Annotated in this window: 52 protein-coding genes and 1 pseudogene (2 of these 53 cut by a window edge); 36 read left to right on the forward strand and 17 right to left on the reverse strand. The window is 69.0% G+C overall.

Annotated features, from left to right (window positions below; all coding sequences use genetic code 11):
* Nucleotides 1-249: the 3' end of a winged helix-turn-helix transcriptional regulator gene (locus tag U742_RS0113385; RefSeq protein ID WP_029353821.1), read on the forward strand. 453 nt of this gene lie to the left of the window's left edge; only the last 249 of its 702 coding nucleotides appear in the window; the start codon falls outside the window, past its left edge; its stop codon occupies nt 247-249.
* A gap of 8 nt (nt 250-257) precedes the next feature.
* Here U742_RS0113385 and U742_RS0113390 read toward each other — a convergent pair whose 3' ends face one another.
* Nucleotides 258-1,169 (reverse strand): LysR family transcriptional regulator, encoded by a 912-nt coding sequence (locus U742_RS0113390; RefSeq protein WP_029353822.1) that lies wholly within the window; start codon nt 1,167-1,169, stop codon nt 258-260.
* 265 nt (nt 1,170-1,434) lie between these two features.
* Here U742_RS0113390 and U742_RS0113395 point away from each other — a divergent pair, with 265 nt between their 5' ends.
* The 9 genes from U742_RS0113395 to U742_RS0113435 all read left to right on the forward strand — a co-directional run bounded on the left by U742_RS0113395 (nt 1,435) and on the right by U742_RS0113435 (nt 11,047).
* A complete protein-coding gene (locus U742_RS0113395; protein WP_029353824.1) occupies nt 1,435-2,619 on the forward strand; it encodes an MFS transporter in 1,185 nt (394 codons plus the stop codon).
* Nucleotides 2,620-2,762: 143 nt separating this feature from the next.
* Entirely contained in the window at nt 2,763-3,602 is an 840-nt protein-coding gene (locus tag U742_RS0113400; RefSeq protein WP_029353826.1) for an aldo/keto reductase, read from the forward strand.
* Nucleotides 3,603-3,830: 228 nt separating this feature from the next.
* Nucleotides 3,831-4,754, forward strand: a complete 924-nt coding sequence (locus tag U742_RS0113405; RefSeq protein ID WP_081852993.1) for a LysR family transcriptional regulator — start codon at nt 3,831-3,833, stop codon at nt 4,752-4,754.
* A gap of 253 nt (nt 4,755-5,007) precedes the next feature.
* The gene (locus U742_RS0113410) at nt 5,008-5,958 is read left to right on the forward strand and encodes a TRAP transporter substrate-binding protein (RefSeq protein ID WP_197028254.1); all 951 of its coding nucleotides are present in this window, start codon (nt 5,008-5,010) and stop codon (nt 5,956-5,958) included.
* Nucleotides 5,955-6,431, forward strand: coding sequence for a TRAP transporter small permease (locus U742_RS0113415; RefSeq protein ID WP_081852994.1), 477 nt, complete (start codon nt 5,955-5,957; stop codon nt 6,429-6,431). The genes U742_RS0113410 and U742_RS0113415 overlap by 4 nt, the downstream gene beginning before the upstream one ends.
* Nucleotides 6,432-6,436: 5 nt before the next feature.
* A complete protein-coding gene (locus tag U742_RS0113420; protein WP_029353835.1) occupies nt 6,437-7,723 on the forward strand; it encodes a TRAP transporter large permease in 1,287 nt (428 codons plus the stop codon).
* A 34-nt stretch (nt 7,724-7,757) separates the two neighbouring features.
* Nucleotides 7,758-9,017 carry an aminotransferase class III-fold pyridoxal phosphate-dependent enzyme gene (locus tag U742_RS0113425; RefSeq protein ID WP_029353837.1) on the forward strand — a complete coding sequence of 420 codons (1,260 nt, stop codon included), beginning with the start codon at nt 7,758-7,760 and terminating at the stop codon, nt 9,015-9,017.
* Nucleotides 9,014-9,829: an SDR family NAD(P)-dependent oxidoreductase gene (locus tag U742_RS0113430; RefSeq protein WP_051661160.1), complete on the forward strand. Its 816-nt coding sequence runs from the start codon at nt 9,014-9,016 to the stop codon at nt 9,827-9,829. The genes U742_RS0113425 and U742_RS0113430 overlap by 4 nt, the downstream gene beginning before the upstream one ends.
* Nucleotides 9,830-9,856: 27 nt before the next feature.
* Complete coding sequence (locus U742_RS0113435; protein ID WP_038361540.1) at nt 9,857-11,047, forward strand: MFS transporter; 1,191 nt, start codon at nt 9,857-9,859, stop codon at nt 11,045-11,047.
* A gap of 20 nt (nt 11,048-11,067) precedes the next feature.
* Here U742_RS0113435 and U742_RS0113440 read toward each other — a convergent pair whose 3' ends face one another.
* The gene (locus U742_RS0113440; RefSeq protein ID WP_029353843.1) at nt 11,068-11,904 is read right to left on the reverse strand and encodes an alpha/beta fold hydrolase; all 837 of its coding nucleotides are present in this window, start codon (nt 11,902-11,904) and stop codon (nt 11,068-11,070) included.
* 89 nt (nt 11,905-11,993) lie between these two features.
* On the reverse strand, nt 11,994-12,176 hold the full coding sequence (locus U742_RS0113445) for a hypothetical protein (RefSeq protein WP_156034223.1): 183 nt from the start codon (nt 12,174-12,176) through the stop codon (nt 11,994-11,996).
* Between the two features lie 342 nt (nt 12,177-12,518).
* On the opposite strand from U742_RS0113445, the gene U742_RS0113450 reads away from it, so the two are divergent.
* Nucleotides 12,519-12,962: a cupin domain-containing protein gene (locus U742_RS0113450; protein ID WP_029353847.1), complete on the forward strand. Its 444-nt coding sequence runs from the start codon at nt 12,519-12,521 to the stop codon at nt 12,960-12,962.
* A 5-nt stretch (nt 12,963-12,967) separates the two neighbouring features.
* Here U742_RS0113450 and U742_RS0113455 read toward each other — a convergent pair whose 3' ends face one another.
* From U742_RS0113455 to U742_RS23385, 3 genes are all read right to left on the reverse strand, one after another.
* Nucleotides 12,968-13,159, reverse strand: coding sequence for a hypothetical protein (locus tag U742_RS0113455; RefSeq protein ID WP_029353849.1), 192 nt, complete (start codon nt 13,157-13,159; stop codon nt 12,968-12,970).
* Between the two features lie 61 nt (nt 13,160-13,220).
* Entirely contained in the window at nt 13,221-14,369 is a 1,149-nt protein-coding gene (locus U742_RS23380) for a patatin-like phospholipase family protein (RefSeq protein ID WP_029353852.1), read from the reverse strand.
* A 14-nt stretch (nt 14,370-14,383) separates the two neighbouring features.
* Nucleotides 14,384-15,961, reverse strand: coding sequence for a hypothetical protein (locus U742_RS23385; protein ID WP_029353854.1), 1,578 nt, complete (start codon nt 15,959-15,961; stop codon nt 14,384-14,386).
* A 264-nt stretch (nt 15,962-16,225) separates the two neighbouring features.
* On the opposite strand from U742_RS23385, the gene U742_RS22545 reads away from it, so the two are divergent.
* The 6 genes from U742_RS22545 (at nt 16,226) to U742_RS0113500 (ending at nt 26,613) form a co-directional block, all read left to right on the forward strand.
* Nucleotides 16,226-17,998 (forward strand): SUMF1/EgtB/PvdO family nonheme iron enzyme, encoded by a 1,773-nt coding sequence (locus U742_RS22545; RefSeq protein WP_282568325.1) that lies wholly within the window; start codon nt 16,226-16,228, stop codon nt 17,996-17,998.
* Between the two features lie 21 nt (nt 17,999-18,019).
* Nucleotides 18,020-20,719, forward strand: a complete 2,700-nt coding sequence (locus tag U742_RS0113480; RefSeq protein ID WP_029353856.1) for a DUF2610 domain-containing protein — start codon at nt 18,020-18,022, stop codon at nt 20,717-20,719.
* A gap of 116 nt (nt 20,720-20,835) precedes the next feature.
* Nucleotides 20,836-22,014: a hypothetical protein gene (locus U742_RS0113485; RefSeq protein WP_029353858.1), complete on the forward strand. Its 1,179-nt coding sequence runs from the start codon at nt 20,836-20,838 to the stop codon at nt 22,012-22,014.
* A 108-nt stretch (nt 22,015-22,122) separates the two neighbouring features.
* A complete protein-coding gene (locus U742_RS22550; protein ID WP_051661163.1) occupies nt 22,123-24,039 on the forward strand; it encodes a DUF4231 domain-containing protein in 1,917 nt (638 codons plus the stop codon).
* An 81-nt stretch (nt 24,040-24,120) separates the two neighbouring features.
* Nucleotides 24,121-25,143: an AI-2E family transporter gene (locus tag U742_RS0113495; protein WP_029353862.1), complete on the forward strand. Its 1,023-nt coding sequence runs from the start codon at nt 24,121-24,123 to the stop codon at nt 25,141-25,143.
* Between the two features lie 3 nt (nt 25,144-25,146).
* A complete protein-coding gene (locus U742_RS0113500) occupies nt 25,147-26,613 on the forward strand; it encodes an alpha/beta hydrolase (protein WP_038361544.1) in 1,467 nt (488 codons plus the stop codon).
* Nucleotides 26,614-26,767: 154 nt separating this feature from the next.
* Here U742_RS0113500 and U742_RS0113505 read toward each other — a convergent pair whose 3' ends face one another.
* From U742_RS0113505 to U742_RS0113515, 3 genes are all read right to left on the reverse strand, one after another.
* On the reverse strand, nt 26,768-27,025 hold the full coding sequence (locus U742_RS0113505) for a YMGG-like glycine zipper-containing protein (RefSeq protein ID WP_029353865.1): 258 nt from the start codon (nt 27,023-27,025) through the stop codon (nt 26,768-26,770).
* A gap of 295 nt (nt 27,026-27,320) precedes the next feature.
* On the reverse strand, nt 27,321-30,383 hold the full coding sequence (locus tag U742_RS0113510; RefSeq protein ID WP_029353867.1) for an efflux RND transporter permease subunit: 3,063 nt from the start codon (nt 30,381-30,383) through the stop codon (nt 27,321-27,323).
* Entirely contained in the window at nt 30,383-31,468 is a 1,086-nt protein-coding gene (locus U742_RS0113515) for an efflux RND transporter periplasmic adaptor subunit (protein ID WP_029353868.1), read from the reverse strand. Before U742_RS0113515 ends, U742_RS0113510 begins: the two co-directional genes overlap by 1 nt.
* Nucleotides 31,469-31,758: 290 nt before the next feature.
* On the opposite strand from U742_RS0113515, the gene U742_RS23390 reads away from it, so the two are divergent.
* From U742_RS23390 to U742_RS0113555, 9 genes are all read left to right on the forward strand, one after another.
* Nucleotides 31,759-31,938: a hypothetical protein gene (locus tag U742_RS23390; protein WP_038361547.1), complete on the forward strand. Its 180-nt coding sequence runs from the start codon at nt 31,759-31,761 to the stop codon at nt 31,936-31,938.
* Nucleotides 31,939-32,098: 160 nt separating this feature from the next.
* On the forward strand, nt 32,099-32,560 hold the full coding sequence (locus U742_RS0113520) for a Na+/H+ antiporter subunit E (RefSeq protein ID WP_051661164.1): 462 nt from the start codon (nt 32,099-32,101) through the stop codon (nt 32,558-32,560).
* Entirely contained in the window at nt 32,553-32,840 is a 288-nt protein-coding gene (locus tag U742_RS0113525; RefSeq protein WP_038361549.1) for a hypothetical protein, read from the forward strand. Before U742_RS0113520 ends, U742_RS0113525 begins: the two co-directional genes overlap by 8 nt.
* On the forward strand, nt 32,837-33,148 hold the full coding sequence (locus tag U742_RS0113530) for a monovalent cation/H(+) antiporter subunit G (protein WP_029353874.1): 312 nt from the start codon (nt 32,837-32,839) through the stop codon (nt 33,146-33,148). Before U742_RS0113525 ends, U742_RS0113530 begins: the two co-directional genes overlap by 4 nt.
* The gene (locus U742_RS0113535; RefSeq protein WP_029353876.1) at nt 33,148-34,074 is read left to right on the forward strand and encodes a hydrogenase subunit MbhD domain-containing protein; all 927 of its coding nucleotides are present in this window, start codon (nt 33,148-33,150) and stop codon (nt 34,072-34,074) included. Before U742_RS0113530 ends, U742_RS0113535 begins: the two co-directional genes overlap by 1 nt.
* Nucleotides 34,071-34,406: an NADH-quinone oxidoreductase subunit K gene (locus U742_RS0113540; RefSeq protein WP_029353878.1), complete on the forward strand. Its 336-nt coding sequence runs from the start codon at nt 34,071-34,073 to the stop codon at nt 34,404-34,406. Before U742_RS0113535 ends, U742_RS0113540 begins: the two co-directional genes overlap by 4 nt.
* A complete protein-coding gene (locus U742_RS0113545; RefSeq protein WP_029353880.1) occupies nt 34,406-35,917 on the forward strand; it encodes a complex I subunit 5 family protein in 1,512 nt (503 codons plus the stop codon). The genes U742_RS0113540 and U742_RS0113545 overlap by 1 nt, the downstream gene beginning before the upstream one ends.
* Nucleotides 35,918-35,927: 10 nt before the next feature.
* Nucleotides 35,928-37,559 (forward strand): complex I subunit 5 family protein, encoded by a 1,632-nt coding sequence (locus U742_RS0113550; RefSeq protein WP_038361552.1) that lies wholly within the window; start codon nt 35,928-35,930, stop codon nt 37,557-37,559.
* 113 nt (nt 37,560-37,672) lie between these two features.
* On the forward strand, nt 37,673-38,896 hold the full coding sequence (locus U742_RS0113555) for an alpha/beta hydrolase (RefSeq protein WP_029353884.1): 1,224 nt from the start codon (nt 37,673-37,675) through the stop codon (nt 38,894-38,896).
* A 30-nt stretch (nt 38,897-38,926) separates the two neighbouring features.
* Here U742_RS0113555 and U742_RS0113560 read toward each other — a convergent pair whose 3' ends face one another.
* The 4 genes from U742_RS0113560 to U742_RS0113575 all read right to left on the reverse strand — a co-directional run bounded on the left by U742_RS0113560 (nt 38,927) and on the right by U742_RS0113575 (nt 42,719).
* Nucleotides 38,927-39,250 (reverse strand): YXWGXW repeat-containing protein, encoded by a 324-nt coding sequence (locus tag U742_RS0113560; protein WP_029353887.1) that lies wholly within the window; start codon nt 39,248-39,250, stop codon nt 38,927-38,929.
* 70 nt (nt 39,251-39,320) lie between these two features.
* Entirely contained in the window at nt 39,321-40,766 is a 1,446-nt protein-coding gene (locus U742_RS0113565; RefSeq protein WP_029353888.1) for a GntP family permease, read from the reverse strand.
* A gap of 3 nt (nt 40,767-40,769) precedes the next feature.
* Entirely contained in the window at nt 40,770-41,888 is a 1,119-nt protein-coding gene (locus U742_RS0113570) for a patatin-like phospholipase family protein (protein ID WP_029353890.1), read from the reverse strand.
* Between the two features lie 219 nt (nt 41,889-42,107).
* Nucleotides 42,108-42,719: a nitroreductase family protein gene (locus U742_RS0113575; RefSeq protein ID WP_029353892.1), complete on the reverse strand. Its 612-nt coding sequence runs from the start codon at nt 42,717-42,719 to the stop codon at nt 42,108-42,110.
* 190 nt (nt 42,720-42,909) lie between these two features.
* On the opposite strand from U742_RS0113575, the gene U742_RS0113580 reads away from it, so the two are divergent.
* Together U742_RS0113580 and U742_RS0113585 are read left to right on the forward strand one after the other, a co-directional pair.
* Nucleotides 42,910-43,230, forward strand: coding sequence for a GNAT family N-acetyltransferase (locus U742_RS0113580; RefSeq protein WP_029353894.1), 321 nt, complete (start codon nt 42,910-42,912; stop codon nt 43,228-43,230).
* 237 nt (nt 43,231-43,467) lie between these two features.
* Complete coding sequence (locus tag U742_RS0113585) at nt 43,468-45,744, forward strand: DNA translocase FtsK (RefSeq protein ID WP_051661165.1); 2,277 nt, start codon at nt 43,468-43,470, stop codon at nt 45,742-45,744.
* A gap of 35 nt (nt 45,745-45,779) precedes the next feature.
* Here U742_RS0113585 and U742_RS22085 read toward each other — a convergent pair whose 3' ends face one another.
* The 3 genes and pseudogenes from U742_RS22085 to U742_RS23765 form a co-directional block, all read right to left on the reverse strand.
* Nucleotides 45,780-46,127 (reverse strand): hypothetical protein, encoded by a 348-nt coding sequence (locus U742_RS22085; RefSeq protein WP_038361555.1) that lies wholly within the window; start codon nt 46,125-46,127, stop codon nt 45,780-45,782.
* Entirely contained in the window at nt 46,114-46,332 is a 219-nt protein-coding gene (locus U742_RS23725) for an MgtC/SapB family protein (protein ID WP_051661166.1), read from the reverse strand. The genes U742_RS22085 and U742_RS23725 overlap by 14 nt, the downstream gene beginning before the upstream one ends.
* A gap of 79 nt (nt 46,333-46,411) precedes the next feature.
* Nucleotides 46,412-46,630, reverse strand: a pseudogene (locus U742_RS23765) (hypothetical protein); the annotation flags it as partial.
* Nucleotides 46,631-46,751: 121 nt separating this feature from the next.
* Here U742_RS23765 and U742_RS0113600 point away from each other — a divergent pair.
* From U742_RS0113600 to U742_RS0113630, 7 genes are all read left to right on the forward strand, one after another.
* Entirely contained in the window at nt 46,752-48,191 is a 1,440-nt protein-coding gene (locus U742_RS0113600) for an NAD-dependent succinate-semialdehyde dehydrogenase (protein ID WP_029353899.1), read from the forward strand.
* A 9-nt stretch (nt 48,192-48,200) separates the two neighbouring features.
* Nucleotides 48,201-49,454, forward strand: coding sequence for a winged helix-turn-helix domain-containing protein (locus U742_RS0113605; protein WP_029353901.1), 1,254 nt, complete (start codon nt 48,201-48,203; stop codon nt 49,452-49,454).
* Nucleotides 49,455-49,537: 83 nt separating this feature from the next.
* Nucleotides 49,538-50,377 (forward strand): EamA family transporter, encoded by an 840-nt coding sequence (locus U742_RS0113610; protein ID WP_029353903.1) that lies wholly within the window; start codon nt 49,538-49,540, stop codon nt 50,375-50,377.
* Between the two features lie 45 nt (nt 50,378-50,422).
* On the forward strand, nt 50,423-51,754 hold the full coding sequence (locus U742_RS0113615; protein ID WP_051661167.1) for an ATP-dependent DNA helicase: 1,332 nt from the start codon (nt 50,423-50,425) through the stop codon (nt 51,752-51,754).
* Between the two features lie 92 nt (nt 51,755-51,846).
* On the forward strand, nt 51,847-51,993 hold the full coding sequence (locus U742_RS23395; RefSeq protein ID WP_197028255.1) for a hypothetical protein: 147 nt from the start codon (nt 51,847-51,849) through the stop codon (nt 51,991-51,993).
* 102 nt (nt 51,994-52,095) lie between these two features.
* Nucleotides 52,096-52,545: an RrF2 family transcriptional regulator gene (locus U742_RS0113625; protein ID WP_029353906.1), complete on the forward strand. Its 450-nt coding sequence runs from the start codon at nt 52,096-52,098 to the stop codon at nt 52,543-52,545.
* Nucleotides 52,542-52,931: a methylglyoxal synthase gene (locus tag U742_RS0113630; protein ID WP_029353908.1), complete on the forward strand. Its 390-nt coding sequence runs from the start codon at nt 52,542-52,544 to the stop codon at nt 52,929-52,931. The genes U742_RS0113625 and U742_RS0113630 overlap by 4 nt, the downstream gene beginning before the upstream one ends.
* Before the next feature lie 18 nt (nt 52,932-52,949).
* Here U742_RS0113630 and U742_RS0113635 read toward each other — a convergent pair whose 3' ends face one another.
* The gene (locus tag U742_RS0113635) at nt 52,950-54,170 is read right to left on the reverse strand and encodes an acyl-CoA dehydrogenase (RefSeq protein ID WP_029353910.1); all 1,221 of its coding nucleotides are present in this window, start codon (nt 54,168-54,170) and stop codon (nt 52,950-52,952) included.
* A gap of 253 nt (nt 54,171-54,423) precedes the next feature.
* Between U742_RS0113635 and U742_RS0113640 the strand changes: the two genes are divergently transcribed.
* Nucleotides 54,424-55,968 carry the 5' portion of an ABC transporter substrate-binding protein gene (locus tag U742_RS0113640; protein WP_156034225.1) on the forward strand. Its footprint extends 51 nt past the window's final position, so only the first 1,545 of its 1,596 coding nucleotides appear in the window; its start codon is at nt 54,424-54,426; the stop codon falls past the right edge of the window.

The raw sequence follows: 55,968 nt of genomic DNA on the forward strand, positions 1-55,968 counted from the left end.
CTGGTGGTGGAAGGCGGCGGCGTCGACCTGTGCTGGGCCGATCCCGGCTTCGATATCGACCTCTATGTGCGCTGCTCGCTGCGCAGCATGACGGCGATCTGGATGGGCGCCACCACCGTGCGCCGCGAGATGGAGGAGAACCGGCTCCAGCTCGACGGCGACGAGACGATCGCCGGCTCCATGCAGCAATGGCTGGGCCTCAGCCCCTTCGCGCGGCCGAGAAGCGGCGCGATCGAACGCGCGGCCTGACAGCCTTGCTATGAGCGGCCGCCCCTCGGGATCGCAGCCGCCAGGAAATCGATGAAGGCGCGGATGCGCACGGCGAGATGCTCGTGTCCGACATAGACCGCGTGGACCATCTCGATATCGCCGGCATTGAAGCCCTCCAGCACCGGCACCAGCCGTCCGGCGGCGATATCGGCCGCCACGTGGAATGAGCCGAGCCGGGCGAGGCCGAGACCGTCGAGGGCGAACTGGCGCAGGATCACCCCGTTATTGCCATAGGCATTGCCGGTCACCGACACCCCATAGGGCTCCCCGCTCGCCGGATCGCGGAAGGGCCATTCGTCGAGGCTGCGGCGGAAGTTGAAGCGCAGGCAGTTGTGGTCGGCGAGATCGCGCGGCGTCGCCGGCGCGCCGTGGCGCCTGAGGTAGTCCGGCGAGGCGACGATGACGCGGCGGACCTCCAGCAGCTTGCGCGCCTTCAGCGCCGAGTCGCGCAACGGCCCGGTACGCAGGGCGATGTCGGTGCGGTCGTCCACCAGATCGATCACCGCATCGGTCAGCGAGATATCGAGCTCCACCTGCGGATGGAGCGCCAGGAACTTCGGAACCAGCGGCAGCAGGCAGCATTCGCCGAAGGCGACCGAGGCGCTGATCCTCAGGCGCCCGCGCGGCACGGCGCCGGCACCCGTGGCGATCAGCCGTTCCGCCTCGTCGATGTCGGCAAGAATGCGCCGCGCCCGCTCCAGATAGAGCGTCCCCTCCGCCGTGAGCTGCAGATTGCGCGTGGAACGCACGAAGAGCGGAGTGCCCAGCCTGTCCTCGATGCGGCCGACGAGCTTGCTGACGGCGGACGGCGTCAGCCCGACCTTGCGGCCGGCGGAGGAGAAGCTGCCGGCCTCCGCGACGGCGATGAACACGCCCATCTCGCCACTTCGGTAGTCCATCGAGGTATCCACGAACCAAAATCACATATCGGCGATGCTATCTGTCTTCCGGTTCGGCGGCTATTGCCGACGCAATCGAAAACTTGGGCGAGAGACGGGCCGAATGATTTTTTCTTCGCCCGCCATTTGAGAACTTCGTTCACAGATCGTTTGAATGACAGCGATCTTCTGCCGCGCGGGCGAGCACGGCATGTTGGGCGGGAGTGAACCCTGACTTCACAGCTTTTCCGATCCGGCCGGCTTCCGGCCGGAGAAAGGACGATTCATGCCCGTCGCTCTCTATGCGCTCACGATCGCCGCCTATGCGATCGGCACCACGGAGTTCGTCATCGTCGGCCTGTTGCCGACGGTTGCGACCGATCTCGGCATCACCCTGCCGCTCGCCGGCCTCATCGTCAGCGTCTATGCACTCGGCGTCACCTTCGGCGCGCCGATCCTGACGGCGCTCACCGGCCGCATCGAACGCAAGCCGCTGCTTCTCGGCCTGATGCTCCTCTTCGTCGCCGGCAACACGCTGGCGGCGCTGAGCCCGAACTACGAGACGCTGCTCGTCGCCCGCGTGCTGTCGGCCTTCGCCCATGGCGTCTTCTTCTCGGTCGGCTCGACCATCGCGGCCGATCTCGTGCCGAAGGACCGCCGCGCCTCGGCCATCGCGCTGATGTTCATGGGGTTGACGGTCGCCATCGTCACCGGCGTGCCGCTCGGCACCTTCATCGGCCAGACCTTCGGCTGGCGCGCCACCTTCTGGGCGGTGGCCGTGCTCGGCGCCGTCGCCTTCGTCGGCATCGCCGCGCTGCTGCCGGGCCGGATCGCCAAGGCGCCGCCGGCGTCGCTGATCGAGCAGATCCGCGTGCTCGCCTCCGGCCGGCTGCTGCTGGTCTTCGCGATGACCGCGCTCGGCTATGGCGGCACCTTCGTCGCCTTCACCTATCTCGCGACGATCCTCGAGGAAATCACCGGCTTTGCCGCCTCCCATGTCAGCCTGATCCTGATCCTCTACGGTGCCGCGATCGCGCTCGGCAACCTGTCGGGCGGGCGCATCGCCAACCGAGACCCAGTGAAGGCGCTGACCTGGCTGTTCCTCGCCCAGGCGGCGGTGCTTGTCCTCTTCGCCTTCACCGCCATATCCGCGATCCCGGCACTTGTGACGCTGGCGGCGCTCGGCTTCCTGTCCTTCGCCAACGTTCCGGGGCTGCAGCTTTACGTGGTCCAGCTCGCGCAGCGCTTCCGGCCCGGCGCGGTGGACACGGCCTCGGCGCTCAACATCGCGGCCTTCAATCTCGGCATCGCGCTCGGCGCCTGGATCGGCGGCCTCGTCGTCGCCTCGCCCCTCGGCCTTGGCGCCACGCCGTGGGTCGGTGGCATCATGGTCGCCGGCGCGCTGGCGCTGACGCTGTGGAGCGGCGCGCTCGACCGGAGCGAGCGGGCGGCTGCGCTGCAGACCGCCTGATCATTGGACGCTCCCGCCGAGCCCCCGTCACGCGCTCGATGACGTGATCGGGAAGCCGGCCGGCGAGGTGCTACCTCATCTGCCTGGCTGGCGGCCGGATCACCGATCCGGCCGCCAGACCTTGCGAAAGAAAGGAACGCGACATGCAAACCGGCGCCACGCACACCGTCACCGCCAACGGCGCGAAGATCCCCGCCCTCGGCTTCGGAACCTTCCGCATGCCGGGCCCGGATACGCTGCGCATGGTGCCGCATGTCCTGAAGCTCGGCTTCCGGCACATCGACACCGCGCAGATCTACGGCAACGAGGCGGAGGTGGGCGAAGGCATCGCCGCGTCCGGCGTCGCGCGCGGCGACATCTTCCTGACCACCAAGGTCTGGGTCGACAATTATCCGCACGACGCCTTCCTCGCCTCGGTCGACGAGAGCCTCAGGAAGCTGAAGACCGACTATGTCGACCTCCTGCTGCTGCACTGGCCGAACGAGGCCGTGCCGCTCGCCGCGCAGATCGGGGCGCTGAACGAGGTGCGCAACGCCGGCAAGGTGCGCCACATCGGCGTGTCGAACTTCAACACCGCGCTCATGGCCGAGGCGATCCGCCTGTCCGAGGCACCCCTCGTCACCAACCAGATCGAGGTCCATCCCTATCTCGACCAGAGCAAGGTGATCGGCGCGGCGCGCGCGGCCGGGCTCGCCGTCACCGCCTATTACGCCATGGCCGACGGCAAGGTCTTCGCCGACCCGGTGCTGAAGGACATCGCCGGACGGCATGGCCGGTCGGTGGCGCAGGTGGTGCTGCGCTGGCTCGTGCAGCAGGATGGCATGGTGGTGCTCTCAAAGACGGTGAGCGAGGCCCGCGCCGGCGAGAACCTCGCCATATTCGACTTCGAGCTCGCGCCGGACGATATGGCCGCGATCCAAACCCTGGCCGAGCCGGACGGGCGCCTCGTCAGTCCCAAGGGACTGGCGCCGCATTGGGACTGACCGTCTCCGGCCGCTCCCTCGGGCAATCCCGGGCATGTACGCGCGAGGCCCGCGGCCGATCGCAGGCCGTGGACTCGCGCGGCGGAATGAAGATGGTACCGCTTCGCTCGAGGCATTGCCCAAGAAGCAGTCAATTGCGCCGCGCGAGTGCAGCATATTCGTTCTTAAGCCGCTGTTCCGCATGGGGTATTCTCACCACCATGGAGACATCTGGGCGAGAGAGCGACGGTGCGCCATCTCGATAGCGACGCGCTGGCGGCGCTTGTCGCCGTGGCCGATTTCGGCAGCTTCACCGCCGCCGCCGAGCATCTCGGCAAGACGCAGGCTGCGGTCAGCATGTCGGTGGCCCGGCTTGAGGAGCGGCTGGGCAAGCGGCTGTTCGAACGCGGCCACCGGAAGGTCACCGCGACCATCACCGGCGAATGCCTCGTCAGCTATGCCCGCCGGATCCAGTCGATCGAGGCCGAGGCGCTGGCGGCCGTCGCCGACCGGGTGACGGACAGCCGCGTGCGGCTCGGCATGCCTGATGATTTCGTGTGCTCCTTCGGCGAGGCCCTGCTGCATCGCTTCAGCCCGCAGAACCGCGCGCTCTATATCGATCTCGCCTGCGATTTCTCGCGCAAGCTGCGCATGATGATGGACAGCGGCGAGCTCGACGTCGCCATCGTCACCCAGAACGCCGACGATCCGCCGGACGCGGTGTTCCGCTACGAACGGCAGGTCTGGTGCACGGGTCCCAACGGATATCCCGAGCGCGAGGACGTGCTGCGCCTCGCCATGTTCTCCGACGACTGCTCGGCGCGCCCGCGCGTGCTGGCGACGCTCGATCGCGCCAACCGGCCCTGGCGCCTCGCCCATACCTCCTCGCATGTGAGCGGTATCCAGCTCGCGGTCGCGTCCGGCAACATGCTGACCGTGCTGCCGGAATCGGCGGTGCCCGCCGGCTGGCGCTGGCTCGGCGAGGCGGACGGGCTGCCTCCCCTGCCGGCGCTGCCGCTGGTGCTGCTGGTCAGCCGCAGCGAGCGCCTCGCCGCACGGCGCGTCGCCGCCTTCCTCAGGCGCGAATTCGCCCGCCCCTATGAGCCGGCCTCGGGCGAGGAGAACTGGATTCCCCCCGCCGGCCCTCGCGCGACCGTGGCGGCCGAGGGATAAAACAGGCTTATGAACGCATAAGAACTTGTTGAACCGGAACGCGCCGCCGGCGATTGACGCCCGCGCCGCCTCGCGACCACAGTGTCATCAATTCGTCGCCGAGACATGTCCGCCGGCCGTTACAGGCCGCGATGGAGTATGTTCATCGTCCAGAACGATATCCGGGCAGGAACTCCAAGGATTCATCTCGTCGGAACGGGTGAGCTATCTGGAGATCACTATGCGCCTTGACCGCAGGACTTTCATCGCAGGCGTGGCCGCGGCTTCGACCTTCGCCATCTCCGGCCGCGCTTCGGCCGCCACCACGCTGAAGGTCGCGCATTCCTCGCCCGAGGACAGCCTGATCCAGAAGGCGATGCTCATGTTCAAGGCCGACGTCGAGAAGGCGACCGGCGGCAGCGTGAAGGTATCGGTCTTCGCCAACGGCCTGCTCGGCGACGAGGGTCCTGTGGCGGAAGCGGTCGGCGACGGCTCCATCGACATGGGCCTCGGCGGCGTGGTCGATTCCATCGATCCGCGCATGAGCGTCATCTCGCTGCCGTTCCTGTTCAGCGGCTTCTCGAAGGTCCACGCCGTGCTCGACGGGCCGGTCGGCGCCCAGCTCAAGGCGATGGGCCCGGCCAAGGGCTACGAGATCATCGGCGTGCTCGATTCCGGCTTCCGCAGCTTCACCAACTCGAAGAAACCGATCGTGAAGCCGGAGGACATGGCGGGCCTCAAGATGCGCACCCCGCCGATCCCGGTCGCCATCGAGACCATCAAGACGCTCGGCGCCCTGCCGCAGGCTATCCCCTATGGCGAAGTGTACACCTCGCTGCAGAGCGGCGTCGTCGACGGCGCCGAGCCGGAGCTGCGCGACTTCTTTGACGCCAAATGGTACGAGGCGCAGAAGTACCTCTCGCTGTCCAACTACATGTGGATGGCGAACTGGTGGTACGCCAACAAGGCCAAGCTCGACAGCCTGACCCCGGCCGAGCGCCAGGCGGTCACCGAGGCGGCGGCGCGCACGCAGGCCTGGTACCGCACAGCGATCATGGAGTCCTATGCCGGCGTCATCGCCAAGCTGAAGGAGAAGGGGCTTAAGGTGAACGAGGTCGATACGGCGCCGTTCGCCGCCATGGTCGGACCGGTCTACGAGACCTTCTCCAAGGAATACGGCGCCGATCTCGTGAAGGCCGTCCGCGACGCGGCCGGCAAGGCATGAGCGGGGACGCGGCGGGCCGCGTGCGCATCGCGCGGTTCGGACGGACGGTCCATCTCGGCCTGCAATGGGCCGGCATGGCGGCACTCGTGGTGCTGCTCGTCGCCACCGGGCTCGGCGTGGTCGGACGCTACTTCCACATCAGCGGCGTGACCTGGTCGTTCGAGCTGCTGGCGATCATGTTCCTCTGGATCACCGCGCTCGGCACCGTCGTCGCCGAGCTCGCCGGGGAGAACGTGTCGATCGACGGCACGACCACCGACCGGGGACCGTTCTTCCGCACCTATCACGCGCTGGTGCTGCTGCTGGTGTCGGCGGCGCTGGTGTGGAGCGGATGGGCGATGCTGCGGCGGACCGGCTACATGCCGACGCCGGTCATGCGCATCCCGTCCTGGACCATGCAGGGCATCGTCATCTTCATGGGCGTCTGCCTCGGCGTGGTTTCGCTGCTGCGCCTGTTCCGCATCATCCGGTAGCCTTCATGACCCTGCTCGTGCTCTTCGGCGTCTTCGCCGCGACGCTGTATTCCGGCGTGCCGGTGGCATGGTCGATCGCGATCTCGACACTCGCCGTCATCTCCCTCGGCTTCGTGCCGCTGCCGCCCGCATGGTTCGCGCAGCAGGTGTTCAACGGCGCCAATTCCATCGCGCTGGCGGCGATCCCGCTGTTCCTCGTCGCCGGCGGCATCATGAACGAGGGCGGGCTCACGCGCCGGATCATCGATCTCGCCGACGACGTGTTCGGCCGCATCCGCGGCGGCCTCGGCATCGTCAACGTCGCCACCTGCATGGTCTATGGCGGCATCACCGGCTCGGCGACCGCCGACACCGGCGCGGTCGGCTCGATCATGATCCCGGCGATGACCGCGCGCGGCTATCCCAAGGACTTCTCCGCCGCCGTGACCGCCGCCGCCGGGACGCTCGGCATCATCATCCCGCCGAGCGTGGTGATGATCATGTACGGCGTCATCACCAACACATCGATCGGCGGCCTGTTCGCTGCCGGCATCATCCCCGGCCTGATGCTGACCGTGACCTTCATGCTGACGGCCTACTGGATCGGCGTGCGGGAGGGCTTTCCGCGCTCCGAGCGGCGCCCGACCATCGCCGCCTTCGGCCGGCATTTCGTCCGCGCCCTGCCGGCAGTGCTGATGCCGGCCGGCGTGCTCGGTTCGATGCTGACCGGGCTGGCCACCCCCACCGAGGCCGCCTTTGTCGCGGTGGTGTGGGCGCTGGTCGTCGGCGGGCTGGTCTACCGCGAGATCGGCTGGGGCAAGCTGTGGAACGTCGGCGACGAGACGGTGAAGATGACCGGCGCCATCATGATCATCATGGCGGTGTCGGTGCCGTTCTCGTGGATCCTCACCGTTGAGGAAGTGCCGCAATGGACGGCAGGGCTGCTGCATGATCTCGGCGCCGGCCCGACCGTCACCATCCTGCTGATCATCCTGCTGCTGACCTTCGTCGGCACTTGGGCCGATCTCGGCCCGACGCTGATCATCCTTGCGCCGATCGTCCATCCGATCGGCCTCGAAGCCGGGCTGCAACCCTATCAGCTCGGCCTGATCTTCGTGATCTCCGGCGGCATCGGCCTGTTCACCCCGCCCGTCGGGACCAACATCTTCGTCGTCTGCAACATCGCCAAGATCGGGGTCAATCCGGTCACCCGGCGCCTGATCCCCTTCTTCATCACCAGCAACATCTGCTTGCTGATCGTCGCCTTCGTGCCGGCCACGACGGAGTGGCTGCCGAAATATTTCGGCTTCTGAGCAAGCCGCCGCTACAGGATTGGAGCCAAGTGACATGAGCGCACTGACGGTGCCGTTCGGTATCTCGAGCAGCGCACGCAGCCTGCCGAAGCTCGACGGCGAGGATTTCGTGGTCGCCCGCAGCAAGGGCGCGCGGCTGTTCAACACGGAGGGGCGCAACTTCGTCGACTACGGCATGGCGATGGGCGCGACGCTGCTCGGCCACGCCCATCCGGCGGTCGTGGAGGCCTGCATCGCCGCGCTGGAGAACGGCCCGATGCCGGGCTTCTCCAACGCCATCGAGGACCCGGCCGGCGCCGCGCTCGCCCGCATCGGCGGCGAACGCGTCACCCGGGCGACCTTCGCGACGACCGGCACCGAGGCGGTCCACCTCGCCTGCCGCATCGCCCGCGGCGCCACCGGGCGGCGCCTGATCGCGAAAGCCGTCGGCGGCTATGACGGCTGGTTCGATCCCGTTCGCTTCGGCCTCACGGGATCGCCGGAGGCCGAGCGCGGCAACCAGCGACCGGTCAAGGAGGGCACCACGCTGTTCCGGGTCAATGAGACCGCCGACGTCGACCAGCTCTTCGACGAGATGGGCGAGGACCTCGCCGCCATCCTGGTCGAGCCGATGCTCGGCAACACCGGCTGCCTGGTGCCCGACCGCGCCTTCTTCGAATATCTCACGCAACGCGCCCGGGCGAACGGCACGCTGATCATCGCCGACGAGGTGATGGTCGGGCTGCGACGCGGCGTGAGGCTCGTTTCCGAGGAGCTCGGGCTTCTTCCCGATCTCGTCACCCTCGGCAAGGCGATCGGCAGCGGCGTGCCGGTCGCCGCCGTGCTCGGCACCCCTGCCGCCTTCGAGGTGGTGGAGAACGGCACCGTCCCGTGCTTCGGCACCTATCACGGCAACCCGCTGGTCGCCTCCGCCGTGCTGGCGACGATGGCGGTGCTGGAGGACAAGCTGCTCTACCGCCGGCTGTTCGACTGGGGTGCCGCGCTGCGGCAGGCGATGACCGACGCCTTCGCCGCCGAGGGCATCGTCGCCATCACCACCGGCTTCGACAGCGTGTTCTCCCTGTGGTTCACCGACGAGGCGCCCCGGACCTATGACGAGGCCAAGGCGAAGCTGCAACCGGATGCCACCCGCCTGGTGAGCGAAAGCCTGCGCCGCAACGGCGTCATCGCGCTGCCGGCCGCGTGGGGGCGCTATTTCATCTCCGCCTCGCATGGCGACGCCGAAATGGACGTTACCGTCCGCGCCTTCCGGCAGGCGGCCCGTGACCTCGCGCAATCGGGGTTCCGGGGATGAGCGCGACCGTCTCCCCGGCCGACGCGGCCTGCTTCCGCGTATTGGTGACCGGGGCGAGCCGCGGCATCGGCGCCGCCGTGGCGCTGAAGCTCGGGCAGCTTCACGGCCGGCGGCTGCGCATCGCCATCGCCGGCCACGCGCCGAGCGCCGCGCTCGACGCGACCTACGAGTCGCTGGCGAAGCTCGGCGCGGCCGCCACGCCCGTCACCGGAGACCTCGCGGATGTCGCGGTGCCGGGGCGGCTCGTCGAGGAGGCCGCGGCCTTCTGCGGCGGGCTCGACGGCATCGTGGCGAATGCGGGCGTCACCGGGCCGGCGCCGCTCGCAGGGCTCGCGCCGGCGGAATGGGACCGGCTGTTCGCGGTCAACACCCGCTCGGCATGGCTGCTCGCGAAAGCCGGCCATCCCCATCTCGCCGCCAGCCGGGGCGCCTTCGTCGCCGTCGCCTCCGCGTCCGGCCTCACGCCACATCCCGGCATGGGCGCCTATTCGGCGACCAAGGCGGCGCTGATCATGCTGTGCCGCCAGCTCGCGCAGGAATGGGCACCGGCCGGCATAAGGGTGAACAGCGTCTCGCCGGGAATGATACGCACCACCCTCACCGAGGCGATCTACCGCGATCCGGCGGTGGCGGCGGAGCGCAACCGTATCGTCCCGCTGGGTCGCGTGGGCACCCCCGAGGACGTCGCCGGAACCGTCGCCTTCCTGCTCGGGCCGGAGGCCGCGTTCATCGTCGGGCAGAGCATCTGCATGGATGGCGGCTACACCGAATCCGCCCTCGGCCGCATTCCCGGCCTGCCCCGCTCGGCGTGACGCTGCCGCCCGCGAAGGACAACCCCCGTGTCGTCTGAGCCGATCACCCGCGCAAGGCCGGTGCTGCTGCGCATCCTGCCGATCTCCTTCGTCAATTTCTGCACCTATCTCGCCGTCGGCATCCCTCTCGCGGTGCTGCCGGCCTATGTCGTGGAGCGGCTCGGCTTCGGCCCGGTCATGGCCGGCCTGTCGATCAGCGCGCAGTTCCTGTCGACCGTCGTCACCCGCTCGATCGCCGGGCGCATGTCGGATTCCATCGGCGCGAAGCACACCGTCGTCTACGGGCTGTCGGCGGCGCTGGCCGCCAGCCTTCTGCTCGCCGGTGCCGGCTTTTTGGAATCGACGCCGGCGCTCGCCTACGCGCTGATCGTCGCCAGCCGGCTGCTGCTCGGCTTCGGCGAAAGCTGCTCGGGCACAGCAACCATCACCTGGAACATCGGGCGGGTGGGCACGACGCATACGGCGAGCGTCATGTCCTGGGGCGGCATCGCCGCCTATGGCGCGATCGCGGCGGGGGCGCCGATAGGCGCGGTGCTGCAGCCGTCGGGACTGTGGGCGGTCGGCGCGGCCTCCACCCTCGCCGTGCTCGTCGGGCTCGCCGTCACGCTCGCCCACCACGAGGTCGCGATCATCGCCGGCGCGCGCGCCGGGGCGGGGCGCATCGCCGCGCTGGTGCTGCCCTATGGCGCGGCGCTGACGCTCGGCGCCATGGGGCTCGGCGTCGTGGCGAGCTTCGGCAGCCTGATGTTCGGCGCCGCCGGCTGGACCGGCGGGTCGCTGCTGGTCTCACTGTTCGGCCTCTGCTTCGCGGCGTCACGCGTGATGTTCGGCAGTCACATCGAGCGCGTCGGCGGCTATCGCGTCGCCGGCCTGGCGCTCGGGCTCGAGGCGGTCGGCCTCGGGCTGATCTGGCAGGCGACCGCCCCCGGCGCCGCCCTGCTCGGCGGGGCACTGGCCGGGCTCGGCTTCGGCATGGTGTTCCCCTCGCTCGGCGTCGAGCTGATGAAGCGCGTGCCCTCCGCCAGCCGCGGTGGCGCGCTCGGCTTCTACACGGTGTTCCTCGACCTCGCCCTGGCGGCTGCCGGACCGCTGGCGGGCCTCGTGCTGCCCGCCTTCGGCTATTCCGGCATCTTCGCCGCCACCGCGGCCTGTGCGCTGGCCGGCGGCTTCATCGTCGCCGGCCTGTCGCGCATGAGCCCTGCGCCCGAAGAGCCGTGAGCCCTTCGAGCGCCCCGGCCTCAGCCTTCCACGAAGGCGAGCAGGTCGGGATTGATCACCTCGGCATGGGTGGTGAGCATGCCGTGCGGATAGCCCGGATAGACCTTCAGCGTGCCGTTCTTCAGCAGCGGGGCCGAGAGCCGGGCGGAATCGTCGATCGGCACGATCTGGTCGTCATCCCCGTGCAGCACCAGCGTCGGCACGGTGATCGCCTTGAGGTCCTCGGTCTGGTCCGTCTCGGAAAAGGCCTTGATGCCGTCGTAATGGGCCTTGGCGCTGCCGATCATGCCCTGGCGCCACCAGTTGTTGATCACGCCCTGGTCGATCTTCGCGCCTTCGCGGTTGAAGCCGTAGAAGGGACCGGTCGGGACGTCGAGGAAGAACTGTGCGCGGTTGTCGGCGAGCGCCTTGCGGAAGCCGTCGAACACCTCGATCGGCAGGCCGCCGGGGTTGCTCGCGGTCTTCACCATAAGGGGCGGCACGGCGCTGACCAGCACCGCCTTGGCGACGCGGCCCTGCGGCTGGCCGAATTTCGCGACATAGCGGGCGACCTCGCCGCCACCGGTCGAGTGACCGATATGGACGGCGTTGCGCAGGTCGAGATGTTCGGCCACCGCCGACGCGTCGGCCGCGTAGTGGTCCATGTCGTGGCCTTCGGAGACCTGGGCCGAGCGGCCGTGACCGCGCCGGTCATGAGCAACGACGCGATAGCCCTTCTGCACGAAGAACAGCATCTGGGCGTCCCAATCGTCCGAGGAGAGCGGCCAGCCATGGTGGAAGACGATGGGCTGCGCCTCCTTCGGACCCCAGTCCTTGTAGAAGATCTCGACGCCGTCCTTGGTGGTCACGTAGGCCATGTCTGCATCCTTGTTGCGGGGTGTGGGTTATCCGCCGCCGCGAGGTTCGTTTCGCGGTGGTCGAAGCGGAGCGGCCCGGTGGGCCGATGTCAGTGGCTGCCGGAAAGCAGGGCGATCGGCAGGGCGAAGAGGCCGCTCGTCAGCAGGCCGGTGTCGACGATGACAAAGGCCGCGACCAGCCATTTGCGCGGCGCGGCGAGATCGACGGCCAGCGTCCCGGCGACCGCGAGGAGAAGCAGGCCCGCGATGATATTGGTTGTCGCAACGACCACGGGCATGGATTTCCCCTTACTTCCCGGCATCTGACGTATAATTTCGCGTCATCTGCCGTTAACAGTATTATTCGGTCACCGGATCAACAATTCAGGCGCTGGTTTCCTTGCGTATTACTTTGGGTTGCCCAGAGCATACCTTGGTATGATTTACCGTATGATGACGGATCGAAGGCCACGGCCGACCGCTGCGCTCTACGGAACGGATCGGTCCGGACTGGCCGGATTCCGCATGCGGCTGGCCCGCTATTCCGGCTATGGTCGAGACCGCGTCGGGGGCAGGTTCGCGCCTGCCAGCCCGGCGCCAAAACCGGAAACGCTCACCGAAGGGAGGAAAAGCCGATGAACGAGACGCTTGCCGGGACACCGCGGCCCACCATCCTGCGCCCCGACGAGATTCCCGCCCGCGAGCGCGGCGGCGGCGCGAAGACGATCCCGCTGGTGACCCGCCACATCGGCGCGACCGGCTTCATCAACGGCATCACCATCTTCGAGCCGGGCGCCTCGATCCCGCTGCACAGCCATAATTGCGAGGAGAGCGTGATGCTGCTCGAAGGCAGCGCCCTCGCCGAGATCGACGGGGTGGAGCACGAGCTCAAGGCCGGCGACATCAGCTTCATCCCCGCCAATCTGCCGCATCGCTTCATCAACCGCTCGACGAGCGAGGGTATGAAGATCCTCTGGATCTACGGTTCGGTCGACGCGACGCGGACCATCGTAGCCACCGGCGACACCCGCGCGATCGACGACGAGCACAAGGCCAGAATCGCCGAAACCCGCGCCTGAGGCGGCTATTGCTGGATGATCGGCGGCACGCCGGGACCGACCGCGTACTCGTCGCTGACGAAGCCGACGACGGCGAGGACGAGCAGCAGCACGACCAGCACCATGATCAGCCCGCGCAGGCCGTGCGTGCGGTGGCCGAGATAGCCACCGCCCCCGAGCAGCAGCAGGATCAGGATGATGACGATCAGCGTCTGCATGGCGGCCTCCGACGTTGTCCGGAGGTAATGCAGCGCCGCGCCCGAGGTTCCCCGCCTCGGCTCAACTCGCGCCAGCGATCGGCCAGTCGGCCGGATCGACCTGCCGGGCCGCGGCCTTGGTGGCGAGCCGGTAGGCCAGCGGAATGTTGGCCGGACGATCCATGTGGCGCAGCAGCGCCACCTGCTGCGCGTCGACCTCCTCGCCGAGGCTCGCCTTCAGCCAGTCCGCATCCAGCACGATGTCGTAGCGCAGGAAGCGGAACAGGTGCCCGAAGGGTGGCGCGGTGTCGGCGAGGCTGCCGACCTCCGAGTTGACCGGCCAGTCCTGCGAGCCCTGCCCCAGCCAGCTCATCAGCATCAGAACGAGGTTCTGGTTGTCGCTGATCTGCGCGGCGAGCGAGGCAATGGCGAGGCCGATGGCACCGGAGCGGCGCGCCTGTGCGGCGGACAATCGCGGACGAAACGAGCCGGTGCCGATCGAGACGACGGTGAGTTCCTCGGGCCCGGTGCGCCAGTTCAGCCCGTATTGCGGCAGCAGCGCGTGCATCAGCAGCATCAGCGAGGGGTTGTTGTGCGGGGTCAGCCCGCCATCGACGAACAGGCCGGGCGGCGCGGCCGGCGTCACCTCGATCAGCTCCGGGTCGAAATAATGCGGCGCCGCCGCGCTCGCCCGCACCAGATTGACCAACGCGATCTCGCGATTGCCGTGGAAGGCGCCATCCGGCGGCGTGTTCCAGAAGATCGAGCGCGGATTGTTCATCACGATCCAGGACGAGCCGGTGTCCATGCGCTTCAGAATGACCGCCAGGCCGGTCTGAAGGTCCTCGCTGTCGAGCCGGCGCGGGCCGATCACCCGCTCGAGCTCGGCGCGCAGGCGGCGCGAGTCGAACTTCGCCTGCAGCCCGACCAGCCGGTAGAACGGCTTGTAGAACACCCGCGGCGCGAGCTCCTCGTAGAACGCCCGGATGTCGGAGGCGCGGAAGCCGAGCGCCAGCGCGGTGGCGATGATGGCGCCGGTGGAGGTGCCGCCGATCAGGTCGAAATGGTCGCACAGCCGCACCTCGCGGCCCGCCGCCCCGTCCAGCACCGCCTCCAGCCGCTCCAGGAAGGCGATGGAGATGGCGCCGCGCACGCCGCCGCCGTCGAGCGCGAGAATGCGCTTCGGCCCCGGTCCGAAGAGGTGGCGGTCGCGGCGCGATGCTTCGTCCACCCGCCCCTCCCGCCTCAGCGGCGCTTGAGGCGGGACTGGCGCGTCTCGAGCGTCGTGCGCCAGCCGGTCAGGTCCTCGGTCATGATCGCGGCCGCGCGCTCGGCGACCAGCCGCACCATGCGCGGGGAGACCGGCAGGCGGCGGGCGACAAGGCGCAGTCGCGTCAGTGCGTTGAGCGCCCGCGAGGACCGCTCGATCTGCCGGACGATGTCGAATTCCGAACGGAAGGCGGTGATGCCGGCGACCAGCGAGGGCGCCACCGTCATGGCGATGCCGGTGAGCGTCATCCACGGAACGCCGGAGACGCCGGCCCGCCACAGCCCGATGGCGAACAGCACGAAGCCGGCCGCGATCGCACCGCCGAGCAGCACGCGCGCGATGCGGCGCAGCCGCACATCGAGCCGCAGGAAGCGGCGCGCGGCGGCGCGGTGATAGTCGATCTGGCCGGCGATCTCGACGTCGAGCACATAGGCGAGCAGCGCACCCGCCCTGTCCGCGGGCAGGAACCCGTCGGGCGCGCCGGTGTCGAGCCGGCCGACATACCAATCGACCCAGGAGTCGGGCGGCTCGTCCTGCCACGGCGTGCGGGCATCGGCGGCGATGAGGAAGCGCAGGCAGCGCAGGCATTCGGCGAGCCCGCGATATTCGATCCATTTGCGCTGCCACTTGCCCCGCGAGGCCTGCCGGCGGTCCCAGAAGATGACGGCGGTGACGACGAGCTGCAGGGGAATGGTGACGACGGACAGACCCGGCGCCAGCACGCCGATGATGGCGCCGGCGAAGATCAGCATGAGCAGCAGGAAGGAGCGCGTGACGATGGTGCTGCGCCAGCGCTCGCCATAGAAGACGGCGTGGGCATTGGCGCGCGCGGCGACCTCATCGAGCCAGGCGAGGTAGTGCGCGCGCCCGCCCGTCGCGAAGTCGGCGATGGGACATGGCGGCGGGATCGCGATCCTCACGTCGTCATGCCGCGTGCGCGCCAGCAGAGCAAGCAGCATGTCGTATTCGACACGGCCCGGCGCGCGGGGCTCGCCTTCGGCGATATAGGCCGCGAGACGCCCGGCCTCGTCGTTCGGACGCGGGGCGAAGGCGATGGCGGCGAGGCGCTCGGCCCCGGCGGCGTGGCGGACGAGGCCCGCCTCGGCACCGGAGATGAGGAAGGCCTCGCAATCCTCCTCGGTCGGCAGCTCGATCAGGGTGACGCCGTCGTCCTCGACGAGCAGGACCGGCAGGTTCCGTTCCATCGCCCGGATGATGAGCGCGTAGCGCTCGGCATGGCCGCCGTCGAGGACTAGGAAATCGACGCCCGCCTCGGTGCCGGGCTCGCCCTGAATGCGGACCATGAGAGGCCGCGGCTCGCCATAAAATCCCGGCCAGCGCTGGCCGGCGAGCCGCGCCGCCTCGTCGAGCAGCAGTCCCGCCCGTTCGAGCACCTCGTGCCGACGCTCGGCCCGAGTCGCGAGCAGGACCGTCGCCTGGCACGGCAGGCGGCCGTCCAGCGGTAACGGAGAGGGCTGCAGACGCTCGCCGGCGTCATCCGGCGCGGGCAGAGCCGCCTCGTCAAGACCGGAATCGAGGTTCCGCAGCGACATGACAGGTATTTTACTCCGGGCTGGCGCGACAGCTTATTGCAAGGCGCTCACAACCGGTAGATGCTCATGCGCGCGGAAAGACCGCCGGGGACGCATGTGCCGGCGGGGGCGGCGGGGGCGGCGGGCGGCGTCAGGACGGGGATCTCCAACCGTCGCGAGCCGCGGGCGGGATGCCGGATTTCGGGCCCACCTACGCTTGCAAAACGCCCAAGACCCCGACAGTGTCCATAAATCGCTCGCACTTTCCATCAAACGGATCCGGCTGTGGCGCGGTCGACGAAGACGTCCTGGAAGAGGCCCAAACCGCAACCCGTCTTCATCAGTCACTCGTCGAAGGACGGGGAGACGGCGATGGCGATATGCAGCGCCATCGAGAAGCGGGGCGTCGGCTGCTGGATCTCGAGCCTCGATGTGGGACCAGGCGAGAATTTCCAGGACTCGATCTACCGCGCCATCGGCCAGACGCGGGTCATGGTGCTGGTGTTCAGCCAGAACGCCAACAATTCCGACGAGATCAAGAAGGAGATCGCCCTCGCCGGCCAGCACAAGCTGGTGGTGATCCCGCTGCGCATCGAGGACGTGCTGCCGAGCAGCGCGTTTGCCTATGAGCTGGCGACGCGGCAGTGGATCAACCTGTTCGAAGACTGGAACGCCTCGATCGAGCGGGTGATCGAGCAGATCGACAAGGTTCTCGCCGTCGAGCCGCCCACCCGTGGCGGCGGCGACGGCGGCGGACAGGAGTCCCCCTCCCCGCGCCCGCCGATCAAGCGCGACGAGGAACGCAGCGTCGCCAAATATGCCATCGTCGCCATGATGCTGGTGGCGCTCGCGGTGATCGGCGGCGGCGCCTATGCCTGGCACAGGAGCACCGAGGACGCGCGCCTCGCCGCCGAGGAGAAGGCCCGGCAGGAGCGGCTCGCCGCCGACGAGGCGGCCCGCCAGAAGGCGGCGCAGGAAGCCGCGCTGGCGCTAGCTGCCGCGCAGAAAGCGGCGGCCGACAAGGCCGCGGCCGATCTGGCGGCGGCCCAGAAGGCGGCACTGGAAAAGGCGGCTGCGGAGAAGGCCGCCGCCGACAAGGCCGAGGCGGACCGGATCGCTGCCGAGAAGGCGGAGGCCGACCGGCTGGCGGCCGAGAAGGCCAACGCCGAGCAGCAGATCAAGAACAAGCAGCTCGCGGCCCTGGAGGCCCCTGCCCCGCCGGTGGCGCCGCCATCAAAGCCGTCGGTGCTCGACGCGCCGCCGCCGCTCGCCGAGATCGGCGTCGGCGGCCAGGTTTTCCGCGACTGCGCCGACTGCCCGGAAATGGTGACGGTCGGCGCCGGCAAGGCGGTCGTCGGCTCGGCGACGGGCGAGACCGGGCGCTCGCCGAGCGAGGGTCCACAGCAGGTCGTCGCCTTCGCCAGGCCCTTCGCGGTGGGGCGCACCGACGTCACCTTCGAGGAATGGGACGCCTGCGTCGCCTCCGGCGGCTGCAATGCCTGGCAGCCGGGCGACTATGGCTGGGGGCGCGGCAGGCTTCCCGTCATCTTCGTCTCGTGGAACGACGCGAACGCCTATGCCGAATGGCTTTCGAAGAAGACCGGCAAGCCCTATCGCCTGATGTCGGAGGCCGAATACGAGTTCGTCGCGCGCGCCTGCCGGTCGGCCGATTGCAGCGAGCGCCGCTTCTGGTTCGGCAATGCCATCCAGCCGGAATACGCCAACTACAACTCGCAATATTCCTACGATCGCAGCCCGAAGGCGCAGCCGCGCCGGCGCACGCTCGCGGTCGACGCCTCGCCCACCAACCCGTTCGGGCTCTACCAGATCCTCGGCAATGTCCGGCGCTGGATGGCGGACTGCTGGAACCCGACGCTCGACGGGCTGCCCAAGGACGGCTCGGCCCGCACCACCGGCGACTGCGCCTCGCGCGTGCTGCGCGGCGGCTCGTGGTCGGACGAGCCGGGGGAGTTGCGGGCCTCCGCCCGTTCCTGGGACGACGCCAAGACGCGCAATGCGCAGACGGGCTTCCGCCTCGCGCGCGACCTAACGCCCTGAGCGGCACCGAAGGAGGCCAGGATGAGCAGCCGCCCGATCGCACTCCTCAGGACACTGCTCATCGCCTGCGCCGCCCTGCTCATGGCGGCCTCCGTCGCTCAGGCGCAGACGCGGCGGGCCTTCCTCGTCGGCATCGAGCGCTATGCCGGCGACATCCAGCAGCTCAGCCGCTCGGTCGCCGACGCGAAGGACCTCGGCCGCGACCTCGAGCAGCTCGACTTCGACCCGAAGAACGTCACCGTCGTCGCCGACCTCAAGAACAAGGCCGAGTTCAACAAGAAGTTCGACGCCTTCCTCAAGACCATCGAGGAAGGCGACGTCGTGCTGTTCTTCTTTTCAGGCCATGGCCTCGGCATCGACACGCAGGACGACAACTACCTGCTGCTCAGCGACCTGAAGAGCCTGCTCACCTTCACCCGCGGGCGGGAGAAGGACGTGAAGGACCCCGATATCCTCAAGCTGCGGATGCCGGCCAACACGGAAGCCTACGAGACCGAGGAGATCCCGCGCGCGGGGATCTCGGTCAAGGAGATCCAGAACAGGATCGCCGAGAAGAAGCCGAAGGTCGCGATCCTGCTGCTCGACGCCTGCCGCTCGCTCGCGCGGCCCGATCCGCTGGAGACCCGGCGCATCGTGCGCGGCGCCGAGTCCGGCAGCCGGCTGGTACCGGAGAAGGACCTGCCGCCGGGCTTCATCGTGCTCTATTCCGCCTCCTACGGGGAATCCGCTGTCGAGACGCTGGGGCCGGACGACAGGGGGCGCAACTCGCTGTTCACCAGCGTGCTGCGCGCGGAGATGGTGCGGCCGGGCCAGACCCTGCCGGACCTCTCGGCGCGGGTGCGGCTGGCGGTGCGTGCTATCGCCGACAAGTCCGGCGCGCAGCAGGAGCCGGAGTTCTACCAGAACCTCGGCGAGGCGGCCGACTTCGCGCTGATCGATGGGATCGGCGCCGAGCGCTTCCAGATGAGCGACGACCGCTGCGACGGCTCCAAGAGCGACTGGGAGCAGATCATGATCCAGCCGCGACGCGAGCTGATCGAGCGGCATCTGCGCCGCTATGTCGACTGCGCGAGCGCCGAGCAGGCCCGGCGCATGCTGGCCAATTTCGCCGACTCCACCGAGGAGATGGCCCCGCGCACGCAGGCGCCCGAGCGTGGCGACATCGACGACTGCGACCGGCTGGCGGCCTCGGACAGCGACCCCAAGCGGCCGGTCGGCGTGATCGGCGTGTCGCTCGCCAAGATCGATCCCGAGCCCGCCCGCAAGGCCTGCGAGCTCGCCATCCAGCGCAACCCGAACGTGGTGCGCTTCCGGTTCAACCTCGGGCGCGCGGAGCAGGCGCTGGCGAGCGAGCTGCGCTCCGACGATCCGGCGCAGAAGGCTGCCTTCGTGCGCGCCCGCCTCACCCTCGAGGAGGCGGCCAACCGCGGCTATCTCGCCGCGCTGAACAACCTCGCCATCCTCTACGACAATGGCTACGGCGTCGAACCCAACCCGGCGACGGCAAGCAACCTCGTGCGCCGCGCGGCGCAGCAGGGGCTGCCGATCGCGATGTACAATCTCGGCCTGCGCTACAAGGTCGGCGTCCCCGGCGTCGACCGCGACATCAACCAGGCCTATGAGTGGTTCGCCAAGGCCGCCGAGGGCGAGTTCGTGCCGGCGATGGTGGAGGCGGGCGACGCCCTGCGCTACGGGGCCGGGGTCGGCTGGAACCCGCGCCGCGCCGCCGAATATTACCAGCGCGCGGCGGAGGCCGGCTCCGCCCAGGCGATGTTCAAGCTCGGCACGCTGTATTTCTTCGGCAGCACCCGCGCGAAATACGGCAGCGGCGGACTCGACCCCAAGAGCGTGCCGGCGGACGATTCCCGCGCCCTCCTGTGGATCGGCCGCGCCGCCGATGTCGGCAGCCCGGACGCGCAGTTCTCCCTCGCCTTCATGATGCGCCGTGGCTTCGGCCTGCCCAATCCGCAGCCGGAGATCGCCGAGCGCTATTACCGCCTCGCCGCCTATTCCGGCTATGCGGACGCCGAGTTCGAGTTCGCCGACATGCTTCGCACCGGCAAGGTGCTGATCAAGCCGGAGAACGGCGCCAATGAGGGCATCGAGCTCTTGGAGCGCGCGCTGAGCCAGGGCTCGGCCCGCGCCGCCTGGCAGCTCGCGCAGATCTACCGCAGCGGCCAGTTCAACCAGGAAAAGAATCCGCAGCTCGCGATGAAATACGCCTATCAGGCGATCAAGCTCGCCACCCTCGCCGACCCGACGAGCTATGACGGCAATTCCTATTACGAGTTCTCCGCCGGCATCCTGCTCGCGGAAATGGCCGCGAATGGCGAGGCGGTGGACGCCAATGGCAGCCCGCTGCTGACCAGGGACGAGATCGATCGGATCGAGACCTTCTACGGCAAGGTCGATCCCGCGACGAAGCAGGTGAAGGTCCGCCGGCTCGCCGTGCCGCTGCGCAGCGCCGGCTATGTCTGCCGTTCGCGCCAGAACATCTGGGTGTGGGACTGGGGGCGGCTGGAGTCGCCGACCGAGCCGCAGTTCCGCAGCCTGGAACGCACCACCGGCTGCAAGGACAACAAGGAGCTGCGCGACACGCTGAGCGCCAGCTTCGCGACCGCGCGCAAGAACGAGGTGCCCTTCGCCGACCTCATCGAGCAGCAGATCAGGTCGGCGGTCTCAGCGGCGGAAACGCAATCCAACCGCCGCAAGAAGAATTGAGGGAGTGCGCGCATGCCGTTTGCCCGCCCCTTGCCGAAATGGTACCATTTGAACGGTTTTGCAGGGGCTGAAGCCCGATTGCCCGCCCTTCGTCGTCAAGGATCGCGGAGCCTGCGATGACGCATCTCATACGCATTGCCGCCGTCACGTTCGGTCTCATGTTCGGGCTGGTGCTGTTTCCGGCGCCGTCCCACGCGCAGCTCGAAGGCTTCGTCAACAGCGTCACCCGCAACGTGATACGCGAGATCACGCGGGGGCCCGGCCACAAGTGCTGCCCGAAGCCTTCGAACAAGAAGACCGGCGGCCAGACCAGCAAGAACACGCGCCAGAACGGCGACACCGCGGAGGCGACACCCGACAAGGAGCGCGACACCCGCGTCCTGCAGTCGCTGGCACCGCCGAGCAAGGTGCAGGTCGCCGTGCTGAAGGACATCGTGCCGAGCGCGACACTCGGGCTGCTCGGCTCGAACGACGACCTCGACCAGGTCGGCTCCGCCACCAGCAAGGACGCCGAGCGCGACTACCTCGTGAAGATCGAGCAGTTGATCGGTCAGTTCCAGCGCCAGCAGCAGAAGGCCTCCAGCGATGGCGACGTCACCGCCCACGGGATCGAGGTCTCGCTCGACGAGGCGATCAAGGACGCCAAGCTGACCGTGTTCGCCTCCTTCAAGGGCGAGAACTGGTCCGAGGAACGGCTGAAGGTGATGATCCTCTCGCTGGTCGAGACGCAGATCGGCTCCCTGTTCGACGGCACCAACCGCGGCAAGGTGGCGATGAGCGACGTCGACGCGATGATCCGCAAGTCGGCAAAGGCGGTCTATGGCCGGCTGTTCGAGACCTCCGAGCTGCTCGCCGCCAATCTGTCGTCCGCCATGTTCCTGCAGAAGCTCTACCAGACGCACGGCAGCGCGATGACCAGCGACGTGCGCGAGGGCACCGAGCGCATGCTGACGAAGGCGGCGTCGACCAGCGCGCAGGAATTCGACCCGCTGTTGCGGCGCGACGAGAACGCCTTCGCGCTCGAATACCGGCTGCAGCGCATCGTGTTCGACTGCCTGACCGCCAATATGGAGGCGATCTCCTCGGCGCCGGCCGGCATGGCGACGCGGCAGGAGATCGAGCAGCGCATCGAGGAGAAGGCGTCCGGCGCGTGCGCCTCCTGGGTGGCGTTCCAGTTCAGGGACGAGGCCGGTAAGCTGAAGAGCCAGCAGCCCATGCCGGTGCGCACCGTGTGGTCCGCCACCGGGCCGCAGGACGATCCCTCCATGTATGGGCGCGGCTCCGGCGCGCTCTGACCTCGCCCCCTCGCCGACCCGCCGTCGCGGCAGGGTCCGCGACAGCTTGACCGCCTGACTGTACCCTCCTCTGCCAGCGCCGGCGTGGCGCCGTCGCGGGACCGATGCATGATCACGAGGCCGCCGAAGCCGACCCTCGCCCTCACCGTCGGGGTGGTCGGGCATCGTCTCAACAAGCTGCCCGCCGATGCCAGCTCCATCGCGCTCCGCCTCGCGGATGCGTTCCGCGCGGTCGATGCCGCCTGCTCCCGGTTCCACGCCGCCCATGGCGAGCTGTTCGCGCCGGAAGCGCCGCGGCTGCGGCTGATGACCGGCTATGCCGAGGGCGCCGACCAGCTCGCTATCCACCAGCGCCCGCATGGCTGGCGGATCGCCGCCGTGCTGCCCTTTCCGCGCGAGCGCTACCGCGAGGACTTCGCGCCGGGGCACAGCGGCGACGGCGGTGACGGACGCGCGGCCTTCGACGCGCTGCTGGCGCTCGCCGACACCGTCACCGAGCTGCCCGGCGCGCGCGCCGTTCCCCAGCGGCGGCCCGAGGATGCCGACGACGCCACCGCCTATGCCGAGGTCGGCGCCTTCCTGCTGCGGCAGGCCGACATCCTCGTCGCGGTATGGGACGGCGCCCGCTCGGCCGGGGCCGGCGGCACGGCGGAGGTGATCGGCAAGGCGGTGGAGGCGGGGATCCCGGTGATCTGCATCGACACCGACGGCGCGGCGCCGCAGCTCCTGCTGGAGCGCGCGCATGTCGCCCATGCGGCCGGGCGCCCGGCGGCGGACGAGGCCGCCATAGCGGCGGTGGTGGAGCGGATGCTGGCGCTGATCGAGCGCCCGACGGAACTGCATGACGAGGCGAGCGAGCACCGCGTGCCGGCCTCGTCCCGGCTCGCCACCTTCCTGAAGGAGCGCTGGCGCCCGGTGTGCCGCTGGACCACCTATGACTGGCTGCGGCGCGGCGCCCGCCCCTGGAACTGGCGCCTCCGGCTCAGGGCGACGCCGCCGGGCGAGGGCTACACCGACTGGTCCGGCTTTCTCGCCGGGGCACCGAGGGGCGGCGGCTCGCTGGAGCGCATCGCCGACGTGCTGCACCCGCGCTTCCTCGTCGCCAACAACCTCGCCACGCATTTCTCCCACGTCTATCGCAGCGCCTACATCCTCATCTATCTGCTGGCGCTGCTCGCCGTCGCCATCGCGCTCTACAGCCTGCTGCCGTTCGACGACCACGGCGACCGGGCCTATGCGCTGGAGCACAAGGCGGTGCTCGTGCTGGTCGAGCTGATGATCGTCGGGCTGATCATCCTCCTCGTATATCTCGGGCGCCGGCGCTCCTGGCACGACCGTTGGGTCGACTACCGCGCGCTCGCCGAGATGCTGCGGCACCTGCGCTTCCTCAGCCTGCTCGGCGAATATGGGGGCACCCGGCCGGGGCACGCGCCGCTCACCAATGCCGGCACGGAATGGGTGGTGTGGTATGTGCGCGCGACCTCCCGCGAGCTCGGCGTGCCGGGCGCGGTGTTCGACGCCGACTATCAGCGCCGCGCGCTGACGGCGACGTGGGACACCGAGGTGAAGGAGCAGATCGACTACAATCTGCGCAACGCCCATGAGCTCAGCCACCTGCGCCACCGGCTGCACCTCTGGGGCGACATCTGCTTCTTCGGCACGGCCGGCGTGCTGACCATCTTCCTGCTGGTCTTCGGCTTCGACCACCTGCTGCCGGGCACCGGCGTCGCCGACCTGCTCTATGCGGTGAAGCCCTATGTCTCCTTCGCCGCCGCCTTCCTGCCGGCGCTCGGCGCGGCCTTCGCCAGCATCAACTTCACCGGTGATTTCGAGGGCTTCGCGCGGCGCTCGGCGCAGACCGCGCACGGGCTGGAGGAGCTGGAAGCCGACTACCGGCACGCGCTGGAGGAGCTCGACCTCGAGACCACCAGCGACACGCTGGTGGCGACCGCCCGGATCATGACCGAGGACATCAGCTTCTGGCAGTCGCTCTACAGCCACAAGCGGCTGACCCTGCCGAGCTGAAATCTCTCCCGGAGGTGCCGGGACGCCGCTTGCGCTGAGCCGGCGAAGCGTTTACCCGCTTGGGTATCGAAGGAGTTCCCAATGCGCGACGGCAGCCCTATCCTGCTGGGCATCTGCACGGCAATCCTCTGCGTCGCGGCCCTCTATCTGGCACGCTCCGTCTTCGCCCCGGTGGCCTTCGCGCTGTTCGTCATCGCGCTGGTCTGGCCGCTGCAGCGGGCGCTGCAGGGCGCGCTGCCGAAGCTGCTGGCGCTGGCCATCACCCTCGTCGTCACCATCACCGCGATCACCCTCGTGGCCTCGATGATCGTCTGGGGCTTCACCCGCGCCGGCCAGTGGCTGATCGGCAACGCGGCACGCTTCCAGGAGCTCTACGGCCAGCTCGCGCAATGGCTCGACGGGCACGGCCTCTACGCCGCCGGCGAGATCGCCGAGACCTTCAATGTCGGCTGGCTGATCCGCTTCTTCCAGGGCGTGGCGAGCCGGCTGAACGGCATGGTGGGCTTCGCCGTCGTCACCTTCATCTTCGTCATGCTCGGCCTGCTGGAGACCGACATCGTCGCCCGCAAGCTCGCAGGCGGGGAAGGCGGCGAGGCGGGCCGGGGCCTGCTGCGGGCCAGCGGGGAGATCGCCGCCAAGTTCCGCAAATACATGGCGGTGCGCAGCATCATGAGCGTGTTCACCGGCCTCGCGCTGTGGATGTTCACCGCCGCCGCCGGGCTGGAGCTGGCACTCGCCTGGGGCGTCATCGGCTTCGCGCTGAACTACATCCCCTTCATCGGCCCGCTGGTCGCGACCCTGCTGCCGACCCTGTTCGCGGTGGTGCAGTTCGAATCCTGGCAGATGGCGGTCGCCGTCTTCTTCGGTATGAACGTCATCCAGTTCTTCAGCGGCAGCTACATCGAGCCGCGCATCGCGGGCAAGGCGCTCGCTATGTCTCCCTTCCTGGTGCTGCTCGCCGTGTTCTTCTGGAGCTTCATGTGGGGCCTGCCCGGCGCCTTCATCGGCGTGCCGCTGACCATCGCGGCGCTAACGCTCTGCGAGCAGAGCCCGTCCAGCCAATGGGTGGCGCGGCTGCTCTCCGGCCGGCCAGCGGAAGCCTAGAGCATGTTCCGACGCGCGCTGAAGATCACCAAATGGATCGGTGTCGGCGTCGGGCTGACGCTCGTCGCCTTCCTCGGCTTCCGCATCTACTACTCGCAGACCGGCGCGCCGCTGGAGCCCTGGCACACCTTCGTGCCGGAGGAGATGACCATCGAGGAGATGGACCGCTCCGACTGGGCCGGCTACCTCGCCGCCGAGGCGCGCATCTTCGCGAGCGTCAATGACGAGGTGGTGGAGAAGCTACCGCCCGGCGAGGATGTGCCCTCGAACCGCTACTTCAAGGGCAGCATCGTCTATCCGCCCTCGCTCACCCAGGACTTCAACCACTCCTACGAGCTCGAGCCCAGCGGCACGCCGATCGGCGCAGTGGTGCTGCTGCATGGGCTGACCGACTCGCCCTACAGCCTGCGCCACATCTCGCAGCGCTATGTCGAGGCCGGCTATGTCGCGGTAGCGATCCGCCTGCCCGGCCATGGCACGGTTCCCGCCGGGCTCACCGAGGTGGAATGGGAAGACTGGATGGCGGCGACGCGGCTCGCCGTGCGCGAGGCGCGCGCCCGCATCGGGGCAGGCAAGCCGCTGCACATCGTTGGCTTCTCCAATGGCGGGGCGCTGGCGCTGAAATACGCGCTCGACGCGCTGGACGATCCCAAGCTGACGCGGCCCGACAAGCTGATCCTGATCTCGCCGATGATCGGCATCACCCGCTTCGCGCGCTTCGCCGGCCTCGCCGGGCTGCCGGCCTTCCTGCCAGCCTTCGCCAAGGCGGCGTGGCTGTCGATCATCCCGGAATTCAACCCGTTCAAATACAACTCATTCCCGGTGAACGGGGCGCGCCAGTCCTACCAGCTCACCGCCGCGCTGCAGGGCGCCATTGCCGCGCACGCGCAGGCCGGGCGGCTCGGCCAGTTGCCCCCCGCCCTCACCTTCCAGTCGGTGATGGACTTCACCGTCTCGACGCGCGCGATCATCACCGCCTTCTACAATCTGCTGCCGGCCAATGGCAGCGAGCTGGTGCTGTTCGACCTCAACCGCAACACCAAGCTCGGCCCGCTGCTGCGCGCCTCCTCCTATGCGGCGCTGATGCGCATGCTGCCGCCGGCGCCGCGCAATTTCCGCTCGACCATCATCTCCAATGTCAGCCCGGCCAGCGCCGAGGTCGCCGAGCGGACGACGGAAGCCGGCCAGACGCAGGAGAGCGAGCGGCGCCTCGGGCTGCTCTATCCGCGGGATGTCTATTCGCTCTCGCATGTCGCCCTGCCCTTCCCGCCGGGCGACGGCCTCTACGGCTCGGACCCCGATCCGGACGAGAATTTCGGGCTGGAACTCGGCGCCATGGCGGTGCGCGGCGAGCGCGGGGCGCTGATCGTCAATCTCGACGCGATCATCCGCATGTCGTCGAATCCGTTCTTCCCCTACATGCTCGAACGGATCGTCGAGACGATGGGGCCAGCAGCGCCTAAGCCCTGAGCGGCTCGCCTGTCATTCGGCGCGAGAGCTGACCGGCGTCATCGCCGGATCCGTCCCGGCCATCCACGCCCTCTCGGTCAGAAGCTGGATCCCCGGGCCATGCCCGGGGATGAAGGCGCGCAGTGACCTCGCGCCGCTCTCTCTGGCAGGCAGCTCAGCAGCGCACGCGGACCGCGTTGCCGTAGGCGTCACGGGCCCAGCAATCGCGCGGAGCCGTCGCCGCGCCGACCGCCGCGCCGGTGATGGCGCCCACGCCCGCACCAATAGCTGCGCCGCGTCCGCCGCCGGCGATGCCGCCGATGACCGCGCCCGTGCCGGCGCCGATGAGCGCGCCGCCGCCGGCCCGCTGCTCGGTGGTGGTGCAGCCGGCGACCGCGAGGGCAACCAGCGAAATGGTCAGGATCTTCTTCATCTTCCAGCACTCCTTGGGTGAACAACTTTTCCCGCCCGGCGACGTTCCGGACGGGCAGGCTCCTGCTTCCGGTCGCTTCCGCCCCCCGGCGGCGCGCTCGGCCAGAGCATGTTCCGCGAAAGTTGAAAGACCTTCGCGGCGAGAACGTGCTCCAATCTGTCGGAACAGAGCACTTTCTTGTCGATCAGGCGACGCCGCCCGGTCGGAACGGGCTCAAGGCTCGCGCGGCCGGACTGAACATCGCGTTCGGCCAACGCGTAAAACTTGATGTTCCCGTTCACCGCCATGCCCGCGTTCAGCCGGCCGGCGCCGGCGCCGAGGCGGGCGTTGCTGCGCGCTCTCCGCCGGCGGTCGCCAGATAAAGCGCCGGCAGGAAGATCAGGGTCAGCAGGGTAGCGACCAGAAGGCCGCCCATGATGGCAAAGGCCATCGGCCCCCAGAACACGGTCGGGGCGATCGGGATCATGCCCAGCACCGTCGAGACGGCGGTGAGCATGATCGGCGTGAAGCGGGCGCAGGAGGCATCCAGCACCGCCTCGCGTGCGCTCTTCCCCGCCTCCCGCTCGGCCTCGATCTGGCCGATCAGGATGACCGCGTTCTTGATGATCATGCCGATCAGCGCCAGCACGCCGAGGATGGCGACGAAACCGAGCGGCCGGCTGGAGACCAGCAGCGCCAGCACGACGCCGATCAGCCCCAGCGGCGCGACGCTGATGACCATGAAGGTCAGCGAGAAACGCCGGAGCTGGAACATCAGCACGGTGAACATGATCAGCAGCATCACCGGCACCACCGCCATGACCGAGGCGAGCGAGGACGCGCTCTCCTCCACCGTGCCGCCGGTCTCGATGCGGTAGCCGGCCGGCAGGGTCTTCGCCAGCGCCTCGATCTTTGGCGCGAGCTGCGAGACCACCGTCTCGGGAAGCGTACCCGCCTTGATGTCCGACTGCACGGTGAGGCTCGGCTGCCGGTCGCGCCGCCAGACCAGCGGATAGGTCTGCGCGTAGTCGAAGGTGGCGAACTGGCTGAGCGGCACGGTGCGCACGCCCGGCAACGGCACCTGCACGGTGCGCAACGTGTCGAGAGAGACGCGCTGCTCGTCGGTGGCGCGCAGCACGACGTTGACGAGGTAGATGTCGTCGCGCACCTGCGTCACCGGCGCGCCGGTGATCATAGTGTTCAGCACCGAACCGATCGCCTCGGTCGAGAGGCCGAGCAGGCGCGCCTGGTCCTGATCGATGCGCACGCGGATCTCGCGGGCGGGCTCGATCCAGTCGTAGTTCACCGTCTCGGTCAGCGGGTCGGCGGCGATCACCTCGGCGAGCCTGAAGGCGATGTCGCGCACCTGCCCCAGCTCCGGCCCGATCACGCGGTACTGGATCGGCCAGCCGACCGGCGGCCCGAGCTCCAGCGGCGAGACGCGGCTCACCACGCTGGGGAACTCCTCGGCGAGCAGCTTCACCAGCCTGGCGTGCAGGCGCTCGCGCGCCTCGACGTCCTTCGCCACCACCACGGCCTGACCGAAGAAGTCGTTGGGAAGCTGGGCGTTGAGCGGAAGATAGAAACGAATGGCGCCACGGCCGACATAGCCGCTCCAGCGCTCGACATCCACATCGCCCTTCAGCGCGTCGTCGAGCCGCTGCATGGCGCGCTCGGTGGCGTAGATCGAGGCGTTCTGGGGTAGCTGCAGGTCGACCAGCAGCTCCGGCCGGTCCGACGAGGGGAAGAACTGGCGCGGGATCAGCGGCATCGCCAGCACGGCGAGGACGAACAGCGCGAGGGTGACGGCGACGGTCACCCAGCGGGCGGTCAGCGCGGCGGAGAGGAAGCCGCGATAGATGCGCATTACCCGGCCCGGCTCGCCGCTGGCGTTCTTCGGCGGCTTCAGCACCACAAGCCCGATCAGCGGCGCGAAGATCACCGCCACCAGCCAGGAGACCAGCAGCGCGATGGTCACCACCGCGAACAGGGTGAAGGTGTATTCGCCCGCCGAGCTCGCCGCGAAGCCGACCGGCACGAAACCGGCGATGGTGACCAGCGTGCCGGCCAGCATGGCGAAGGCGTAGGTCTTGAAGGCGTAGACCGCCGCGACCTCCTTGCGCTCGCCGGCGGCGAGGCGCCCGAGCGTGGCGTCGGTGGTGGTCATGGCGTCGTCGACCATGAGCGCCAGCGCGATGATCAGCGCGCCGAGCGAGATGCGCTGCATGTCGATGTTCATCAGCCACATGATGGCGAACACCGCCGCCAGCGTGAGCGGGATGGTGAGTGCCACCATCAGCCCCGCCCGCACGCCTAGCGCGATGAAGCTGACGACGAGGATGATGACGATCGCCTGCCAGAGCGATTCCATGAATTCGGAGATCGCGTTCCTCACCGTTACCGCCTGGTCGGCGACGAGGTGCGGCTCGATGCCGATCGGCAGATCGGCGGTGATCGCCGTCATGGCGGCGTCGATATTGCGGCCGAGCTGGAGGATGTCGCCGCCCTCGCGCATGGCAATGGCGAGGCCGATGCCCGGCTGGCCGTTGACACGGAACAGCGGGCTCGGCGGGTCGACGAAGCCGCGTCGCACGGTGGCGATGTCGGCGAGGCGCAGCATCCGCCCGTCGACGGCGAAATTGATGTTGGCGATGTCCTGCTCGGAGCCGAAGGCGCCGGTGACGTCGATGGCGAGCTTCTCGTCGCCGGTCTGGATGGTGCCGGACGGCTGCACCACGTTCTGCGCCCGCAAGGCGGCGATCAGCGCGCCGCGGTTGATGCCGAGGCTGGCCAGCTCCTGCATCGAGAACTCGACGAAGATCTGCTCGTCCTGCTCGCCGAGCAGCTCGATCTTGGAGACGTCGGGCACGTTCAGCAGCTTCGAGCGGGCGCCCTCGACATAGTCGCGCAGCTCGCGATGGGTGAAGCCGTCGGCGGTGAAGCCGTAGATCAGGCCGAAGGTGTCGCCGAACTCGTCGTTGAAGCCCGGTCCGACCACCCCCTGCGGCAGGGTGTGGCGCATGTCGCCGATGCTTTTGCGCACGTGGTACCAGACGTCCGGCACCTGCGCCGCGGTGGTGCTGCCCTTCAGGTTGACGAAGATCGTGGTGATGCCGGGGCGCGTATAGCTGCGGATGTTGTCGAGATGCGGCGTCTCCTGCAGCGTGCGCTCAAGCCGCTCGGTGACCTGCTGCAGCGTGTCCTCGATGCCGGCGCCCGGCCAGGCCGCCTGCACCACCATGGTCTTGATGATGAAGGAGGGATCCTCGGCGCGGCCAAGTCGCGTATAGGCAAAGAGCCCCGCGCCGACCACCGCGATCATGAAGTAGATGACCAGCGAGCGCTCGCGGACCGCCCATTCGGAAAGGTTGAACCGCATCACGACCCCGCGCCGAGCAGCCGGACCTTCTGGCCGGGATGCAGCGCCTGCACCCCGGCGGTGACGACGACTTCGCCGGCGGCAAGGCCGCTCGCGACGCCGACGGTGGCCTGGCTGAACCGCCTCACCTCGATGTTGCGCAGCGCGACGGTCTGCGTCGCCGGATCGACCACCCAGACGGCCGGCTGGCTGTTGACGGAGGTGAGCGCGGAGGCGGGGATCTCGATCACGGCGTCGTTGTCGAGCTGGATCCGGCCGTTGACGGTGGAGCCGAGCCGCATCGCTTCCGGCGGACTGTCGAGACCGACGCGCACGCGGAAGGTCCGGGTCACCGGATCGGCCTGCGGCGAGACTTCGCGCACGCGACCGATCGCGGTGACACCGGCATCGTCGGTGAGCGATACGTCGATGACCGCGTCCGCCGACGCCGCACGCAGCATCTGCGCGGGCACGTCGAACACCGCATCGCGCCCGCCCTCGCGGGCGAGCTGGAGAATCATCTGCCCCGCCTGCACCACCTCGCCGGGCTCGGCGCCGCGCGCCGTCACCGTGCCGGGGGCATCGACCACGAGGTTGGTGTAGCCGACATTGTCCTCGGCGATCTTGAGCTGCGCCTCGGCGTTATCGACCCCCGATTGCGCGGCCTGCAGCCCCGTGCGCGCCGCATCGTGCTGGGCGCGGGTGGTGAAGCCGTTGCCCAGCAGACGGTCCTGCCGCTCGAAGGTGTTCGCCGCAGTGACGAGCTGGCTCTCGGCGGCGGCAAGCGCCGCCTGCGCCGAGCGCAGCGTGTTCAGCGCGTTCTGCGGATCGAGCCGCGCCACGATCTGGCCCGCCTTCACGCGGTCGCCGACATTGGCGGTGCGCTCGATCATCCGGCCGGAGACGCGGAAGGCGAGCGACGCCTCGTCCTGCGCCTGCACATGGCCGGTGAAGGTGACGAGCTGGCCGCCCTCGCCCTTGCCGACGGAGATGACGCGAACCGGCCTGAGCTGCGGCGCCTCCGCCTCGCTTTCCTGACCGCAGCCAGCCAACAGCAGCGCGGCGCCGAGCGCGGCAACGCTCATCCAGGGGCTCGACGTCCTCATCTCAGCTTCATTCCATCGCATGGGGTAATTGGTCCGCGGTGACAGGTTAAGGAGCGCCGGGCGACGTGCGCATCCGCAATACTGCGTCCGGAACATTGTCGTTTGACGTCGAGCAGTCCGACGGGCCTCGCATCAATATACCGGCTCGGCGCCCGGCGGTATCCGCAATGCGTCCGGGTCGCGTCCGGGTGGAGATTGGTACCGGCAGGAGGCGCCGAACGGGCGGGCCTCGCGATCGGCTTCGCGCCGACGCGCCGCGAAACGCTCAAGCTGGCTGCGCCGCCGGGAGAATGGTCGCCATCAAGGCATTGATCGGCCTCGCATGGGCCGAATTGAGCCGCTTCGGCCACGAAGATCATCGCACCCGCAAATCGCCAGAAGTCGCCCAATACCACCATGTGCTTGAAGAGCGACGGCGCCGCAACCCCCATCCTCTGCCGACTGCCGTTTTCTTCGCGGCGCCCATGTAGGGTGGGTGCGGCTTTAATGGTATTGCCTTGCGCCAGCACGGCTCGGCACACTGCGGGCGAATCCGGGGCAGGCCGTCCCGCCCTCGAGAGCGCGAGACGCATGAACGACCGGCCAGCATCGACAGGCGCAGCGGAGCGCGCATTCGGAACGCCGGGCGCGGTGCGCACTGTTGCATTCTTCGTGCTGTGGCTGGTGATCCACGGCGCCGGTGCGGCCGGCCTCCTCGTCGGTGCGCTGACCGCCATTGCCGCCGCATGGCTCAGCCTGCGGCTGCTGCCGCCGGTCGCGGGGCGCCTTTCCGTCGCGGAGCTTTTCCGAATCATCCTGCGCTTTCCACGGCAGTCGCTCGTCGCCGGGCTCGACGTCGCCCTGCGCGCGCTGAACCTGCGACTGCCGCTGATGCCCGGCATCGTCCCCTGCCCGACCGCCCTGCCGGACGGGCCCGGCCGCGACGCCTTCCACGCCTATATGAGCCTGCAGCCCGGCACGCTGCCGGTCGCCATGCGCTCCGAGAGCGAGCTTCTGGTGCATGCGCTCGACACCGGCCAGCCGGTCGCCGTCGCCTTCGCGGTGGAGGAGGCGGCGGTGCGGCGGCTGACGGAGCCGCGCGGCAATGACTGAGCTGCTCTCCGCCGCCGCCTTCATCCTGCTGGCGCTGATCGCCGTGGGGCTGGTCTGGCTGCTGCGGGCGCGCAGCGCGGCCGACCGGCTGATGGTCGTGCAGCTCGCCGGCACCGGCGGCGCGGCCGCCGCACTGCTGTTCGCAGTCGCGCAGGGCGTCCCCTCCGCCACCGACGTGGCGCTGACGCTCGCCCTGCTGGCCGGCTTCGCCTCCGCCGCCCTGGCGGTGGCAAGCGCGCCGCGGCCGGCGGGCGAGGCCAAGCGGCGGGAGCCGTCATGAGGCTGTCGATCGACCTCTTCACCATCGCCGCCGTGTCCTGCGGCCTCTTCTTCTTTCTCGCCGGCACGGTCGGGCTGCTGCGCTTTCCGGACGCCCTGTCGCGGCTGCACGCATTGACCAAGGCCGACAATCTCGGCCTCGGACTGATCGCGCTCGGCCTGATGCCGCAGGCGGCGAGCCTGCTCGACGCCTTGAAGATGCTGGCGATCTGGCTGCTCGTGCTGTTCGCGAGCGCCGTCGCCGGGCAGATGATCGCCCGAGTGGTGCATGAGGAGGCTTCCGGCAAGCCTCCCGGCGGGCGCGACTGATGGGCTGGATCCCCGACGCCGTGCTGGTCGTCATGCTGCTGGAGGTGGCGCTGTTCAGCGTGCTGGCACGCGAATCGCGGGCCGCGGTGATCGGCTTCATGGCCTTCGGCCTGCTGCTCGCGCTCGGCTGGGTGCGGCTCGGCGCGGTCGACGTGGCGCTCACCGAGGCGGCGATCGGGGCGCTGACCGGCGTGCTGCTGCTCGGCGCCTGCACCCGCGTCGCCGAGCGGGAGGAGCCGAAACCTTCGCCGGTGCTGCGCCTTCTCGCCGCCATCCTCTGCACGCTCGTCGCCGGTGGGCTCGCCGCCATCATGCTCGACGCGCCCGATCCCTCCCCGACGCTGGCGCCGGAGGCGGCGGCGCATCTGGATGCGCTCGGCCTCGGCAACCCGGTCACCGCCGTGCTGCTCGCCTATCGCGCGCTCGACACGCTGCTGGAGACCGTGGTGGTGGTGCTGGCGCTGATCGGCGTCTGGTCGCTCGCCCCGGACGAGGCCTGGCGCGGCGCGCCGGAGCCGCTGATCCCGGCGGCGCCGAACCCGCCGCTGCGGCTGCTGGCGCGCGTGCTGCCGCCGATCGGCCTCGTGGTAGCGGTGCACATCCTCTGGGTCGGCGCCGACGAGCCCGGCGGCAAATTCCAGGCGGCCACCCTCATCGCCGCCATGTGGCTATTGGTGATGATGGCCGGGCTGGCTCCGGCGCCCGATCTCGGCGACCCGCGCCTGCGTCTGCTGGCGGTGACCGGCCCGGCGGTGTTCCTCGCCGTGGGCTTTTTCGGCCTGCTCGCGCCGGGCAGTTTCCTCGCCTATCCGGAGGGTTGGGCGAAGCCGCTCATAGTGCTCGTCGAGATCGTCCTCACCGCATCGATCGCGCTGATGCTTGCCCTGATCGTGCTCGGCCCCGGCGCCCGGAAGCCGCAGCGATGAGCGGAGTGTCGCTCATCGGCATCGGGGCGGCCGCGCTCGTCGGCATCGGGCTCTACGGGGTCTTGATGCACCGCTCCGGGCTCCGGCGGGTGCTGGCGTTCAACCTCGTCGGGGCGGGCGTGTTCCTGATGTTCGGCATCGCCGGCAAGCGCGGCGCGGCGGTGGGGCTGCCGGGCGATCCGGTGCCGCAGGCGCTCGTCATAACCGGCATCGTGGTCGCCTTCGCCGCCACCGCGCTTGCCGTCGCGCTGCTGACGCGGCTTGCCGACCTTCGAACCAAGCCCGCCCCGATGACATCGAACGACACCCCTCCCCCGTCGGAGGCCCCGTGATGGCCGACGCCGCGAACGCGACCAGCGCCGGCGGCATCCTGCTGGTGTTCGCCGTGGTGGTGCCCGTCATCGGCATGCTGGCGCTGCTGATGCTCCGCCTGCTCGGCCTCTCCCGCGCCGCGCCAGTGGCGCTCGTCGCCATCGCCGGCGGCACGGCGGTGGCCTTCGCGACGGCATATCTGGTCATCGGCACGCAATCCGCGCTCGTCTACGTGGTCGGCGGATGGGCGCCTCCGCTCGGCCTCGCGCTACGCGCCGACGGGCTCTCCGCGGTGATGATGGCGATGGCGGCGGTTATCATCTGCGGCATCGCCCTCTATGCCCGCCCGCAATTCGACGCGCCGGACGAGGCGCCGGAGGGCCGCCGCGCCTTCGCCTTCTGGGCGCTGCTCCTCGGCCTGTGGAGCGCGCTCAATCTCGTGCTCGTCGGCGAAGACCTGTTCAACCTGTTCGTCGCGCTCGAGCTTCTCACCTTCGCCGCCGTGCCGCTGGTGTGCCTCGACGGCAGGGCGGAGACGCTCGAGGCGGCGTTGAGATACCTCGTCTTCGCACTGGTCGGCTCGGTGCTCTACCTGCTCGGCACGGCGATCCTGTACGGCCAATACGGCACGCTCGACATCGGCCTGATCCACGACGTCGCCCGGCCCGACCTGCCGACGCATGCGGCGGTGGCGCTGATGATCGGCGGGCTGATGGCGAAGGCCGCGCTGTTCCCGCTGCATCTGTGGCTGCCGCCCGCCCATGCCGGCGCGCCGGCGCCGGCCAGCGCGGTGCTCTCGGCGCTGGTGGTGAAGGCGCCGTTCTTTATCATCCTGCGGCTGTGGTTCGACGTGCTGCCGGGGCCTTCGGCCATCGTGGCGGCGAATCTGCTCGCGCTGCTCGGCGCCGCGGCGATCCTCGTGTGCAGCGTCGTCGCGCTCCGGCAGGAACGCCTCAAGTTGATGATCGCCTATTCGACCGTCGCGCAGATCGGCTACCTGTTCCTGATGTTCCCGCTCACCGTGGTGCCGGGCGTGCCGCCGTGGGAGACCATCGGCTGGACCGGCGGCGCGCTGCAGCTCATCTCGCACGCCTTCGCCAAGGCGGCGATGTTCCTCGCGGCGGGGCTGATCTACGAGGCGCTCGGCCACGATCGCATGGACGACCTGGCCGGCGCCGGCCGCGCCGTGCCGGTCAGCCTGTTCGCCTTCGGCCTCGCCGGCCTATCGCTGATGGGGCTGCCGCCGAGCGGCGGCTTCATCGCCAAGCTGCTGCTGCTCAACGCCGCGACGCTGGCCGGCGCCTGGTGGATCGCCATCGTCATTTCGATCGGCGGCCTGCTCGCGGCCGGCTATGTGACGCGGGTGCTGAAACGAGCCATGGCGGCGCCGGCGGCGGCGATCCATACGCAGCCGGTGGCGCGCTCGCGCGAGCTGGCGGCGCTTTTCCTCGCTTTGTGCGCGGTGGCGCTCGGCCTGGTGCCACTGCAGCCCTTCGGCCTGTTCGCCATCGGCCGTTCGGTGATGCCATGAGGACGGGCAGATGAGCTTCGCCGGCCTGCTCCTCGCCGCCACGCTGCTGACGCCGCTCCTCATGGTCGCGGCCTGCGTGCTGCCGCGCTTCCGCGCGCGGGTCTTCGACCTTCTCGCGCTGGCGCCGCTGCCGGGGCTGGCGACGGCACTGCTGGCGCCGGGCGGTTCGCTGGTACTGGCGCCCTCGCCGCTGCGCATCGTGCTGGCGCTCGATTTTCCCGGCGCCATGCTGCTCGGCGGCTCAGCGCTGCTGTGGACCACCGCCGGCTTCTATGCCCGCAGCTACATGCCCGAGCAGGCGGGGCGCGCTGGCTTCTCCATCTGGTGGCTGCTGACGCTCGCCGGCAGCTTCGGCGTCTTCGTCGTCGCCGACATGACCAGCTTCTACCTGATGTTCTCGCTGGTCAGCCTCGCCGCCTACGGGCTGGTGGTCGAGGAAGGCTCGGCGCGCGCCGAGCGGGCCGGCTTCTTCTACATGGTGCTCGCCTTGCTCGGCGAAGCCTTCCTGCTGTTCGGCTTCGTGCTGATGGCGACCGCCGGCCCCGCCGGCAATCCGCTGATCAGCGAGGCGGTGGCGGCGCTTCCCGCCTCGCCGTGGCGGGACGCGACGATCGTCCTGCTCATCCTCGGCTTCGGGCTGAAGATGGGCCTCGTTCCGCTGCATGTGTGGATGCCGCTGGCGCATCCGGTGGCGCCGATGCCGGCCTCGGCGGCGCTGTCCGGCATCGTCGTCAAGGCGGGGGTAATCGGGCTGATCCGCTTCCTGCCGTTTGGCCAGCCGCTCGCCGAATGGGGCACGGTGCTGATCGCGCTCGGGCTGTTCACGGCCTATTACGCGGTCGCGGTCGGCATCACCCAGCAGCATCCGAAGACGGTGCTGGCCTATTCGACGGTGAGCCAGATGGGCTTCGTGGCGGGGGTCATCGGCGCGGGCCTCGCCATCGGTGACGCCGGGGCGCCGCTGCTCGCCGCCTATTACGCGCTGCACCACATGCTGGTTAAGGGCGCGCTGTTCCTCGGCGTCGGCGTCGCAGCGGCGACCGGCACGGGACGGCAGCGGCTCGTCATGATCGTCATGGGGGTGATGGCGCTCAGCCTCGCCGGCCTGCCCTTCACCAGCGGCGCGCTCGCCAAATTCGCGGCGAAGGGGCCGCTCGGCGACGGGCTCGCGGGCACGCTGGCGACGCTTTCGGCGGTCGGCAGCGCGCTGCTGATGCTGCATTTCCTGCGGCTGCTGGCCGGCGCCTCCAAGGCCGCGCCGGACGCGACCGCCCCCATCGGGCTGCGGCTGCCATGGCTCGCGACGGCGCTGGCCTCGATCCTAGTCGGCTGGGCGCTGTTCGCGCCGGCAACCGGCTATGCGCCTTCCTTGCCGCTCGCGCCCGACAAGCTCTGGGCGGCGCTCTGGCCGATCCTCGCGGGCGGGGCGCTTGCCGCCGCGCTCATCCGCTGGGGCGCGCGACTGCCGCAGATCCCCGAAGGCGACGTGGTGGTGCTCGCCGAGCGCTGCGCCCCGGCGGTGCTGGCGATCGGCTCGGGGGCCGAGGCGCTGGACCGGGCGCTGCGGCAATGGCCGGTGGCCGGGATCGCGCTGCTCGCCATCGTGCTGGCGTTCGCCGGCGCCCTCGGCGTTTCGCGGTGACGGACGCCTTCGCAGGCCTGACACGGGAGGGCTCTACAGCGGGGCGGCTGGTCAGCTCCGTGCCGACCGGATATTGCTGCGTGAAAGTGGTGTGCGGGTTCTGGGGAAGCGGAATGCGTGTGGTCGTCGTCTTGCTCGCCTGCGCGCTCAGCGCCGGATGCTCCGGCCGACCGGTCGGCGTTCTGGCGCCGGTCGAGGCGGCGGCACCCGACGCGACTCGGCTCGACATGCTGGTCGCCACCACCCGCCAGCCGACCGACGACCCCGGCATCCGCTACACGGGCGAGCGCGGCCGCAACGTCTCGCTGAGCTCCTTCACCGTATCGATCCCGCCCGACGGCAGGCGCGAGGTCGGACAGGTGCAGTGGCCGCAGCGCCTGCCGCCCGATCCGGCACGCGAATTTGCCACGCTCGCGGTCAAGCCGCTGCCCGGCATCGACGCCGCACGAGGCTGGCTCAGGACGAACCTGCCGCCGGGGCGGCGCGTGCTGATCTTCGTGCACGGTTTCAACAACCGGTTCGAGGACGCCGTCTACCGCTTCGCGCAGATCGCGCACGATTCCCGCGCCCAGGCGGCGCCGGTGCTGTTCACCTGGCCCTCGCGCGGCAGCGTCTTCGCCTATGGCTTTGACCGCGAAAGCGTCAATTTCTCGCGCGACGCCTTTGAGGAGGCGGTCTGGCAAATCGCCACCGATCGCAACGTGGCGGACGTGACCATCATGGCGCACTCCATGGGTGCCTGGCTCGCCATGGAAGGGCTGCGCCAGATGTCCATCCGCCATGGCCGCCTGCCGGCCAGCATCCACAATGTCGTGCTGGCCTCGCCGGACCTCGATGTCGACGTGTTCGCCACGCAATGGCGGGCGCTCAACGGACCGTCGGCGCGCTTCACCGTCTTCGTGTCGCAGAACGACCGTGCGCTCGCCCTGTCGCGCCGGCTGTTCGGCAATGTCGACCGGCTGGGCCAGATCGACCCGACTACGGAGGCGAATCACGCCGCGCTGGAGAAGTCCGGCATCGTGGTCATCGACCTGACCGCGCTGCGCGGCGGCGACCAGTTCAACCACAACAAGTTCGCTGAATCGCCCGAGGTGGTGCAGTTGATCGGCACGCGCCTCGTCGCCGGCCAGACGGTGACGGATTCGGACCCCTCTCTCGGCGAGCGGATCGGCGGCGTGGCGATCGGGATCGGGCAGACCGTCGGCAGCGCCGCCGGCGCCGCCATCAGCGCCCCGATCGCCGTCTTCGATCCGGCGACGCGCCGCGCCTACAAGGATCAGGTCGGCCAGGTGGGCCGGTCGGTCGAGGCGACGGTCAGCGGTGCGCCGGGGGAATAGGCGCACGCCACCCGGACGCCCGCCAGCGTCCTACCGGTGCGGCACCCAACGCACCGGCTCGTAGACCCACTGGCCGCGGCGCAGCACCCAGCGCGGGCCGGTGAGCCGGAAGCCGACGCGGTTGCGCTCGAAATAGCCGGCGTTCCACACCCAGCCGCGTCGCGCATCCCAGGTCCAGTGCCCCGGAACCCAGGTGTAGCCGCGCTTCGGCGGCGGGCGCACCTCGCGGCGGGCGGCGGGCGGCGCACCATGCGGGCGGGCCTGCGCGCCGGCGTCGTCGCCGGTGGCGACGAGGGCAAGGGGAGCAGCCGCGAGGCCGGCGAGAGCGGTCAGGAGCGAGCGTCGGGAGAGCATGTCTTCGAGGTCCTCATGGGCCGGCCGAGGTGGCCACCCCTTACGGCGGCGTAGCAAGAGCGCAGCCCTTCTAGAAGCTTCCGACCGCCGAGCCCAGCGCGATCACCGCCACCAGCGCCAATATGGCGCCAACGATCGCCACCATTACGATGTCGAGATAGCTCTGCTTCGGGGTCGTGCCGCAGACGGCGAGCAGCGTCACCACGGCGCCGCTGTGCGGCAGGCTGTCGAGCGTGCCGGCGCTCATCACCGCGACGCGGTGCAGCAGCGCGGGATCGATGCCGAGCGCATAGGCGCGCTCCAGATAAGTCGAGCCCAGCGCGTCGAGCGCGATGGTCAAGCCGCCCGAGGCCGATCCGGTGAGCGCGGCGAGGATGTTGGTGGCAACGGCGAGCGACACCAGCGGGCCGCCCTCGATGGAGAGCACCCAGTCGCGCACCAGCGCGAAGGCCGGCAGGCCGGCCACCACCGCGCCGAAGCCGACGAGGCTCGCCACCGAGAAGATCGGCAGCACCGAGGCGTTGGCGCCGGAATCCATGCTGTCGCGCAATTTGGGAAGGCGTCCCCAGTTCAGCGCGACGGTCGCGACGATGGCGACGATGAGGGCCACCGCCACCGACCACACGCCGCTCACCGCCGCGAAGGGCACCGCGCCCCAGCGCTCCTCCTGCAGGAAGGAGAAATCGAGGGCGGGCAGGATGACGAAGGACATCAGCAGGTTGACGACGATCACCAGCACCAGCGGCAGCGCCGCGAGGGCGATCGGCGGTCGGTCCGGGCTGAGATGGCCGCGCTCGATCTCGGCGGGGTCGAACTCGCGGGCGGTGGTGGCGCGTTCGCGCAGCAGCGTATCGTCGGATGCCGCGACCGCGCCCGTATCGCCGAAGCCTTCGCCGGCGCGCCGGGCGGCAGCCTCGGCGCGGCCGAGCCACCACAGGCCGAAGCCGAGCATGATCAGGGAGGCGATGATGCCGAGGCCGGGCGCGGCGAAGGGGGTGGTGCCGAAGAACGGCATGGGGATGGCGTTCTGGATCGCCGGCGTGCCGGGCAGCGCCATCATGGTGAAGGTGAAGGTGCCGAGCGCGATGGCCGGCGCCATCAGCCGGCGCGGAATATCGGCGGCGCGGAACAGGGCTTCCGCCATCGGCGCCAGCACGAAGAGCGCGACGAACAGGCTGACGCCGCCATAGGTGACGATGGCGCCGGCCAGCACGACGGCGAGGATCGCCCGCCCGGCGCCGAGCTTCGCGGTCATGAAATCGGCGATGGAGCCGACCGCGCCGCTGTCCTCCATCAGCTTGCCGAACAGCGCGCCGAGCAGGAACAGCGGGAAGAACTGGCCGACGAAGACGGCCGCGCTGCCCATGAAGGTCTGGGTCCAGTTGGCGAGCAGCGGCTCGCCGGAGAGCAGCGCCGCCAGCAGCGCCGCGACCGGCGCCAGCAGCAGCACGCTCCAGCCGCGATACGCGAACCAGATGAGCAGGCCGAGGCCGACGAGGATGCCGATCAGCCCCATGGCTCAGACCCCTTCCAACAGGATGTCGAGATCGACGGAGGAGCGCTTGCCGAGATTGTCGCCGTCGGCCTCGAGGAAGGCGGCGGCGGCCTTGCGTCCCTCCTCCTTCAGCATGGAGAGGAAGCTCCATTCCGCGTTGAGCTTCGAGGAATAGCCGAGTGTCGCCATCACGCTGTTGCGCACGAGATGGATGCGCATCTTCGCCCATTGCGCGCCCTCGGTGTGGCCGGGATCGGCCACCTGCCGCAGCAGGGCGATCATGCGCAGTTCCTTGAGCAGCGCCGAGTTGAATGACACCTCGTTGAGGCGGTTGAGGATCTCGGCGGCGGTGCGCGGCGTGCCGGGGCGCTCGATGGGGTTGATCGGCACCAGGATGGTGTCGTCGGAATCGAGATCGCGCACCAGCGGCGTCATGGTCGGGTTGCCGGCATAGCCGCCATCCCAATAGCTCTCGCCGTCGATCTCCACCGCCTGGAACAGCGTCGGCAGGCAGGCGGAGGCAAGCAGCACGTCCGGGGTGATCTCGGCATTGCGGAACACCCGCCCGCGCCCGGTGCGGACATTGGTGGCGGTGATGAACACCTTGATCGGCGAGGTCTTCAGCCGCTCGAAATCGATCGCCTTCTCCAGCACCGCGCGCAACGGGTTGGTGCCGGCGGGATTGAGGTCATAGGGCGAATAGAGCCGCGACATCAGGTCCATGGCGAGGAACATCGGCGAATGGTCGAGCGTCCAGCGCCCGAGCAGCACGTCGATCGGACCGCGCTGGAACGGGCTAAAGCGGGCGGCATCCGCGACATGGCGCCAATAGGCGTCGAGAGCGGCCCGTGCCCCCTCCGGCCCGCTGGCGGCATAGCCGTCGGCCATCACCGCCGCGTTCATGGCGCCGGCGGAGGTGCCGGAGACGCCGTCGATGCGCAGCCAGTCCTCCTCCAGCAGGCGATCGATGACGCCCCAGGTGAAGGCGCCATGCGCGCCGCCGCCCTGCAAGGCGAGATCGACCAGCAGCGGCGCGCGGCCCGAGGCACTGCCGTGCCGGGCCGGCTCCGGAGAGCTGGCGGCCGGGGCAGCGCTTTTGCGGGATGGCTTTCGCGAGGTGGCGGTCGGCTCGGGGGTGGGCATGGCGTCGCGCCTCCTGAACTCGGTCAGGACACCCTATTACCCGTCACGATGTTGCACCACAACATTCTTCGCTTTTCCGTCGGAACGGCGCGAAGTCAATTATTCTACTTATAAATCAATATATTGATAGATTTTTGCTGAATATCGGCGCGCCGCCGTCATACCGTCGTCGAGCTGAGCCACTCTAAAGATTGCTGCATTGCACAGTAAGGTTCGACCTCAATCCGCCGGCGACCAGTGCGTCACGATGCGGTCGAGATCGGGTCGCGGGCGCTCTTGCGGAGCTTCCTTCGGCGTGCCGATGTGAAGGATGCCCGCCACGCGCTCGCCCTCGTCGAGGCCGTAGACCGCCGCGGCGGGCGCGCTGCCGGCAAATCCCGTCACCCATGTCCCCGCATAGCCGAGAGCATGCACGGCGTTGAGTAGGTTCATGCAGACCGCCCCGGCTGACAGCTCCTGCTCGAAGACCGGGATCGCCGTCGCGGTGTTCGGCCGGCTGATCACCACGATCACGAGCGGCGCGTGGGTGAATAGCCGGGCCATGATGCCGGCGAATTTCGCGCGCTTGGACGGGTCCATGGCCGGGTTCGCCGCGACATAGGCCTGCGCCATCCGCTCGCTCGCCTCTCGCCGCGCTTCGCCTTCGATGAGAAGCAGCCGCCAGGGCTCCAGGATCGCATGGTCCGGCACGCGGGTGGCTATGGTCAGCAGGCGGCGGAGTTCCTCCGGCGAGGGTCCGGGTTCGCCGAGCGCCATCATGCCGACCGACCGGCGGTGCTCCAGAAGCCGCAGCATCGCCTCACGTTCAGCGGACGGGACGGTTTGCGACATCAAGGCTATCCTCTCGCTCGGGAGACGCGCCTTAACCCGTGCCAGCGGGTTGGGCAACCCGCTCGGGCGTCGCCGCCCTTCGCGGAAAGTTTCCGGCGACGGGGCGACAGGAAGCCTGATTTGGTCGACAATATAATTCCATGATCGGCACGAATGCCGGTCCCCGAAACGAGCCCACAATGGAGGAAACATGAGCACGGACACGGCGATCGAGGTTCGCGACAATCCGGAGCAAAGCCGCTTCGAGATCACGGTGGACGGCCACACCGCCTTCGCGCAATACATCCTCGCCGACGGGCTCATCATCTTCACCCACACCGAGGTGCCGCCCGAACTCGGCGGTCGCGGCATCGCGACGCGTCTTGTCGAGGCCGGCCTGCAGAGCGCCCGCCAGCGCGGGCTTTCCGTGGTGCCGCGCTGCTCGGTGTTCGGCCGCTACATGCTCAAGCGTCCCGAGACGCACGACCTGCTCGGCGACTCGATCAAGGACACCCTCGGCATCCCGCACTGATCGGAAAAACAGCAGCCGAACGACCCCGCCCACACCCTTCGTTAACGCTGTTCTCGCTATCCCTGAGAGCAGTCAGAAGACGGGCGCCCGGCGCCCCGAAGGTCACCACGGCAGGGGTCCTCACGGCACATGCGTTTCCCGGCGCGTCCTTCCCAGAATCCAGACAACGTCACGCCTGAAGGCGGAACGCCGGAGAGCGGCGTCCGTCCGGCGCGGCCGGTTTCGCGCGCGAATCCGATGCCCGCCCGCCCGCCCAAGCCGGCGGCCGCGGCGCCTGCCGAAAAGGGGCCGGTGCCGAGCTGGCTCCAGCCCTTCACCATGCCGTCCAACACCAATACCCGCTTCACCCGCACGCCGGACTATCTGCTGCGGGCGAAGCCGGAGCCTTATGCGACGCCGAGCTGGGAACCGGTGATCGAGCCGGCCGCCGCGACGCCTCCCGCCATCGTCCCCAACCGGCCTCCGCTGCTGGCCTCGACCGCCATCGCCGCGCGGCTGGCGGCGGCGCAGGCCGCGAGCGATGCGGCGCCGTCCGCGCCGGATCCGGTCGCTGCCGTGGCGCCGGCCGAGATCGCCGATGAAGCCGAGATGCCGCCCGAGGCGCACGAACCGGCGTCCGATGGCCAGCCGGCCAGCGTCCGGCGAATCGCCAGCCTCATCCGTCTCGACTGGGACGCGCCGCCGGCGGAGTCCGCGAGCGATCTCGTCGCCGAGACGCCGGAAACGCCCGCCGCCCCGCCGCCGGCGACCGAGCTTTCGGCAGGCGGCCTGCACGCCTCCTTCGCCTGGCCGATCTTCGCCGCGCCCATCGTGCCGGCCTACAGCGTGCCGGAAGCCCCGATCCAGCCTCCCGTCGCCATCGTTCCGGCGCCCCAGCCGGCGCCGGAGGCACGCCGCCCGGCGCCAGCGCCGATTGTCGCTCCGGCTGCGCCCGTCGCCGCGCCGCGGCCTGCCCCCGCGATGCGGGTCGAGCCGCCGCCGGCGCGCGCCAATGCGGAATATGAATTCCCGCCGATCGAACTGCTGGCCGAGCCGCCGCAGGTCGAGCCGGATTTCGAGCTCTCCGAGGAATATCTCGACCGCAATTCGGTAAAGCTACAGCAGGTGCTGCACGATTTCGGCGTGCGCGGCGAGATCATCGACGCCAATCCCGGCCCGGTGGTCACGCTCTACGAGTTGGAGCCGGCGCCCGGCATCAAGTCGAGCCGCGTCATCGGGCTCGCCGCCGACATCGCCCGCTCGATGAGCGCGGTCTCCGCCCGCGTCGCGGTGGTGGAGGGGCGCAACGTCATCGGCATCGAGCTGCCGAACCAGCGCCGCGAGACGGTGTGGCTGCGCGAGATGCTCTCCAGCCACGATTTCGAGGCCGCGAAGATGCGGCTCGCCATCGCGCTCGGCAAGACCATCGGCGGCGAGCCGGTGATCGTCGACCTCGCCCGCATGCCGCATCTCCTGGTCGCCGGCACCACGGGCTCGGGCAAGTCGGTCGCCATCAACACGATGATCCTGTCGCTACTCTACCGCCACCGGCCGGAACAGTGCCGCCTGATCATGATCGACCCGAAGATGCTGGAGCTCTCGGTCTATGAGGGCATCCCGCATTTGCTGACGCCGGTCGTCACCGACCCCAAGAAGGCGATCATCGCGCTGAAATGGGCGGTCCGGGAGATGGAGGAGCGCTACAAGAAGATGTCGCGCCTCGGCGTGCGCAATATCGACGGCTACAACGCCCGCGTCACCGAGGCGCGCGAGCGGGGCGAGATCATCACCCGCACGGTGCAGACCGGCTTCGACCGCGAGACCGGCCAGATGACGGAAGAGGAGGAGATCATGGATCTGTCCTCCCTCCCCTATATCGTCGTCGTGGTCGACGAGATGGCCGACCTGATGATGGTCGCCGGCAAAGACATCGAGGGGGCGATCCAGCGCCTCGCCCAGATGGCCCGCGCCGCCGGCATCCACCTCATCATGGCGACCCAGCGTCCCTCGGTCGACGTCATCACCGGCACCATCAAGGCCAATTTCCCGACCCGCATCTCCTTCCAGGTCACCTCGAAGATCGACTCGCGGACCATTCTCGGCGAGATGGGCGCCGAGCAACTGCTCGGCCAGGGCGACATGCTCTACATGGCCGGCGGCGGGCGCATCTCGCGCACCCACGGCCCCTTCGTCTCCGATCAGGAGGTGGAGAAAGTGGTCGCCCACCTCAAGCGGCAGGGCAAGCCGGACTATGTCGACGCGGTCACCGCCGACGACGAGGAGGAGAGCCTTGTCGCCGAGGAGGACGAGGCGGTGTTCGACAAGGGCAGCTTCGGCGAGGAAGGCGGCGGCGATCTCTACGACCAGGCGGTCGCCATCGTGCAGCGCGACCGCAAGGCCTCGACCAGCTACATCCAGCGCCGCCTGCAGATCGGCTACAACCGCGCCGCGTCGATCATGGAGCGGATGGAGAACGAAGGCCTTGTCGGCGCCGCCAACCATGCCGGCAAGCGGGAAATCCTCGACGGGCGCTGAGCCGGCAGCATCTCCGCCCGGTGCCGCCGTTCAACCTAGTGCATCATCCACATCGCGAGGGTGAGCATTACGTCACCGGCGGCTAGCGCGAGGATGGCGTACCAGCGCGTGCGCACCCGCGCCGCTCTGTCACCCGAAGCCAGCCCCGGCGGATCGGCCTCGCCGGAATAGCCGCGGGCGCGCTCATCCGTCACCGCCGGGCCACGTAGCGAGTCTCCGCCGAGTTCGGTCGCACGCGCGATCGCGACCTCCTCGGCCGATGCCGGCGTCCCGGCAGCCTCCTCGTCGGTGCCGAGCGGCGCGGCGGCGGGATCGGGAAACGGCACCTTGCTTCCCGCCTTGCCGCTGTCGATCTCGTGCCGGAGGCGGTCAGCCGTCCCCATGCGTCTCTCCTTTCACCCGCTCGCGGCGCTCCTGTTCCCGCGCGGCGGCGCGGTGCTCCAGCATGTGCTCGAAAGGATGCACGAGCACGAGCAGGATCAGCGTCATGGCCGTTCCGCCGACGATGAGCGGCCAGCTCGCCAGCGCGCAGGCGATGCCGAGCGAGGCGGTCACCCACACCGTGGCGGCGGTCGTCAGGCCGTGCACCTCCTGCGCCTTGCGCGAGGTCGGTGACCTGGACCGCCGTCAGCGACACCAGCGCCGCGCCCATGCACACCAGACCGAGCGTGCGGATGCCGGTTGGCTTGCCCTTCAGGTCGCGATTGAGGCCGATGATCATGCCCACCACGGCCGCCGCAAACAGCCGCAGTAGCGCCTCCACGTCCTGATCGCTGAGGACCACCGGTCGAACCTTCTCCCGGACGGCCGCTGAAGCCGTCTTTCCGTCAACGGGCCCGACGAGCAGCGGTTCCCTAACGGAGTAAGAAGACGCCATGCACCCCATACGGAGCGTTCCTGCGCCCACCCCCCCTTTCCGCGAGGCGCTCGGACGACTAGGTGTGTGCCATGCGGCGCCCTTCCCGGGTCACGCCGGTCTTTCCGCTCTTTCCGCGCGAGGATTTCATATGCAGACGGTATCCTTTCCCGACGTTTCGCTTTTCATCGACGGCAAGTGGCGGAAAGGAACCGGCGAGCAGCCGATCCTGAACCCGGCGACCGAGGAAGCGATCGGTACCGTGGCGCATGCGAGCCGCGCCGACCTCGACGAGGCGCTCGCCGCAGCCGAGCGGGGCTTCGCGACCTGGAAGCGCGTGCCGGTGCACGAGCGCTACAAGCTGATGCGCAAGGCCGCCGAGCTCCTGCGCGAGCGCCATGAGCGCATTTCGCAGATCATGACCATGGAGCAGGGCAAGCCGCTCCCCGAGGCCAGGGTCGAGACGCTCGCCGCCGCCGACATCATCGACTGGTTCGCCGAGGAAGGCCGCCGGCAATATGGCCGGGTGATCGCCCCGCGCGCCGAGGGCGTCCGCCAGGAAGTGGTGCGCGAGCCGGTCGGCATCGTCGCCGCCTTCACGCCGTGGAACTTCCCGATCAACCAGGCGGTCCGCAAGGTTTCCGCCGCGCTCGCCGCCGGCTGTGCGGTGATCCTGAAGGGCCCCGAGGAGACCCCGGCGAGCTGCGCCGAGCTGATCAAGGTCTATGAGGATGCCGGCCTTCCCGCGGGCGTCGTCAACCTCGTCTTCGGCGTGCCGGCCGATATCTCGCAGTACCTGATCCCGCACCCGCTGGTGCGCAAGATCTCCTTCACCGGCTCGACCGTGGTCGGCAAGCAGCTCGCCGCGCTCGCCGGCGCGCATATGAAGCGCGTCACCATGGAGCTCGGCGGCCACGCGCCGGCGGTGGTGTTCGAGGACGCCGACATCGACCACGCGGTGAAGCTGCTCTCCGGCGCCAAGTTCCGCAATGCCGGCCAGGTCTGCGTCTCGCCGACCCGCTTCCTGGTGCACGAGAACGTCTACGACAGGTTCGTCGACGGCTTCACCGAGGCGGTGAAGCAGGTAAAGGTCGGCAATGGCCTCGATCCCGAGACCCGCATGGGGCCGATGGCCAATCCGCGCCGCATCGACGCGATGGAGGCGCTCACCGCCGACGCGATCCAGCACGGCGCGAAGCTCAAGACCGGCGGCGAGCGCATCGGCAACAAGGGCTATTTCTTCCAGCCCACCGTGCTGGCCGACGTGCCGCTCTCGGCGCGCATCATGAATGAGGAGCCGTTCGGCCCCGTCGTGCCGATCTCGCCCTTCCGCGACCGCGAGGCGCTGTTCGACGAGGCGAACCGGCTACCCTACGGCCTCGCCGCCTATGCCTATACCCGCTCCTCGGCCACCGCCGACGAGTTCGGCCGGCGGGTGGAGAGCGGCATGGTCTCGATCAACCATCACGGCCTCGCCTTCCCCGAGACGCCGTTCGGCGGCATCAAGGATTCCGGCTTCGGCTCGGAAGGCGGCATCGAGGCGATGGACGCTTATGTGAACACCAAGTTCGTCACGCGCCTCAACGTCTGACGAACGGCCATGGAGGCGCAGGCCGGAACGCTTCGGCGCGCGGTGCGCGAGCGGCTGTCTCTTAAGGAGGCGCGCCGCATCGCGCTCGCCGCGCAGGGTTTCGGCGGCGCCCGCTCCGCCGATCCCGCCGGCTTCCCGGCAATGCGGCGGATGATCGAACGGCTCGGTCTCCTGCAGATCGATTCCGTCAACGTGCTGGCCCGCTCGCACTACCTGCCGCTGTTCTCGCGGCTCGGCGCCTATCCGGCGGCGCGGCTGGATGCCGCCGGTACCGGTCGCCGGCGGTTCCTGTTCGAATATTGGGGGCACGAGGCCTCGTTCCTGCCGGTTGCGCTGCAGCCGCTGCTGCGCTGGCGGATGGAGCGGGCGCGGCGGGGCAGCGGCCTCTATAGCGGCCTGCAACGCTTCGCGCGGGAACGGTCCGACTATGTGCAGGGCGTGCTCGACGAGATCGCCGCGCGCGGCCCGCTCAGCGCGGGCGAGCTCTCGGAGGGCGGGCGCGGCGAAGGCGGCTGGTGGGGCTGGAGCGAGGGCAAGCGCGCCGTCGAATATCTGTTCTGGACCGGCCAGCTCACCACCGCCGCGCGGCGCGGCTTCGAGCGGGTCTACGACCTGCCGGAACGCGTATTGCCGGGCGCAGTCATCGACGCGCCCACGCCGCCCGAGGCGGACGCCCAGCGCGAATTGATGCGCATCGCGGCGCGGGCGCTCGGCGTCGCGACCGAGCCGGACCTGCGGGACTATTTCCGCCTCGACGTCGCCGATTCAAAGGTCCGCGTCGCTGAGCTGGTCGAGGAAGGCACGCTCATTCCGGTCGCCGTGAAGGGCTGGGACCGTCCGGCCTTCCTTCACAGCGAGGCGCGCATTCCCCGCCGCGTCGAGGCGCAGGCGCTGCTCTCGCCCTTCGATTCGCTCATTTTCGAGCGCCGGCGCACCGAGGAGCTGTTCGACTTCCACTACCGCCTCGCCTTCTACACGCCGGCCGAGAAGCGCTCGCACGGCTATTACGTCATGCCCTTCCTGATGGGCGAGCGGCTGGTGGCGCGGGTCGACCTCAAGGCGGAACGGGCGATCGGCACGCTGGCCGTGCCCGGCGCGCATCTGGAAGCGGGTGCCGAGGAAGGCACGGTCGCCGAGGCGCTGGCCGGCGAACTGAGGCTGCTCGCCTCCTGGCTCGGCCTCGGCGAGGTGCGGGTCGACGGACGCGGCGAGCTGGCGCCGGCGCTGCGACGGGCGCTCGGGGGCGCCGATCACATTCCGTGATCGCGGCCGGAGGCGTCGTCCCGCTTGGCGCCGGCTCAGGAATCGACTAGGCCCATCCTCGGCTTCGTGACGGTTCGGCGACAATGGATCTCGGCGTATTTCTGGCGGTGATCGCCGCTGCGGCGATGCATGCCGGCTGGAACGCCATCCTCAAGATCCGGCTCGATCCGTTCATCGCCATGGTGCTGGTGAACGCGGTGTGCGGCGTCATCGCCCTGCCCTTCGCGCTGTGGTTCGGCCTGCCGGAGCTGCATGTCTGGCCGTGGATCCTCGCCTCGGTCGTCCTCCACCTCTGCTACTACCTCACTCTGACGGAGGCCTATCGCCTCGCCGATATGGGGCAGGTCTATCCGGTCGCGCGCGGCAGCGCGCCGCTGATGACGACGCTGGTGTCGCTCGCGGTGCTGGGCGAGCCGATCGACCTGCAGGGCTTCCTCGGCGTGCTGCTGATCGCCGTGGGCATCGTCACCATCGCCTGGCGGCGCTCCGGCCAGCATTTCGACCCGAGGGCACTGCGCCTGGCGCTGATCTGCGGCGTCAGCATCACCGCCTATTCGCTGGTCGACGGGCTCGGCGCGCGCACCGCCGTCAATCCCCATCTCTACACCTCGTGGCTGTTCGTGGTGGACAGCCTGCTCATCATCGCGGTCGCGTTGCTCTGGAAGGGGCCGGCGGCGCTGCGTCCGGCCGCCGCCTTCATCGGCCCAGGCTTTGCCGGCGGCGCGATGTCGCTCGCCGCCTACTGGATCTGCATCTGGGCGATGACCAAGGCGCCGATCGGCCTGGTTTCCGCCGTGCGCGAGTCGAGCGTGCTGTTCGGCGCGGTCATCGCCGTCGTCGTGCTGCGCGAGCCGTTGCGCGCGAACCGCGTGGCGGCCGCCGGGCTGATCGTCGCCGGGCTGGTGCTGATCAAGCTGCACTGAAGCCCGCCATCGCGCAGAGCCGAGGCTTGTGCTTCCCTGCGCCGCATGAACGCGACCACCCGACTGCCGATTCGACGTCCCGCAGCACCGATCGACGAGGACGCCTTCGCCGCGCCGCTGGCACGGCTCAGGGAAGGCGCGCCGGTCGTCATGGTGCTGGGCGGCGCCGGCACCGGCAAGACCACCTTCCTGCACGCGCTGCGGCGGGCCGGCGGTGGCAAGCAGGCCTTCCTCGCCCCGACCGGCGTCGCGGCGCTCCAGCTCGGCGGGCAGACCATCCATTCCTTCTTCGGCCTGCCGCCCCGCCTGCTCGATCCCGCCGACGTCAAGCCGCGCGCGCAGCGCCGCACGCTCCTGAAGAAGCTCGAACGCCTGGTGATCGACGAGATTTCAATGGTGCGCGCCGACGTGCTCGACGCGGTCGACCGCTGCCTCAGGATCGCGCGCGGCAGCCCCGAGCCGTTCGGCAGCGTGCAGATCGTGCTGGTGGGCGATTTCCTCCAGCTCCCGCCGGTGGTGCCGATGGCGGAACGCGAGCTGCTCGGCCGCATGGGCTATGAAGGTCCCCTCGCCTTCGACGCGCAGGTGCTGCGCGAGGTCGAGATCGCCCGCCTGCCGTTCCGCCACGTCTACCGCCAGACCGATGACGGCTTCATCGCGCATCTGGCGGCACTGCGCGAGGGGCGCTACGTCGAGGACGCGATCGAGGCCATCAACACCGCCGCCCTCGGCCCGCACCGGACAGGACGCGTGCCGGTCGTGCTGGCGCCGACCAATGCGCGGGTCGACGCTTATAACCGCCGCGGCCTCGAATCCCTGCCCGACGCCGGCCGCCACTATGGCGGGGTCAGCCAGGGCGAGTTCGACCTCGCCACCGACCGCCTGCCGGTTCCCGAGATGCTGACGCTGAAAGTCGGCGCGCGCGTGATGACCGTGCGCAACGACCCCGAGAAGCAATGGGTGAACGGTTCGGTCGGCACCGTGGTCGGGCTCGCGCAGGACAGCGCCTTCGTACGGCTCGATGCGAGCGGAGGCACCGTGGAGGTCGAGCGGACGAGCTGGGAGCGCATCCGCTACGACTGGGACGAGGCATCCGACAAGGTGGTCTCGAAGGTGGTCGGCAGCTATTCGCAGCTTCCGCTGGTGCCGGCCTGGGCGATCACCGTGCACAAGGCGCAGGGCCTGACGCTGGACGACGTGCGCATCGATTTCGACACCGGCGCCTTCGCCGCCGGCCAGGCCTATGTCGCGCTGTCGCGCGCCCGCTCGCTGGAGGGGCTGTCACTCGCCCGGCCGCTGCGCGCCGCCGACATCCGAATCGACCGGCGGGTCGCCGCCTTCACGCGCGATTTCGACCGGCTGGCCGACTCACATTAAATCACGCCATATAGTTGTAATTGTACGTTTTCCACAAACTCTAACAATCTTTATTGTTGATAGATTATTCGCCGTGCGCTAGCGTGCCCTCCATGAGCACGTTCGCCGTCCGCAAATATCGCGATAAGCTGTTGTTCGCCCTCGCTTATGGAGCGGTGGCGGCGCTCATTCTGTTCGCCCATCCCTTCGGCGGAACGCCGAATGCGGAGATTGCGCCGGCGAAGATCAGTGCGCGCTGAGCGCCGCGCACTGGAAATATTCGACTTTATCCACCATTTTAGCCGCGTCCCCGAGGCGCGCTGGATCGGCTGTCGGCCTGCGGGACCGGACCAGATCGAACCATGCTGACCAACAAGGGCAAGTACGGCTTGAAGGCGATGCTCTACCTCGCATCGCTGGAACCCGGCGAGACCGCCATGGGCGCGGAGATCGCCACGGCCAACAACATCCCGAAGAAGTTCCTCGATACCATTCTTCTCGAATTGCGCAATGCCGGCATGCTGCGCTCGAAGAAGGGACCCGGCGGCGGCTATGCGCTGGCGCGGACGCCGAAGGACATCCGTATCGGCCACATCATCCGCACGCTCGACGGCCCGCTGGCGCCGATCAACTGCGCGAGCAAGAGCGCCTATGTGCCGTGCGAGGATTGCGAGGATCTGGAGACCTGCGCCGTGCGGATCACCATGAGCCGGGTGCGCGACGCCATGTCGGACGTGCTCGATCGCATGACGCTCGACGAAATGGTGACGCACAGCCGCGTCGCCAATGCCGATCTGCTCTACTACATATGACCGCCGCCCCTTCCGGCACCGGCCTTCTCGGCCTCGTCGCGCATGACAGCAAGAAGGACGAGATGGTCGCCTGGGCGCTCGCCCACCGCGCGACCCTCGAGCACTTCCCCATCGTGGCGACCGGAACGACCGGCGGGCGGGTGCTCGATGCCTGTCCCGAGCTCGACGTCACCCGGCTGAAGAGCGGACCGCTCGGCGGCGACCAGCAGATCGGCGCGCTGATCGCCGAGGGGCGGGTGCGCGCGCTGGTCTTCTTCGTCGATCCCCTCACCGCCCAACCGCACGACGTCGACGTGAAGGCGCTGATGCGCGTCGCGCTCGTCTACGACATCCCGCTGGCGCTGAACCCCGCCACCGCGGAAATGGTCATCGCCGCGCTGGAGTGACGGCGTCCCCGGTTCGTCTCAGAAGAACGCCTGATGCCCGGTGATGGCGCGGCCGAGGATCAGCGCGTGGATGTCGTGCGTGCCCTCATAGGTGTTCACCGTTTCGAGGTTCACCATGTGGCGCATGACCGGGAACTCGGCGGAGATACCGTTGCCGCCATGCATGTCGCGGGCGAGCCGGGCGATCTCCAGCGCCTTGCCGCAATTGTTGCGCTTGATCAGCGAGATGAGCTCGGGAGACAGCTTGCCCTCGTCGAACAGGCGCCCCGCGCGCAGCGCCCCCTGCAGGCCGAGGCCGATCTCGGTCGCCATGTCCGCCAGCTTCTTCTGGACGAGCTGGGTGGCGGCAAGCGGCTTGTCGAACTGCCTGCGGTCGAGCGTGTACTGGCGGGCGGCGGCATAGCACGCCTCGGCAGCGCCCATGGTGCCCCAAGCGATGCCGTAGCGCGCGCGGTTGAGGCAGCCGAACGGCCCCTTCAGGCCGGAGACGTTCGGCAGGAGATTGTCCTCCGGCACCTCGACGCCGTCCATCACGATCTCACCGGTGATGGAGGCGCGCAGCGAGAGCTTGTTCTCGATCTTCGGGGTTGAGAAGCCCTTCATGCCGCGTTCCAGGACAAAGCCGCGAATGGCGTCGCCATGCGCCGCCGACTTCGCCCAGACCACCGCGACGTCGGCGACCGGCGCGTTGGTGATCCACATCTTGGAGCCGGTGAGACGGTAGCCGCCGTCGATCTTCTCGGCGCGCGTGCGCATGCCGGCGGGATCGGAGCCGGCATCGGGCTCGGTCAGGCCGAAGCAGCCGACGAATTCGCCGGTGGCGAGGCGCGGCAGATATTTCCGCTTCTGCGCCTCGTCGCCATAGGCGTAGATCGGGTACATCACCAGCGAGGACTGCACGCTCATCGCCGAGCGATAGCCGGAATCAACGCGTTCCACCTCGCGCGCCACAAGGCCATAGGCGACATAGCCGAGGCCGGCGCCGCCATATTCCTCGGGAATGGTCGGACCCAGCAGGCCGAGCGCGCCCATCTCGTTCATGATCTCGCGGTCGAACCGCTCGTCCATGTAGGCGGACATGACGCGCGGCTGGAGCTGTTCCTGCGCGTAGTCGCGCGCGGTGTCGCGGACGAGGCGCTCCTCCTCGGTGAGCTGGCCGTCGAGGTCGAAGGGATCGGCCCAGTCGAAGCCCGGCAGGGATGACGTCGCGCGGGAGGCGGGATTCGGTTGGGCACTCATGGCAGTCTCCTCATCACGCCGGCGTCGGCCGTGCCGGCGTTCGCTCCCTCATACAGCCTCGCGAGGCGGGGTGCACCCCACCGGTCGCGGGCGCATCAACCATGGCAGCATGCGACCTTTGTCTAAGCGGCCAGCCTGATTGCGCAGATGCAGCCGGCGTGTTTGAGTTCAGGATCGGCCGTCCGGCGAGGCATCCAAGAAGCACAAGCTGCCAAGCGCGTCCCATGCCGCACGGCCCCAGAGGGGAATCCATATGTCGATGTTCAAAGCCAAAGTCATCGCTGCGGCTGCCGTCCTGGCGGTACTGGCGGTGCCTGCCTATGCCAAGACGCTCGTCTATTGTTCCGAAGGAAGCCCTGAAAACTTCACGCCCGCGCTGAACACCACCGGCACCAGTTTCGACGCCGCGCGCCCCGTCTATAACCAGCTCGTCGAGTTCGAGCGCGGCACCACCAAGGTGGTGCCCGGCCTCGCCGAGAGCTGGACGGTGAGCGACGACGGCAAGGAGATCACCTTCAAGCTGCGCAAGGGCGTGAAATTCCACTCCGGCGTGAACGGCTTCACGCCGACCCGCGACTTCAACGCGGATGACGTTCTGTTCTCGTTCGAGCGCCAGTGGAAGCCCGACAACCCGTATCACAAGGTCACCGGCGGGGCTTACGACTACTTCAACGACATGAGCATGCCCGACCTGCTCAAGTCGATCGACAAGGTCGACGACTACACGGTGAAGTTCACGCTCACCGAGCCGAACTCGCCCATGCTGGCCAATCTCGCGATGGATTTCGGCACCATCCATTCGAAGGAATATGCCGACTTCCTGCTGAAGAAGGGCGCCCCCGAGCAGTTCGACCAAATCCCGGTCGGCACCGGCCCGTTCTCCTTCGTGACCTACCAGAAGGACGCGGTGATCCGCTACAAGGCCTTCCCGGCTTATTACGAGGGCAAGGCGGCGATCGACGACCTCGTCTTCTCCATCACCCCCGACCCGACCGCCCGCTACGCCAAGATCAAGAAGGGCGAGTGCCACGTGATGATCGCGCCGAACCCGGCCGACATCGCGGCGCTGAAGACCGACCCGGTCGTGAACCTGCTCTCGCAGCCCGGCCTCAACATCGCCTACTGGAACTTCAACACGCAGAAGCCGCCCTTCGACAAGAAGGAGGTGCGCCAGGCCTTCAACATGGCGGTCGACAAGGCGGCGATCATCAAGGACGTCTATCAGGGCGCCGGCCAGGCGGCGATCAACCCGATCCCGCCGACCATCTGGTCGTACAACACGTCCGTCAAGGACTATCCGTATGATCCCGAGAAGGCCAAGGCGATGCTGAAGGAGGCGGGCGTCACCACCCCGCTCGACATCGACCTGTGGTGGATGCCGGTGCAGCGTCCCTACAACCCGAACGCCAAGCGCATCGCCGAGATGATGCAGTCGGACCTCGCCAAGATCGGCGTGAACGCCAAGCTCGTCTCCTATGAATGGGGCGAGTACCGCAAGCGCATGCAGCAGGGCGAGCACATCACCGGCCAGCTCGGCTGGACCGGCGACAATGGCGACCCGGACAACTTCTTCTTCCTGCTCGGCTGCGCCGCGGCCCGCCCGGGCGGCCAGAACCTCGCCAAGTGGTGCAACAAGGACTTCGACGCGCTGATCAACAAGGCGAAGACCATCTCGGATGTCGCCGAGCGCACCAAGCTCTACGAGCAGGCGCAGGTGATCTTCAAGGAAGACGCGCCCTGGTTCACCATCGCCCATTCGGTGGTCTACGAGCCGACCCGCAAGGAAGTGGTGGACTAC

The organism is Allobosea sp. 117, assembly GCF_000702305.1.
In the GTDB taxonomy this organism is placed as follows: domain Bacteria; phylum Pseudomonadota; class Alphaproteobacteria; order Rhizobiales; family Xanthobacteraceae; genus Ancylobacter.

What these genes read in the sequence shown, in the direction of transcription:
- U742_RS0113390 (WP_029353822.1), bottom strand. Translation starts at nt 1,169, where the DNA reads ATGGACTACCGAAGTGGCGAGATGGGCGTGTTCATCGCCGTCGCGGAG.
- U742_RS0113395 (WP_029353824.1), top strand. Translation starts at nt 1,435, where the DNA reads ATGCCCGTCGCTCTCTATGCGCTCACGATCGCCGCCTATGCGATCGGC.
- U742_RS0113400 (WP_029353826.1), top strand. Translation starts at nt 2,763, where the DNA reads ATGCAAACCGGCGCCACGCACACCGTCACCGCCAACGGCGCGAAGATC.
- U742_RS0113415 (WP_081852994.1), top strand. Translation starts at nt 5,955, where the DNA reads ATGAGCGGGGACGCGGCGGGCCGCGTGCGCATCGCGCGGTTCGGACGG.
- U742_RS0113420 (WP_029353835.1), top strand. Translation starts at nt 6,437, where the DNA reads ATGACCCTGCTCGTGCTCTTCGGCGTCTTCGCCGCGACGCTGTATTCC.
- U742_RS0113425 (WP_029353837.1), top strand. Translation starts at nt 7,758, where the DNA reads ATGAGCGCACTGACGGTGCCGTTCGGTATCTCGAGCAGCGCACGCAGC.
- U742_RS0113430 (WP_051661160.1), top strand. Translation starts at nt 9,014, where the DNA reads ATGAGCGCGACCGTCTCCCCGGCCGACGCGGCCTGCTTCCGCGTATTG.
- U742_RS0113440 (WP_029353843.1), bottom strand. Translation starts at nt 11,904, where the DNA reads ATGGCCTACGTGACCACCAAGGACGGCGTCGAGATCTTCTACAAGGAC.
- U742_RS0113450 (WP_029353847.1), top strand. Translation starts at nt 12,519, where the DNA reads ATGAACGAGACGCTTGCCGGGACACCGCGGCCCACCATCCTGCGCCCC.
- U742_RS0113455 (WP_029353849.1), bottom strand. Translation starts at nt 13,159, where the DNA reads ATGCAGACGCTGATCGTCATCATCCTGATCCTGCTGCTGCTCGGGGGC.
- U742_RS23385 (WP_029353854.1), bottom strand. Translation starts at nt 15,961, where the DNA reads ATGTCGCTGCGGAACCTCGATTCCGGTCTTGACGAGGCGGCTCTGCCC.
- U742_RS0113480 (WP_029353856.1), top strand. Translation starts at nt 18,020, where the DNA reads ATGAGCAGCCGCCCGATCGCACTCCTCAGGACACTGCTCATCGCCTGC.
- U742_RS0113485 (WP_029353858.1), top strand. Translation starts at nt 20,836, where the DNA reads ATGACGCATCTCATACGCATTGCCGCCGTCACGTTCGGTCTCATGTTC.
- U742_RS22550 (WP_051661163.1), top strand. Translation starts at nt 22,123, where the DNA reads ATGATCACGAGGCCGCCGAAGCCGACCCTCGCCCTCACCGTCGGGGTG.
- U742_RS0113495 (WP_029353862.1), top strand. Translation starts at nt 24,121, where the DNA reads ATGCGCGACGGCAGCCCTATCCTGCTGGGCATCTGCACGGCAATCCTC.
- U742_RS0113500 (WP_038361544.1), top strand. Translation starts at nt 25,147, where the DNA reads ATGTTCCGACGCGCGCTGAAGATCACCAAATGGATCGGTGTCGGCGTC.
- U742_RS0113505 (WP_029353865.1), bottom strand. Translation starts at nt 27,025, where the DNA reads ATGAAGAAGATCCTGACCATTTCGCTGGTTGCCCTCGCGGTCGCCGGC.
- U742_RS0113510 (WP_029353867.1), bottom strand. Translation starts at nt 30,383, where the DNA reads ATGCGGTTCAACCTTTCCGAATGGGCGGTCCGCGAGCGCTCGCTGGTC.
- U742_RS0113515 (WP_029353868.1), bottom strand. Translation starts at nt 31,468, where the DNA reads ATGAGGACGTCGAGCCCCTGGATGAGCGTTGCCGCGCTCGGCGCCGCG.
- U742_RS23390 (WP_038361547.1), top strand. Translation starts at nt 31,759, where the DNA reads ATGGTCGCCATCAAGGCATTGATCGGCCTCGCATGGGCCGAATTGAGC.
- U742_RS0113525 (WP_038361549.1), top strand. Translation starts at nt 32,553, where the DNA reads ATGACTGAGCTGCTCTCCGCCGCCGCCTTCATCCTGCTGGCGCTGATC.
- U742_RS0113530 (WP_029353874.1), top strand. Translation starts at nt 32,837, where the DNA reads ATGAGGCTGTCGATCGACCTCTTCACCATCGCCGCCGTGTCCTGCGGC.
- U742_RS0113535 (WP_029353876.1), top strand. Translation starts at nt 33,148, where the DNA reads ATGGGCTGGATCCCCGACGCCGTGCTGGTCGTCATGCTGCTGGAGGTG.
- U742_RS0113540 (WP_029353878.1), top strand. Translation starts at nt 34,071, where the DNA reads ATGAGCGGAGTGTCGCTCATCGGCATCGGGGCGGCCGCGCTCGTCGGC.
- U742_RS0113545 (WP_029353880.1), top strand. Translation starts at nt 34,406, where the DNA reads ATGGCCGACGCCGCGAACGCGACCAGCGCCGGCGGCATCCTGCTGGTG.
- U742_RS0113550 (WP_038361552.1), top strand. Translation starts at nt 35,928, where the DNA reads ATGAGCTTCGCCGGCCTGCTCCTCGCCGCCACGCTGCTGACGCCGCTC.
- U742_RS0113555 (WP_029353884.1), top strand. Translation starts at nt 37,673, where the DNA reads ATGCGTGTGGTCGTCGTCTTGCTCGCCTGCGCGCTCAGCGCCGGATGC.
- U742_RS0113560 (WP_029353887.1), bottom strand. Translation starts at nt 39,250, where the DNA reads ATGCTCTCCCGACGCTCGCTCCTGACCGCTCTCGCCGGCCTCGCGGCT.
- U742_RS0113565 (WP_029353888.1), bottom strand. Translation starts at nt 40,766, where the DNA reads ATGGGGCTGATCGGCATCCTCGTCGGCCTCGGCCTGCTCATCTGGTTC.
- U742_RS0113570 (WP_029353890.1), bottom strand. Translation starts at nt 41,888, where the DNA reads ATGCCCACCCCCGAGCCGACCGCCACCTCGCGAAAGCCATCCCGCAAA.
- U742_RS0113575 (WP_029353892.1), bottom strand. Translation starts at nt 42,719, where the DNA reads ATGTCGCAAACCGTCCCGTCCGCTGAACGTGAGGCGATGCTGCGGCTT.
- U742_RS0113580 (WP_029353894.1), top strand. Translation starts at nt 42,910, where the DNA reads ATGAGCACGGACACGGCGATCGAGGTTCGCGACAATCCGGAGCAAAGC.
- U742_RS0113585 (WP_051661165.1), top strand. Translation starts at nt 43,468, where the DNA reads ATGCCCGCCCGCCCGCCCAAGCCGGCGGCCGCGGCGCCTGCCGAAAAG.
- U742_RS22085 (WP_038361555.1), bottom strand. Translation starts at nt 46,127, where the DNA reads ATGGGGACGGCTGACCGCCTCCGGCACGAGATCGACAGCGGCAAGGCG.
- U742_RS0113600 (WP_029353899.1), top strand. Translation starts at nt 46,752, where the DNA reads ATGCAGACGGTATCCTTTCCCGACGTTTCGCTTTTCATCGACGGCAAG.
- U742_RS0113605 (WP_029353901.1), top strand. Translation starts at nt 48,201, where the DNA reads ATGGAGGCGCAGGCCGGAACGCTTCGGCGCGCGGTGCGCGAGCGGCTG.
- U742_RS0113610 (WP_029353903.1), top strand. Translation starts at nt 49,538, where the DNA reads ATGGATCTCGGCGTATTTCTGGCGGTGATCGCCGCTGCGGCGATGCAT.
- U742_RS0113615 (WP_051661167.1), top strand. Translation starts at nt 50,423, where the DNA reads ATGAACGCGACCACCCGACTGCCGATTCGACGTCCCGCAGCACCGATC.
- U742_RS23395 (WP_197028255.1), top strand. Translation starts at nt 51,847, where the DNA reads ATGAGCACGTTCGCCGTCCGCAAATATCGCGATAAGCTGTTGTTCGCC.
- U742_RS0113625 (WP_029353906.1), top strand. Translation starts at nt 52,096, where the DNA reads ATGCTGACCAACAAGGGCAAGTACGGCTTGAAGGCGATGCTCTACCTC.
- U742_RS0113630 (WP_029353908.1), top strand. Translation starts at nt 52,542, where the DNA reads ATGACCGCCGCCCCTTCCGGCACCGGCCTTCTCGGCCTCGTCGCGCAT.
- U742_RS0113635 (WP_029353910.1), bottom strand. Translation starts at nt 54,170, where the DNA reads ATGAGTGCCCAACCGAATCCCGCCTCCCGCGCGACGTCATCCCTGCCG.